The sequence below is a fragment of the Streptomyces griseocarneus genome (assembly GCF_014655595.1).
Taxonomy (GTDB): Bacteria; Actinomycetota; Actinomycetes; order Streptomycetales; family Streptomycetaceae; genus Streptomyces; species Streptomyces griseocarneus.
In genome coordinates, this window is record NZ_BNBL01000003.1 from 515,286 (window position 1) to 572,095 (window position 56,810).

The window sequence follows — 56,810 nt, forward strand, 5'->3', positions numbered from 1 at the left end:
CGCGCGTACAGCCTGCCGTCGACGGTCGTGGGCTCGAACGGGTCGGTGTGCCAGCCGTCCTCGCGGGCGGCCGGCTGGACGTCGTGGTGGCCGTAGACCAGGACGGTGGGGGCGTTCTCGTCGCCGGAGGGCCACTCGGCGAAGACCGCCGGGGCGCCGTCCGTCTCCCAGACCTCGGCCGTCGGGAAGCCCGTCTCCTCGAGCTTCGCCGCCAGCCACTCCGCACTGCGCCGCACGTCCCCCGCACGGGCCGGGTCGGCCGACACGGACGGGATGCGCAGCCACTCGGCGAGGTCGTCGAGGAAGGCCGCGCGATGGGCGTCGATGTACGTGCGGACGGCGCTGTCCGGGGTGTTGCTCATGACATCGAGCCTATCCGTACACGTGGTGTGACCGGGACCGGGTTTCGTCACACCGCCCCTTCCGGGGGTCGCACCGCCTCCTCCGGGAGGGCGGCGGCGTCGCCGAGGAGGATGCGCTCCAGCCCGGCCCTGTCCGGCAGGCCGGGCGGGCGGACCGTCTCGCCGTCGCGGACGTAGACGAACGCGGCCGTGACGGAGGACACCGGCAGGCCGTGCTGCTCGGCCCAGGCGAGGCGGTAGACCGCCAGCTGGAGGGGGTCGGCGTCGTGGGCCCGGTTGGTCTTCCAGTCGACGATCTCGTAGCTCTCCGCCCCGTCGGTGCCGGTCCGGTAGACCGCGTCGATGCGGCCGCGGATCACGCGGCCCGCGAGGGTGAGCTGGAAGGGGGCCTCCACGCGGTACGGCGTGCGGCGGGCGTACGGGGTGCGCTCGAAGGCCTCCTTCAGCGCGGCCAGGTCGCGCTCGTCGGCGATCTCCGGGGCGTCCTCGGGGCCGCCGGGGAGCTCGTCGGGGCCCAGGAGGGGAAGCGGGAGGGCCTCGAAGCGGGACTCCACCCAGGCGTGGAAGCGGGTGCCCCGGCGGGCGGCGGGCTGCGGGCGGCGGGGCATGGGGCGGGCCAGGTCGCGGGCGAACCCGTCCGGGTCGGCGGCCAGGTGGACCAGCTGGGAGGCGCTCAGGGCGGGGGGTACGACGACGTCGCGCACCGTGGCGCGGGCGCGCCGGAGCTCGCCGGCCAGGGCGGTGAGGTCGCGGTCCCAGGAGGCGACCGCGCGGGCCTCCTCCGGAGCGAGCTCCCCGGGAGTGCGGGGCCGGTGGGCGTCGTCCGGGCGGGCGTCGTCCAGGTGCGCGTCGTTCAGGTGGGCCAGCACCGCGTCCGCCGCCTCGCGGCGGCGGGCCAGCGCGTCCCGGTCCAGGGGCAGGGGCCAGGCGTGGTCCTTCGCCGCCTCCTCCAGGGCCGGGTTCGCCTCGTCCTCCCCCGGGACCTCGGCCCAGGCGTCGACCTCGCCGTGGCCCGCCTCGCAGTGCGCGCGCAGGCGCTCCAGGAACTCGGAGGGGCCGCGCTTGCGCTTCTGCGCGGGGCCCCACCAGTGGCCGGAGGCGAGCAGGAGGGAGCGGGGGCGGGTGAAGGTCACGTAGCCCAGGCGCAGCTCCTCGGTGGCCTTGTGGTCCTTCATCGCCTGCTGATAGGCCTTCAGGCCCTTGCCGTCCCACTTCTCCACCGCCGGCAGGGTCTCCGCGTCGCCGCGCAGGACGTGCGGGAGGACCTTGGCGTGCGCCGTCCAGGAGTCGGCGCCCTTGGTGCTCGGGAACCTGTCCGCCACCAGGCCGGGGACGGCCACGACGTCCCACTCGAGGCCCTTCGACTTGTGCGCCGTGAGGATCTTCACGGTGTTCTCGCCGCCGGGCAGCGAGCTGTCCAGGCCCTTCTCGTACTGCGCGGCCGTGCGCAGGAAGCCCAGGAACGCCGGGAGCGTCGTCTCGCCGTCCAGGGCCGCGAAGCCCGCCGCGATGTCGAGGAACTGCTTGAGGGTCTCCCTGCGGCGGGCCGCCAGCGCCTGCGGGGAGGCCTCCAGCTCGACCTCGAGGCCCGTGGTGGCCAGGACGCGGTGCAGGACGTCCATCAGGGGGTCGGGCAGGGCGCGCCTGAGGTCGCGGAGCTCGGCCGCCAGGCGGGCGAAGCGGACGCGGGCCTCGGGAGAGAAGGGGAGGCCGTCGTCCGGGGCGTCGGCGGCGAGGAACGTGTCGAGGGCGTCCGCCAGGGAGACCACCTCGGCCGGGTCCACGCCCTCCACCGCCTCGGCCAGGCGGCGCTCGGGGTCCGTGCCGGTGCCGGCGTAGGGCACCAGCGTGCGGGCGCGGCGGCCCAGCAGGGCCAGGTCGCGGGGGCCGGTCCGCCAGCGGGGGCCGGTCAGGAGACGGACCAGGGAGGCGTTGGCGGTGGGGTCGTGGAGGACCTCGCAGACCGCCACCAGGTCGGCGATCTCGGGGAGGTGGAGCAGCCCGGACAGGCCCACGACCTCGACGGGCAGCTCGCGGCGGACCAGGGCGGCCTGGATCTCGGCGAAGTCCGTGGCCGTGCGGCACAGGACGGCGATGTCGCCCGGGCGCGTGCCGGTGCGCACCAGGTGGGCGAGGCGGTCCGCCAGCCAGTCGAGCTCGTCGGCGTGGGTGGGCAGCAGGGCGCAGCGCACCACGCCGTCGCGCTCGGCGCCCGGCGCGGGGCGCAGGGCCTCCACGCCCGCGTGCCGCTCGCGGAGGGGGGCGGCGAGGGCGTTGGCGAGGTCGAGGAGGCGGCCGCCGCTGCGGCGGTTCTCGCTGAGGGTGTGGCGGCGGGCCGGGCGGCCGTCGGCGTGGGGGAAGTGGGCGGGGAAGTCGTCGAGGTTGGCCACGGACGCGCCGCGCCAGCCGTAGATGGCCTGGCAGGGGTCGCCGACGGCGGTGACCGCGTGGCCCGTGCCGCCGCCGAAGAGGCCGGCCAGGAGGATGCGCTGGGCGACGGAGGTGTCCTGGTACTCGTCGAGGAGGACGACCGCGAACTGCTCGCGCAGGATGCGGCCGACCTCGGGACGGCTGCGGGCGAGCTCGGCGCACAGGGCGATCTGGTCGCCGAAGTCGAGGAGGTCGCGGCGGTTCTTCTCGCGGCGGTACGCCTCGACGAGGCCGAGCAGCTCCAGGCGGGCCCGGGCGGCGTCGGGCACCTTGCGCAGGTCGGCGTTGGAGAGCCGGGCGCCCTCGAGGGCGGTCAGCAGCTCGCGGTCGTGGGCGCGCAGCCGGGAGGGGTCCACGAGGTGCTCGGACAGCTCGCCGTCGAGGGCGAGGAGGTCGGCGACCAGGTCGGCGAAGGAGTGGGTGAGGGCGGGGTGGGGGCCCGGGGAGGCGCGCAGGACGCGGGCGGCGAGCTGGAAGCGGGTGGCGTCGGCGAGGAGGCGGGTGGTGGGCTCGAGGCCGATGCGCAGGCCGTGCTCCTTCAGGAGGCGGCCGGCGAAGGCGTGGTAGGTGGAGATCTGGGGCTCGCCGCCCGCGGTGGTGTCGTCCTGCGGCTCGCCGGGGGCGATGCCGGCCTCCCCCAGGGCCCGGCGCACGCGCTCGGCCAGCTCGCCGGCCGCCTTGTTGGTGAAGGTCAGGCCGAGGACCTGCTCGGGGGCGACCTGTCCGGTGCCGACCAGCCAGACCACGCGCGCGGCCATGACCGTGGTCTTGCCGGACCCGGCGCCGGCCACGATGACCTGAGGGGCGAGCGGCGCGGTGATGCAGGCCGTCTGCTCCGGGGTGAACGGGATGCCGAGGAGCTCCTTGAGCTGCTCGGGGTCGGTCAGGCGCGGGGTCACACCGGTAACGCTAACGGGGGGCACTGACACCTCACTCCACGATCTGGCGGCCCTCGGGCCGGGCCGTGCAGGAGGCGCGGAAGGAGCAGTGGGAGCAGTGCCGGCCGGGGCGGGGGGTGAAACGTTCCTCGAGGACGCGGCCGGCGGCCTCGGCGAGGAGCTCGCCGACCCACTCGCCCTCCGGGGGCCGCTGCGCCTGCACCTTGGGCAGGGCTTCGCCCCCGTCCTTGCGGTTCGCGCCCTGGCGCAGCTGGACGAGCTCGGCGCCGCCGGCGCGCGGGCGCTCGCCGTCGAAGAGGCCGTCCACGGCGCCCTCCTCGACCGCGAGCTGGTAGACGGCCAGCTGGGGGTGGCGCTCGACGTCGCCCGAGGAGACGGCGCCCTTGCCGGTCTTGAAGTCCACGACGTACGCGCGCCCCTCGGCGTCCCGCTCCACGCGGTCCATGGAGCCGCGGATGCGGACCAGGTACTGCTGGGCCTTGAGCGTGACGTCGAAGCCGTGCTCGGTGGCCACGGCGGCCCGGCCGCGCTCCATGACGTGCCAGCGCAGGAAGCGCTCGAGGGCCGCGCGCGCGTTCTCCTTCTCCTGCTGGGACTTCCAGGGCGCGTCGAAGGCGAGCGAGTCCCAGACGGACTCCAGCCGCTCCATCAGGACGGCGAGGTCCGCCGGGGTGCGTCCGGAGGCGACCTCGTCGGCCAGGACGTGGACGACGTTGCCGAAGCCCTGGGCGGCGGTGGCGGGGGCGTCCGCCTTCACCTCGCGGCCCAGGAACCACTGCAGCGAGCAGCCGTCGCCGGTCAGCTGTCCCAGGGCGGAGCCCGACAGGGCCAGCGGGTCCTCGGGGTCGCGCAGCGGCGCCGGGGTGTGCGTCGGCTCGGCGAGCCCCCACCAGCGGTCGGGGTGGGCCGCGGGGACGAGCGGCATCCCCTCCTCGTCGCGCAGCGCGGCCAGGTGGGCGAGCCGCTCGGCGGCGGCGGCCCGCAGGGCGTCCGAGGCCGCGGGGTCGACGGTGGTGGCGCGCAGTTCGGCGACGAGCGCGGCGACGGCCAGCGGGCGGCGGGGGCGCTGGGTGATGTCGACGGGCTCGGTGCCCAGCTCGGCCAGGAAGCGGGAGGGCTGGTCGCCGTCCTCGGCGGCCGCCTTGACGGCGGTGACCACGAGGCGCTCGCGGGCGCGGGTGGCGGCCACGTAGAACAGCCGGCGCTCCTCGGCGAGGAGCGCCTTGGGGCTGAGCGGCTCGGCGAGGCCGTCGCGGCCGATGCGGTCGGCCTCGAGCAGCGAGCCGCGGCGGCGCAGGTCGGGCCACAGGCCCTCCTGGACGCCGGCGACGACCACGAGCCGCCACTGCAGACCCTTGGAGCGGTGGGCGGTCATCAGGCGTACGGCGTCGGGGCGCACGGGCCGGCGGGTGAGGGTGTCGGCGGCGATGTCCTGGGCGTCGAGCTCGTCCAGGAAGTTGAGGGCGCCGCGCCCGCCGGTGCGCTCCTCGGCGCGGGCGGCGGTCTCGAAGAGGGCGCACACGGCGTCCAGGTCGCGGTCCGCGTTGCGGCCGGCGGCGCCGCCGCGGTGCGCGGCGCGCTGCAGGCGGCCGGGCCAGGGGGTGCCGTCCCAGAGCGTCCAGAGGGCCTCTTCGGCAGTGCCGCCGGCGGCGAGGAGCGTGCGGGCGGTGTGCAGGAGCGCGCCGAGGCGCTGGGCGCCGCGCGCGTACGCCGGGTCGTGCGCGACCAGACGCGCCGGCTGTGCCAGGGCTTCGGCGATGAGGGTGTCCGACGGGCGGGGGACGGCCTCGCCCGCGGCCCGCTCCTCCTCGCGCAGGGCGCGGCCCAGCCGGCGCAGGTCGGTGCCGTCCATGCCGCCCAGCGGCGAGGCGAGGAGGGCGAGCGCGGTCTCGGCGTCCAGCCAGGGCGCGTCCTCCGGCGCGCCCGCCGCCTCCGCCACGGCCCGCAGGGCCGTCAGGAGGGGGGCCACCGCCGGTTCGTGGCGCAGGGGCAGGTCGTCGCCGTCGACCTCGACGGGGACGCCCGCGCCGGTCAGCGCGCGGCGCAGGCCCGGTATCGAGCGGGATCCTGCGCGGACCAGGACGGCCATGTCGTGCCAGGGGACGCCGTCCTCGAGGTGGGCGCGGCGCAGGACGTCGGCGATGTTGTCGACCTCGGCGCCCGCGGTCGGGAAGGTGTACGCCTCGACGCGGCCGCCGTCCGTCACGGCCGTGAGCTCGCGGTGGGCGCGGACGGCGTCGGCCGGCAGGCGGGTGAGCGGCATGCGGCGGGTGAGCAGCCGGGTCGCGGCCAGCAGGGCGGCGCCGGAGCGGCGCGAGGTGGTCAGGACCCGGACCGGGGCGGCCGAGCCGTCGGGGCGGGGGAAGGCGCGGGGGAAGTCGAGGATGCCGTTCACGTCGGCGCCCCGGAAGGCGTAGATGGACTGGTCGGGGTCGCCGAAGGCGACGAGGGTGCGGCCGCCGCCGGCCAGCGCGCGCAGCAGGCGCACCTGTGCGGCGTCCGTGTCCTGGTACTCGTCGACGAAGACGGCGTCGTAGCGCCGCCCCAGCTCGGCGGCGACGTCCTCGCGCTCGGCGAGCAGGACGGCGCGGTGCACCAGTTCGGCGTAGTCGAGGACGCCCCGGGCGTCGAGCACGTCCAGGTACTCGGCCATGAAGGAGGCGGCCGCGCGCCAGTCCGGGCGGCCGATGCGGCGGGCGAAGTCGCCGAGGTCGCGCTCCCCCAGGCCCAGCTCGCGGCTGCGGGCCAGCACGGCGCGCACCTCGTCGGCGAAGCCGCGCGTGGTCAGGCAGGCCCGCAGGTCGTCGGGCCAGCGCACCCGGCCGCGGCCCTGCCGACCGAGCTCGACCTCGCCGGCGAGCAGCTCGCGCACCATGACGTCCTGCTCGGGGCCGGACAGCAGCCGCAGCGGCTCGGCGAAGAGGTCCACGTCCTGGTGGGCGCGCACGAGCGCGTAGCAGTACGAGTGGAAGGTGGTCGCCCGCGGGCCGTGGACGCCGCCCAGCCGGGCCGCCATCCGGTCGCGCAGTTCCACCGCCGCCTTGCGGCTGAAGGTCAGGACCAGGACGCGCTCGGGGTCGGTGCCGCGGCGCACCCGTTCCGCGACCGCCTCGACGAGCGTCGTCGTCTTGCCCGTGCCCGGCCCGGCCAGCACCAGCAGCGGTCCCCGGCGGTGCTCAACCACCGCGCGCTGCGCCGCGTCCAGCTCAGGAGGAACCACCGGCCCCGGCGGTGTGCGCACGAGGCGGTACGCACCCGTGGCGGGGCGGGAGGGCGGAGAGGAGCTCACGTGGTTTGCCGGTCCTGGTGGGGGTGCGGGGTGTCGTGCGGCCGTCCGTGCTGAGCGGGAGGGCGGTCCCCGACGCTACGCCAGGAGGAGGGTGGGGCGCAGGGCGTCCCACCGGTCGCCGTGGCTCTCCCGTGGCCTCATCCGTTCGGGTCATGCCTGGGGAGTACGGGCCCGGGGCCCGCGGACGGCGGCGGCCGTCAGGTGGGCGGAGTCACACCGGAGCCGTCCCACCGGGCCCGGGCGAGGGCCAGGCGGGGCACGTGCCCCTCGGCGGACCGGCCGGCCTCGCGCAGCGGGGTGCCCTCCGCGCGGTAGCGCTCGAGGGCGCGCAGCTCATGGCCGGGCAGCAGCACGCCGTCGGCGCGCACGACGCGCCACCAGGGGACGGCGCCGCCGTAGAGCGCCATGACGCGGCCCACCTGCCGGGGGCCGCCCTCGCCGAGCCATTCGGCGACGTCCCCGTAGGTCATCACCCTCCCGGGCGGGATCAGCTCCGCGACGGCCAGCACCCGCTCTGCGTATTCGGGAAGCTCGGTCACCGGTCCATACTGCCGCAGACCACCGACACCACCCTCCGCACCCACCGGAGCCGGACATTCCACAAGATCACCCAGAGTGCATCCCGGCACTACAGGGCGTACGATCCGGAGTCCGCGCCCCCGAAATGCACCCTGATACCCCCTTGCCCGGTCTGGTCATGCCACCATCTTCCGGGCGGTGACTGGTGATACGAGACCGAGAAGAGACCAACGAGCAGCAGGGCGCGCAGCCTCCGGAAGAGGCCCGCGCCCGCAAGGTGCTGCCCTGCGACGGTGAGCCGGAGGACCCCGGCAGGTACACGTGCGAAGGCGGCGAGGTCCACATCGACAAGGTCTCCGGCGACGAGCCCCTGCTCCCCGCCCGCGTCCACCGCCCGGCCGACCTCGTACGGCTCTTCCTGGGCATCGTGGGCATCGCCCTCGTGCTCGCCCTCGCCGCCTTCGCCCACGCCACCACCACCGGCCTGGAACAGGACATCAGCGAGAGCACCGGCAAGGCGCCCCAGCTGCTGGCCAGCTTCGCCGGGCTCGCGGCCAACGTCGCGATCTTCATCGTCCCGGTGGCGTTCGCCATCGAGCGCCTCATCAAGAGGGACGGCCTGCGCATCGCCGACGGCGTCCTCGCCGCCGTCCTCGCGCACGGCGTCTCCCTCGCCACCGACCTCTGGGTCGCCGAGGCGGCGCCCGCCTCGATCCGCGACGCGCTCACCCAGACCTCGCCCACCGGCGGCGTCACCGACCCGGTGCACGGCTACCTGGCGCCCGTCATCGCCTACATGACGGCCGTCGGGATGTCCCGGCGTCCCCGCTGGCGCGTGGCGATGTGGGTCGTCCTCCTGCTGGACGCCTTCGCGGTGCTGGTCAACGGCTACACCACGCCGTTCTCCATCGCCACCACCGTCCTGATCGGCTGGACCGTCGCCTACGGCACGCTCTACGCCGTCGGCTCCCCGAACGTGCGCCCCACCGGCCAGCACCTCCTGGCCGGCCTGCGCCGCGTCGGCTTCAAGCCCGTCTCCGCCCTCCGCGCGGAGGACACCACCGACACCGAGCCCTCCCCGTCCCAGGACCGGGGCCGGCGCTACATCGTCACGCTGGAGGACGGCCCGCCCCTCGACGTCACCGTCGTCGACCGCGAACAGCAGGCGCAGGGCTTCTTCTACCGCGTCTGGCAGCGCCTGGCCCTGCGCGGCATCATCCAGCGCCGCAGCCTGCTGTCCCTGCGCCAGGCCCTCGAGCAGGAGGCGCTGCTCGCCTACGCGGCCATCGCCGCCGGGGCCAACGCGCCCAAGCTCATCGCCACCTCCGAGCTCGGCCCGGACGCCGTCATGCTCGTCTACGAACACGTCGGCGGCCGCACCCTCGACGCCATCCCCGACGAGGAGATCACCGACGAGCTCCTGACCGGCGCCTGGCGCCAGGTGCGGGCCCTGCAGTCCCGCCGGATCGCCCACCGCAGACTCGACGGCGACGCCCTGCTGGTGGATCGTTCCGGCAATGTCGTCCTGACCGACCTGCGCGGCGGCGAGATCGCCGCCGGCGACGTGGTCCTGCGCATGGACGTCGCCCAGCTCCTGGTCACCCTCGGCCTGCGCGTCGGCGCCGAACGGGCCGTGGCCACCGGCGTGGCCGTCCTCGGCCCGGACGCGGTCGCCGACAGCCTCCCCCTGCTCCAGCCGCTCGCCCTCACCCGGATCAGCCGCGCGACCCTGCGCCAGCTCGCCCGGGAGCGCGCCCAGCGCGAGCGCGAGAAGGTCCTCGAGGCGGCCCGCCTGGCCAAGGAGGCCCGCTCCGACGAGGTCAGCCGCAAGGCGCTCAAGGCCGAGCGCCAGGCCGAGAAGAAGGCCATGGGCGAGGCCCTCGAGGAGGCCCGCGAGGAGGACCTGCTCGCCCAGATCCGCCAGCAGGTGCTCCTGATCCGCCCGCAGGCCCCCATAGAGCCCGTCCGCCTGGAACGCGTCAAGCCGCGCACCCTCATCAGCTTCGTGGCCGGGGCGTTCGCCGCCTACTTCCTCCTCTCCCAGCTCACGCACATCAAGTTCGGCGACCTCGTCGACAAGGCCAACTGGGCCTGGGTGGCCGTCGCGGTCGCCTTCCAGGTGCTGACCTACGTCGCCGCCGCGATGAGCCTGCTGGGCTTCGTCCCCGAGAAGGTGGCCTTCGCCCGGACGGTCCTCGCGCAGGTCGCGGGCTCGTTCGTGAAGCTCGTGGCACCGGCCGCCGTCGGCGGCGTGGCCCTGAACACCCGCTTCCTCCAGCGCGCGGGCGTCCGCCCGGGGCTCGCCGTGGCGAGCGTGGGGGCCTCCCAGCTCTTCGGCCTGGCCTGCCACATCATGCTGCTGCTGTCCTTCGGCTACGTCACCGGCACCGAACGCAGCTCCACCCTCGGCCCGTCCCGCACCGTGATCGGCGGCCTCCTCACCGCGGCCGTCCTGGTCCTGGTCGTCGCCGCGATCCCGGTCCTGCGGAAGTTCGTCTCGACCCGCCTGCGGTCGCTGTTCGCCGGCGTGGTGCCCCGCATGCTGGACGTGCTCCAGCGGCCCCAGAAGCTCCTGTTCGGCATCGGCGGCATGCTGATGCTGACCGCGGCCAACGTCATGTGCCTCGACGCCTCGATCCGGGCCTTCGGCGGCGAGCTCAGCTACGCCAGCATCGCCGTGGTCTTCCTGACCGCCAACGCCCTGGGCTCGGCGGCGCCGACGCCGGGCGGCGTGGGCGCGGTGGAGTTCGCCCTGACCGGTGCCCTGACCTTCGCGGGCCTGCCCGCGGAACAGGCGGCACCGGCGGTCCTCCTCTTCCGCCTGATGACCCTGTGGCTCCCGGTACTCCCCGGCTGGGCGTCCTTCACCCATCTCACCCGCAAGGGATCCATCTAGAGCGGCCTTGCATCTGCGGCCCGTAACGCCATACGGTGCCGCACATGCGGTCGTACACCATCGGGCAGGCAGCCCGTCTGCTGAGCGTCAGCCCGGACACGGTCCGCCGCTGGGCCGACGCCGGGCGGATCCCCACCCGGCGCGACGAGGCCGGCAAGCGCAGCATCGACGGCCCGGACCTGGCGGCGTTCTCGGTGACGCTGGCCGCCGAGGCGAGCGAGGCCGACGAGCCGTACACCACGGCCCGCAACGCCTTCCCGGGCATCATCACGGCGGTCAAGCTGGGCGACGTCGCCGCCCAGGTGGAGGTCCAGGCCGGCCCGCACCGCCTGGTGTCGCTGCTGACCCGGGAGGCCGTGGAAGAGCTGGGCCTGGCCGTGGGCATGGAGGCCGTGGCCCGGGTGAAGGCCACGAACGTGCACATCGACCGCACCTGAGGAGACCCGATGCCCCGCACCTTCCGGACGGCCCTGGCAGCCGCGCTCCTGATCCCCCTGGCAGCCTGCAGCACCGAGACGCGGCAGGACGACACCAAGAAGCAGACCACCGTCACGATCCTGGCGGCGGCCTCGCTGACGGACGTGTTCAAACAAGCGGGCGCGGCCTACGAGAAGTCCCACCCGGACACGAAGCTCAGCTTCTCCTTCGCGGGCTCCCAGGAGCTGGCGGCGCAGGTCCGCCAGGGCGTTCCGGCGGACGCCCTGGTGACGGCCGACACCAAGACGATGGGCGACCTGGCCCAGCAGACGAACGCGCCGCGCACGATCGCCAAGAACCGCCTGACGATCGCGACGGCCCCGGGCAACCCCAAGAACGTCAAGGCGCTGGCCGACCTCGCCAAGCCGGAGCTGAAGGTCGTCCTGGCCGCACCCGAGGTGCCGGTGGGCCGCTACAGCAAGAAGGTCCTCGACCAGCAGCACGTCACGGTCAAGCCCGTCTCCCAGGAGCCGAACGTCCGCGCCGTGCTGAGCAAGGTGGCACTGGGCGAGGCGGACGCCGGCATCGTCTACGTCACCGACGCGTCGACGGCGAAGAACAAGGTGGCCACGGTGACGATCCCCGACGCGCAGAACGCGGTGGCGTCGTACCCGGCGGCGACGCTCAAGAGCGCGAAGCACAGCGAGGAAGCGAACGATTTCGTCACCTGGCTCAGCGGCCCGGAGGCGCAGAAGCTCCTGGGGTCGGCGGGCTTCCAGCACCCGTGAGGCACCCATGAGGCAAGGCCGCACCCCCCTCGCGCTGGCGGCACCGGCCGCCCTGGCGGTGGCGTTCCTCCTCCTCCCCCTGACGGGCATCCTGGCCCGCACCCCCTGGGACACCCTCCCCACCCACCTGTCATCGCCCCAGACGACGCAGGCGCTGGAACTGAGCCTCCTGGTGTCGTCCTGCGCGCTGGCGCTGTCCCTCGTCCTGGGGGTTCCGCTGGCGTGGCTCCTGGCCAGGACGGAGTTCCCCGGCAAGGCGCTGGTGCGCTGTCTGGTGATGCTGCCGATGGTGCTGCCACCCACGGTGGCGGGTGTGGCACTGCTCCAGGGCTACGGACGAAGGGGCGTCCTGGGCCCGTACCTGGAGCGGTGGGGCGTCACGCTCCCGTTCTCGACGGCGGGGGCGGTGGTGGCCTCGGCCTTCGTCGCGATGCCGTTCCTGGTGATCAGCCTGGAAGGCGCGCTGAACACGCTCCACCCCCGCTACGAGGAGACGGCGACGTCCCTGGGGGCGTCCCCGCTCCGGGTCTTCCGCACGATCACGCTGCCGATGATCGCGCCGGGGCTCCTGGCGGGGGCGGCGCTCTGCTGGGCGCGCGCGCTGGGCGAGTTCGGGGCGACGATCACGTTCGCGGGCAACCTCCCCGGAACCACGCAGACGCTCCCCCTGCAGGTCTACCTCCTCCTCCAGAACGACCCGGAGGGGGCGACGGCGCTGTCCCTCCTGCTCCTGCTGATCGCGACCCTGGTCCTGCTGTCCCTGCGCGGCCGCTGGCTGAACCCGCAGAAGCCGGCGGACGGCAGGGGCCGGGGCGTACCGCGTGATGCGCGGCCAAGCGCAGGGCACCCGGAACAGGAAACGGCAACGGCAACGGCCGTACCTCACGCAGCCCCGGCAGGGCCCGTCCCGCCCCGGCCCCGCCCCGCCGAGCACCCACTGCGCGCCACGGTGAGCGGCGCGGTGGAGACGGCACTGCAAGCCGAGGCCGGCACCACCATCGCGGTGGTGGGCCCGAACGGCGCGGGCAAGACCACCCTCCTGCGCGCCCTCCTGGGCCTGACGCCACGCGCCAGGGCGACGGCCCTCACCCTGGGCGGGACCGAGACGTCCACCGCCCCGCCCCACCGCCGGGGAATCGCCTGGGTGCCCCAGGACGGCGCCCTCTTCCCCCACCTCACGGCGCTGCGGAACACGGCGTACGGCCTCAGGACCCAGGGGATACCCCGCTCCCAGGCCCACCGGGAAGCCCTCCACTGGCTGGAGAGCCTGGGCATGGCCCACCTGGCCGGCCGCAGGCCCGCCCAGCTGAGCGGCGGCCAGGCCCAACGCGTGGCCCTGGCCCGCGCCCTGGCGTCCCGCCCCCGCCTGCTGCTCCTGGACGAGCCGCTGGCGGCCCTGGACCAGTCCACCCGGGCCCGGGTCCGCCACACCCTGCGCACGCACCTGGCCGGCTTCCCCGGGGTCTGCCTGATCGTCACCCACGACCCCGTGGAGGCGGTGTCGCTGGCCGACCACGTCCTCGTCCTCGAGGAGGGCCGCACCACGCAGTACGCCACGCCCGCCGAGCTGACCCGCCACCCGCGCTCGCCCTGGACGGCCCGCATGCTGGGCCACAACGCCTGGCCGGCCGAGGCGAATCCGGACGGCACCCTGCGCCTGGAGGACGGCGCGGAACTCACTCCGGCCGACAGCCCCGCCACCCCCCGGGGCCTGGCGGTGGTCCCCACCACGGCAGTACAACTCCACACCACCCGCCCCACAGGCAGCAGCGCCCGCAACGCCTGGCAGGGCAAGGTCGCCGAGCTCGCTCCCCAGGGCGGCAGGGTGCGCGCGCTCGTCAGCGGCACCCCCGACGTGGTCGCCGAGATCACCCCCGCCGCCGCGGCGGATCTCGCCCTCGCCGAGGGCACTCCGGTGTGGGTGACGGTCAAGGCCACCGAGGTCACGTTCGTCCCCGGGTAACCCGTACGCACCGCACCACGCGCGCGCACCCCACCCCGCCCGGAGGATGGACCCGTGTCCACCTCCGCAAGGGCGACCGGAGCCACGGCCAAGGTCAGACTCAAGGTCAGGCTCAAGGCCCTGCTCTCCGCCGCACTGCTCACCCTGACAGCGACGAGCTGCAGCGGCGGCAGTGACGGCGACGGCGGCGGGAACAGCGACGCGGACACGGCCAACGCCTCAACGACCCAGAAACTGAACTGGAAAGCCTGCCCGGCCCCCAGCCGCAGCCAGGGCGACGGCGAGGCCGCCGGCAGCCCCCCGGGCCGCGACTGGGAGTGCGCGACCCTGCGCGCGCCCCTCGACTACGCGCACCCCGAGGGCGAGACCATCGGCATCGCCATGATCCGCGCGAAGGCCACCGACCAGGCCCACCGCATCGGTTCGCTCGTCTTCAACTTCGGCGGACCCGGCGGCTCCGGCGTCACCACCCTCCCGGCGTTCGCGGACGACTACCGCACCCTGCGCACCCGTTACGACCTGGTCAGCTTCGACCCGCGCGGGGTGGGCCGCAGCAGCGGCGTGACGTGCATGAGCGACAAGGAGCTGGACGCGTACTACGCCTCCGACGCCACTCCCGCCACCGACCAGGAGGCGAAGTCGCTGGTGGAGCGCGTCGAGAAGTACGCGGCGGGCTGCAAGAAGAACTCCGGCAAGGTCCTCGCGCACGTGGGCACGTCCAACGCCGCCCGCGACATGGACCTGATGCGGCAGGTCCTGGGCGACGAGAAGCTGCACTACTTCGGCGTCTCGTACGGCACGGAACTGGGCGGCGTCTACGCCCACTTGTTCCCCAAGAACGTCGGCCGCGCGCTGTTCGACGGGGTGGTGGACCCGGCGAGCGACCCCGTGCAGAGCGCCCTCGCCCAGGCCGCCGGCTTCCAGCTGGCCCTCGGCAACTACATGGCGGCGTGCGGGCAGACGTCCGACAACTGCCCCACCGAGCAGCAGATCACGGGCCTGCTGGCACGCCTGGACAAGCAGCCCATCCCTGGGGGCGACGGCCGCGACCTGACGCAGTCGCTCGCCACGAGCGGCATCGCGCAGTCCCTGTACTCGAAGGACTTCTGGGACTACCTCACCGAGGGCGTCGAGGACGCCGAGAACGACGACGGCAAGATCCTCCTCGCGCTCGGCGACGCCATGAACGGCCGCGGCCAGGACGGCAAGTACAGCTCGCTGCAGGCGTCCCTCACGGCCATCACCTGCGCGGACTTCGCCCAGCGCTACACGGCCGAGCAGGCCCGGCAGAAGAGCGCGGAGTTCCGCAAGGCGTCGCCGGTGTTCGGCGACTTCATGGCGTGGAGCCTGCTGCAGTGCACCGGTTGGCCCGTAAAGGGCGAATGGCTGACGCCGGATGTGAGCGCGAAGGGCTCGGCGCCCATCCTCGTCGTCGGCAACACCGGTGACCCGGCGACTCCTTACGAGGGAGCGCACAAGATGGCCCAGGAGCTCGGTCCGGGGGTCGGGGTGGAGATGACGTACCGGGGCGAAGGCCATGGGGCGTACGACAGCGGCAATGCCTGTGTGAAGTCCGCAGTCGACGCATACCTCTTGGAAGGCACCGTTCCAGGACCCAATAAGGTGTGTTCATAGGTGTACACATAGGTGTGGTCATAGCACCGATAGGACCGATAGCACCCATTAGCACATCACACCGGTAATACGAACTCCGCCCGCTCGAATGTCAGTGGCCCGCACTACCATCTCCCGCACGCGAGTTCCGCAGGGAACCACGCGCCGGTCACCGCCGAGCGGGCGGCGGCGAGGGGAGGGAAGCGATGTCCCGGACCACCGAGCACGGCGACAGGGACGGGGACAAGGGCGGGGACAGGGAGGAGCGGCGGGCCCGGCTGCTCACGGGCTCCCTGGCCATCGCGGCCCTGCTGGCCGCCCTGGTGTCGCTCTGGCAGACGCAGTCGAGCCCCCTGGAGCAGCCGGACCACCAGGAGACCCCCGGCACGACGGCGGCGACCGCGGAGGTGACGGCGCCCGCCCCGCTCCCGGCACCGACCCCGCCGGCCCCCGGCCCGCCGTCCCAGCCCTCGCAGCCCTCGCGTCCCTCACCGACGCCCGCCACGACGTCCGCGACCACCGCGAAGGAGGTGTACGCCCCCGCGCTCCCTCTGACGGCGACCGTACGCCGGGGGCGCGAGGCGTACGGCAGCCCGATTCATCCGTAGAGTCGATGGAATGAGTCCCACACGGCCAAGGGCCCTCGCCCTCGCTTCCGCCGCCCTGGCGATCGCCCTCACCGCCACCGGCTGCGGCGGCGACGACGCGCGGCGCGGCGCCGACGGCACGAGCGCCACCGACGACAAGGGCGGGTCCCGGGCCGCCCCGCTGCGCTGGAAGCGCTGCTCCGCCCCCACCGCCGCCCAGGGCGGCGGCAAGGCGCCCGGCAAGGGGTGGGAGTGCGCGAAGCTGCCCGTCCCACTGGACTACGCCCAGCCGGACGGCGAGAAGATCGAGCTCGCGCTGATCCGGGCGAAGGCGAATGACACGTCCGGCCGTATCGGCTCGCTCGTCTTCAACTTCGGCGGACCCGGCGGCTCCGGTGTGGCGACCCTGCCGGGCCTGGCCGATACGTACTCCACCCTGCGCGGCCGCTTCGACCTCGTGAGCTTCGACCCGCGGGGGGTCGGGGAGAGCGCGGGCGTGCGCTGCCAGAGCGACAAGGAGCTGGACGACGCCTTCCAGCAGGACGGCACGCCCGACGACGACGCCGAGCTCCGCGCGACCCTCGCCTCCAACAAGGCGTACGTCGACGCCTGCGCCAAGAACTCCGCGAAGGTCCTGCCGCACGTGGACACCGTCAGCGCCGCCCGTGACATGGACCGGATCAGGACCGCGCTGGGCGAGGAGAAGCTGCACTACTTCGGCATCTCCTACGGCACCGAACTGGGCGCGGTGTACGCCCACCTGTACCCCAAGAACGTCGGCCGCACGGTCCTCGACGCCGTCGTGGACCCCACCCAGGACCCCGTGCAGGGCAACCTCGGCCAGACCAAGGGCTTCCAACTCGCCCTCGACGACTACCTCAAGGACTGCTCCTCGCGGGGCGCGGGCGGCGCGGCGGGGGGCCGCTGCCCGACGCAGGACGAGATCACCACGCTGCTGAAGAACCTCGACACGAACCCGCTGCCCACCGCCCAGGGCCGCAGGCTCACCCAGGACGAGGCGGTCAACGGCATCGCGGCCGCGCTCTACTCCAAGGACACGTGGAAGTACCTGACGGCCGGTCTCCAGGAGGCCATCGGCAAGCGCACCGGCAACACCCTGCTGCTGCTCTTCGACTCGCTCAGCGGCCGCTCCCCCGACGGCCACTACAGCAACCTCCAGGCGGCCAACCGGGCCATCTCGTGCGCGGACTCCGAGCAGCGCTACACCGTGGACGACGTCAGGCGGCGCCTGCCGGAGTTCCGCGCGGCATCGCCCGTCTTCGGCGAGTCCGCCGCCTGGTCGCTGCTGGCGTGCACGGACTGGCCGGTCAAGGGCAGGTGGAAGACGCCCGAGGTGGGCGCCGAGGGCTCCGGGCCGATCCTGGTGGTCGGCAACACGGGCGACCCGGCGACGCCGGTGGCCGGCGCCGAGAGGATGGCCGAGAAGCTCGGCAAGGGTGTGGGCGTGCGCCTGACGGTCACGGGTGAGGGCCACGGCACGTACGGCGTCGACGAGTGCGCGACGAAGGCCGTGAACGCCCGGTTCCTCGAGGACAGGACGCCCCGGGACGGCACGACCTGCCCGTAGAGCGGGAACCGCCCCCGCTCGCGAAACGAGCGGGGGCGGTCCGGGAAGCCGTGGGCAGGCGTCAGTACACCGGCTTCTGCGGTTCGACCTGGTGCACCCAGCCGATCACGCCGCCGCCGACGTGCACCGCGTCGGAGAACCCGGCCGACTTCAGCACGGCCAGCACCTCCGCCGAGCGGACACCCGTCTTGCAGTGCAGGACGATCTTCTTGTCCTGCGGCAGCCCCTGCAGGGCGTTGCCCATGAGGAACTCGTTCTTCGGGATCAGCCGGGCGCCGGGGATCGAGACGATCTCGTACTCGTTGGGCTCGCGGACGTCGATGATGTCGATGTTCTCGCCGTCGTCGATCCACTCCTTGAGCTGCTTGGGAGTGATCGTCGAGCCGGCCGCCGCCTCCTGGGCCTCCTCGGAGACGACGCCGCAGAAGGCCTCGTAGTCGATGAGCTCGGTGACGGTGGGGTTCGGGCCGCAGACCGCGCAGTCGGGGTCCTTGCGGACCTTGACCTGGCGGTAGGACATCTCCAGGGCGTCGTAGATCATCAGGCGGCCGACCAGCGGCTCGCCGATGCCGGCCAGCAGCTTGATGGCCTCGTTGACCTGGATCGAGCCGATCGACGCGCAGAGCACGCCCAGGACGCCGCCCTCGGCGCACGAGGGGACCATGCCGGGCGGCGGGGGCTCGGGGTAGAGGCAGCGGTAGCAGGGGCCGTGCTCGCTCCAGAAGACGGACGCCTGGCCGTCGAAGCGGTAGATCGAGCCCCAGACGTACGGCTTGTTCAGCAGCACGCAGGCGTCGTTGACCAGGTAGCGGGTGGCGAAGTTGTCCGTCCCGTCCACGATCAGGTCGTACTGGGAGAAGATCTCCATGACGTTGTCGGCCTCGAGCCGGCCCTCGTGGAGAACGACGTTCACGTACGGGTTGATGCCCAGGACCGAGTCACGGGCGGACTCCGCCTTCGGCCGGCCGATGTCGGCCTGGCTGTGGATGATCTGGCGCTGCAGGTTCGACTCGTCGACCTCGTCGAACTCCACGATGCCCAGCGTGCCCACGCCCGCCGCGGCCAGGTACATCAGGGCGGGCGAACCCAGCCCGCCGGCGCCCACACAGAGCACCTTGGCGTTCTTCAGCCGCTTCTGCCCGTCCATCCCGACATCCGGGATGATCAGGTGGCGGGAGTACCTGCGAACCTCGTCGACGGTGAGCTCGGCGGCCGGCTCGACCAGGGGTGGCAGCGACACGGGGTCTCCGTAGGTCGGTGGACATACGCGAACGGACACATGCGAGCGCCCCCGCGCGTGCGGGGCGCACGTACCCGTAACACTGCCACGCCCCGTCTCATTCCGAGACAGCAGGTCCGATGCGCGAGACGAACTCGTCCCAGTAGCCGGGCAGGGACTCCCAGGGATCGACCTGGTCGTGGTCGGTGCGGTCGGTGAAGTAGACGGTGCCCGCGCCCTGCCAGCGGGCGATGCGCAGCGCCTCGTCCAGGTGCGAGCGCGGCACGCCGTGCACGAGGTGGCAGAAGCGCTCGGGAGGGTGCTCGGCGGTCCATTCGGCGGCCTGGGACCAGCGGTAGCGCGACCAGGGGCCGGCGAAGGTCACCAGCTGGTCGGCGAGGGCGGCGTAGCCGGCGGCGGGCTGGGTGCCGTGCACGAGCACCACGTGCGCCTTGTCGAGCAGGGTGCGCAGCGCGCCGATCACGCGCCGGGTCTCCGGGAGCGAGGCGGCGTCCGCCGGGCAGCGGCCCAGGGCGAAGCCGTCGACCCGGTACCAGTTGAGGAAGCGCTGGGCGTCCGAGAGCAGTTCGCCGAAGGGGCGCGAGCCGTATCCGACGTCGAGGTGGCCGAGGACGCGGATGCCGGCGGTCCGCAGCGGGACGACGGCGGAGAGCCAGTACGGGTCCTGGCGGCTGCCCGGCCCGCCGGTGACGCCGCCGGACTCGCGCAGGGAGCTGCCGCCGAGCACCACCCAGTCCAGGGGCAGCCCGGCCCGCTGCAGTCCGCCCCATTCGGCGGGGGCGACCAGGGGGTGGGCGAAGCCGGGGACCGCGAGCCGGAGGGGGGCCTTGCGGGCGGAGAGGGCGCGGCGGTGGCCCGGTGAGATCAGATACGACACGCCGCCTCCATCCAGATGTCGGCCAGCGACTCCTCCAGGCCGATGCGCGGCCGCCAGCCGAGGCGGTCGCGGGCGGTGCGCACGTCGGCCTGCTGCCAGCTGCCGCAGCCGTCGGGGTAGGGGTAGGCGGGCGGGGCGCCCAGGTGCGGGTCGTCGAGCTCGTGCAGGGCGCCGCCGAAGCCGGCGACGCGCGCGAGCAGGTTCGCCGCGTCGCGCAGCCGCACGGCCCGGCCGGTGCCGATGTTGACGGCCCCCTGGGCTGCGGACAGCGAGGCGGCGTGCACGGCCCGGGCGATGTCGCGGACGTCGACGAAGTCGCGCTGCACGCCCAGCCCCGTGAGCTTGAGTTCGTTGTCGCCGCTCTGCATCGCCCGCCGCATGGCCTCGGCGAGCCGGCCGAGCGGGGAGCCGGCCGGGGTGCCCGGGCCGACCGGCGAGAAGACCCGCAGCACGATGGCGTCCAGGCCGGAGCCGAGCACCAGCTCGGTCGCGGCGAGCTTGCTGACCCCGTACGGGCCGCCGGGGCGCGGCACGGCGTCCTCGGCGGTGGAGGAGCCGGGCTGGGAGGGGCCGTACTCCGAGGAGCAGCCCACCTGCACCAGGCGTGCCCCGCAGCCGCTGCGGCGCAGCGACTCGCAGACGGTGGCGACCGCCACGGTGTTGTGCCGGGTCAGCTCGCGGGCCCCGCCCCTGGTCGCGCCCGCGCAGTTGATGACGACTCCGGGATGGACGGCGTTGAGGAAGCGGGTGAGCGCGCCGGGGCTGCCGGTGGCCAGGTCGAAGCGGACGTCCGCGTCGTCCCCGCGGCCCAGCGCGGTGAGCTGGACGGCGGGGTCGGCCAGCAGCCGGTCGGCCACGAAGCGGCCCAGGTAGCCGTTGGCGCCGAGCAGCAGGACCCTCATCGGTCGTGCCCTCGCTCTCGCCCGGTGGTGCTGCGGGGGTGAACGGTCATCGTCCTTGTTCTCCTCTTGAGGTGGGTGGGTCACCGGGCGAGGGCCGCTCCCCTATGCCTTCGGCACAGGGGGCGCCCCCAGGGGACTGGCGGGAGTGGGCACGTGCGGGAGGTCCCCGCGTCCGTGGACCGAGGCCCGGGACAGGGCGGGGAAGGCGTGGGCCAGCAGGGCGAGGGCCGGCAGCGCGCAGGCGACGAGCGGTATCGCGGCGGGCCCGTAGGCGTCGGCCGCCCAGCCGACGGGCCGGCGCAGGGCCTCGCAGCCGGGCAGGCGGGCGGCGAGCAGCGCGCCGAGCGGCACGGCCTCGGCCACGGCGGCGGCGAGGGTGGCGGCGACGGCCGGCCGGGCCAGGCCGTGCGCGGCGAGCAGCCGGGCCAGGAAGAACAGCCCGCCGAGCGCCGCGACGGCGGTGTAGGCGAGGAGGGGGCCGGCGGCCGGCCCGGCGGGCGAGGGTCCGGCGGGGAGGGCGGTGCGCGCGGGCCACAGGAAGGCCAGCAGCGCGCCCACGAACAGCGCGACGGTCACCAGCAGCGCCGGCCGCACCCTCCTGCCGAACTCGGCGAGGCCCCGGCTCGCGCCGAGCACGCGCCGCGCCCGGCCGGCGAACCAGTGGGCGCACCAGGCGGCGGGCGCCACCGAGCAGGCCAGGGCGAGCGCGGTGGGCGCGGCGGCGGTCACGGCCGCGGACACCAGGGCCTGCGGGGCGAGGCCGCCCCGGCCGTGCAGCAGCAGGCCGACCAGGCAGTCGCCGACGAGCCCGTAGGCGACCAGCCACAGCCAGGCGAGCGATCCGGTGGTCCCCCAGCCGCCGAGGAGCACGGCGCAGGGGCCGCCGCCGGGTCCGGGGGTCCCGGGCTCCGGCGTCCGGTCGGCCTCCTGCCCTCGCTCCACGCGCGCGTGGAGCTCCTCGGCGAGGGAGAACACGTCACGGTGGCGGTACTCGGCGGCCACCCGGTCGCCGACGCCGCGTGCCTCCAGGCCGGCGGCGATCTCCAGCGGGTCGACGGCGTCGGCGCACAGCGCGTGGTGCCGCCGCAGGAGCGCCTTCACCGGGTCGGCCGGCGTCCTCTCCTCGTGCGCCCCTCCCTCACCGGGGGCCTGTCCTTCGCCGGGCGCGGCGTCACCGGCCGTCTCTCCGGCTATGCCGACGGGGTTCGGCGCGGCGTTCCCGGGCCGCAGCGATGTCGTCATGGGCGGCCCGCCCAGGTGGGTGAGGCGGCGCGGGGGGAGACGGTGAGCGGCTGCTGGGAGCCGGCGGCGTGGGAGAAGGGGACGGAGGGGTCCGGGGCGGCGTGCTGGACGGGGGCGCGGGAGAGGACCTCGAGGTAGAGGGCGCCGAAGGCGGAGACGTTCTGCTCGACGGTGAAGAGCTCCAGGGCGCGGGCCCGGGCGGCGGCGCCCAGCCGGGCGCGGCGTTCGGGCTCGCGCAGCAGGGCGAGGCAGGCCTCGGCGAGGGCGCGCGGGTCCTGCGGGGGGACCACCAGGCCCGTACCGCCGATGACTTCGCGGACCGCGCCGGCGTCGGGCGAGACCGTGGCCCGGCCGCAGAACATGGCCTCCGCCAGCGCCACAGGGAAGCCGTCGGCGGCTCCGGAGAGGATGACGACGTCGCCGGCGGCGTAGTCCTCGGGGCCGCAGGCCACTCCGTAGGAGACGCCGTCGGGCGTGCTGCCGGACGCGGGGGGCCGGCCGATCACCCTGAGGCGTACGTCCGGCTCGGCGACCCGCATCGTGGCCAGCGCCTCCCACAGGTGGGGCTCGACGTCGCCGCCCGCCCACACCAGGGCCGGTCCGCCGGCGGCGGTGTCGTTCAGGTCTCCCTCCCCCACCGCTTCGTAGAGGGTGGCGTCCATGCCGGGGTGGATCGTGCGCAGCCGGGCGCGGTCGGCGCCGCAGCGCTCCTGCCAGCGCCGGGCCTGGCCGTCGCCGGCGGTGATCAGGGCGGCCTCGGCGTAGACCTGGGCGGCCAGGCGGCGGTGGAAGGCCGACAGGAGGGTGCGTACGGGAAGGGAGAGCGCCTCGGTGCCGGCGAGGTAGTACTCGCGCAGGTGGACCTCGTACTCGGTGACGAGCAGGGGGGTACCGAAGAAGCGTTTGGCCAGCAGGCCCGGCAGGGCGGCGGGCCCGGCGGAGGTGGCGTGGCACAGGTCGACGGCGGCCAGGCCCCGGTCGCCGTCGGCGCTGCCGTACCAGTCGAGGGAGAGCGGTCGCAGCGCCCGTTCCAGGAAGCCGGAGACGACGAGGAGGTCGGCGACCTTGGTGCCGTAGGCGGCGGGGTGGGCGCCGGGGGCGCGGCAGGCGGTCTCGAGGGAGCGCAGGGCCAGTTCGGAGCGGAGGGCGGCGGCCAGGCCGCCTTCGTCGCGGGCGAGGTCGGCGAGTCCGTGCAGGCCGTCGGCGAAACGGTACGCCTGGTCACCGGGGAGCGTGATCGCCGCGGCCAGGTCCCCGAAGTGCCCGGCGAACCGGCGCCGCTGCTCCCGGCCGTAGGAGCCGTGGGCGCTCCCCACGCTCCCCGGCGCGGGGCCGCCCCACAGCGGGGCCGCCCGCACGCGGCGGACGTTGCCGGGCAGCGCGTGCCAACCGCTGTCCTCCTGGCGGGCGCTGCGGCTCAGGGCGTAGAGCTCGAAGTCGTGCTGGCCGAGTCCGCGCACCAGATGGTCGCACCACTCCCCGCCCTCGCCGGCGGCATACGGATATCCGCCCTCGGAAAGCAGTCCCACACGCACGAACGCACCCCCGTTCTCCCTTGTCGGCAGCCGCCGTTACGGCAGCGGGGAGCACGCTATGCGCGCTTCCCGGTGGCGCGGCGGACGGTTGTCCGTCGCGCCACCGGAAGGGGTGAACAGGAGTGACTTTCCAACAGATGGGACGTTGTCTCGCGCTATGCAGCGGCTTCCGCCGGTTCGAGCACCGGCACCGCCGCCAGCAGGCCCTGGGTGTAGGCGTGCCGGGGTTCTTCGTAGACGGAGTCGGCCGGGCCCTCCTCCACGATCCGGCCGCCCCGCATCACCACGAGCCGGTCGCTGACCTGGCGTACGACGGCGAGGTCGTGGGCGATGAAGACCAGGGCCAGGCCCAGGTCCCGCTGCAACTCGCCCAGCAGCCGCACGACCTGCGCCTGGGTGGTCACGTCGAGCGCGGAGACGGGCTCGTCGCAGACGATCAGCTTCGGCTCGGGGGCCAGCGCCCGGGCGATGCCCACGCGCTGCCGCTGGCCGCCGCTGAACTCGTGCGGGTAGCGGTGGTAGGCCCCGGGGTCGAGCCCGACGCGCTCGAGCAGTTCCCTTACCCGCGCGGTGATCTGAGTGTCACCCAGCTTTCCGGCGGCCCGCAGCGGGTCGGCGATGGACTCGCCGATGCTGCGGCGCGGGTTGAGCGAGGAGACCGGGTCCTGGAAGACCATCTGCAGTTCGCTGCGGAACGGGCGCAGCTCACGCTCCTTCAGGCCGCCGATGTCGCGGCCCCGGTAGCGCAGCTCGCCGGCGGTGGGCTCCAGCAGGCGCACCAGCATCCGGCCGAGCGTGGTCTTGCCGCTGCCGGACTCGCCGACGACGCCGACGGTCTCGCCGGCCCGTACGGTCAGCGACACCTCGTCCACCGCGTCGACGGCCCGCTTGCCGCGCCCGAACCGCCGCGTCAGGCCCACGGCTTCGAGGAGCACGCCGTCGTCGTCCCCGCCCGCGCGCACGGCGGCGGGCCGGGTCTCACGGCGGACCCCGACGCGCGGGACGGCGGCCAGCAGGTCGCGGGTGTAGGTCTCGCGCGGCGTGCCGAGCACCTCGCGCAGCGGGCCGTGTTCGACGGCCCGCCCGTCCTTCATCACCAGCAGCTCGTCGACGCTGCCGGCCGCGACGCCGAGGTCGTGGGTGACCAGGATCAGGCCCATGCCGGTCTCCGCGCGCAGCTCGCGCAGCAGGCCGAGGATCTGGGCCTGGACGGTGACGTCGAGGGCGGTGGTGGGCTCGTCGGCGACCAGCAGGCGCGGTTCGCAGGCCAGGGCCATGGCGATGAGGGCGCGCTGGCGCATGCCGCCGCTGAACTCGTGCGGGCGGAAGCGGGCGCGGCGGGCCGCGTCCGGGATGCCCACGCGGTCGAGGACCTCGGCCGCGCGGGCCCGGGCGGCCCGGCGGGAGGCGTCGCGGTGGTGGACGCGGTAGACCTCGGCGATCTGGTCGCCGACGGCCTGGTACGGGTCCAGGGAGGAGAGCGGGTCCTGGAAGACCATGGCCGCCACCGCGCCGCGCAGCCGGCGCAGCCCGGCGTCGTCGGCCGCCCCCACGTCGTGCCCGGCGACGGTCACCGAGCCGGTGACGCGGGCGCCGGTGCCCCGGTGCAGGCCCAGCAGCGCGTAGGCGGCGGTGGACTTGCCGGAGCCGGACTCGCCGACGATGCCGAGGGACCCGCCGGGCGGGAGGGTGAAGGACAGGCCGTCGACGGCCCTGACGAGAGGGTCGTCCGGGCCGGGACCGGCGGGGAAGGAGACGGACAGGCCGTCGACCGCCACCAGCGGCTCGGTCGTCATCGCAGGGCCACCCTTCGGTCGGCGGCGGCGTAGAGCACGTCCGCCACGATGTTGGCGACGACGACGGCGGTGCCGGTGACCGTCACCACGGCGACGACCACGGGCAGGTCGAGGCTCTTGGTGGCGTGCACCAGCAGCTGCCCGATCCCGGGCAGGCCGAACATCATCTCGGTGAGCACCGCGTTGCCGAACATCGACCCGAAGTCGGCGGCCGACAGCGCGATGACGGGCGCGACGGCGCCGCGCAGGGCGTGCCGCCCGATGAGCGAGCGCTCGCCGACGCCGTAGGCGCGGAAGGTGCGGATGTGGTCCTCCGCCAGCGTCTCCAGCATCGAGGAGCGGGTCAGCCGGGCGTACTTCGCCGACTCCAGCAGCCCGAGCGCGGCCCACGGCAGCAGCATGTTCCAGGCCCACTGCTCGGGGTCGTCGGTGAGCGGCACGTAGGTCGGGAAGGGCAGCCACGCCAGGTAGGCGCAGAAGAGCATCAGCAGGCCGAGGCCGCTGATGAAGACCGGGGTGGCCGTTCCGGCGAGGGTGAGCCAGGTCAGCACCCGTTCGGTGATCCCGCCGCGGCGCAGCGCGGACAGCAGGCCGGTGCCGGTGCCCAGCAGCAGCCACACGGCCATGGCGCCGACCGCGAGCGAGGCGGTGGCCGGCAGCCGCTCGAGGAGCATGTCGGTGACCTGCTGGTTGTTCTGGTACGACAAGCCGAAGCACGGCGCGTCGCAGTGCAGGACGCCGGCGCCGGTGGAGTAGTCGTGGCCCGCGACGATGCCCTGCAGGAAGTGCCAGTACTGGGTGTACACGGGGTCGCCGAGGGAGAGCTGCTCCCGGACCTGGGCGATCTGCTCGGTGTTGCAGCGCGGGCCGCAGGCCAGGCGGGCGGGGTCGCCGGGGGCGATGTAGAAGGTCGCGTAGACGACGGCGGTGAGCACGAGGACGACGACGAGCGCGCCGGCGGCGCGCCGCAGGAGGTATCCGGTCATGCCACGCCCTCCGCGCCGCTCTTGCGCGTCGCGCGCCGGCTTCTGCCGACGCGGAGCCGTGAGGCCTCGCGCGGGTCGAGTGCCGTGCGCACCCCGTCGCCGAGGACGGTGAAGGCCAGCGTGGTGACGAACAGCATGAGCGCCGGCAGCACCACGTACATGGGGTCGGCGCGGAACCACGTGGTGGCCGACGAGAGCATGTGGCCCCAGGAGGGGGTCGGGGGCTTCACGCCGACTCCGAGGAAGGACATGCTCGCCTCGAGCACGATGTTGGTGGGCAGCAGGACGGCCGCGTAGGTGATCACGGGTGCGGCCAGCGAGGGCAGCAGTTCGCGCCGGGCCACCCGCCAGGTGGAGCCGCCGGTCAGCCGGGCGGCCGAGACGAAGTCGAGCTTCTTCAGGCCGAGGGTCTGGGCGCGCACGAGCCGTGCCATGCCGCCCCACTGCAGCAGGCCGATGGCGATCGCGAGCAGCAGCGGGCGGGGGAAGTCCGCCGGGACGACGGCCATCAGGGCGATGGCGAAGACCAGCAGCGGCATCGCGACCATCACATCGGTGATGTGGGTGAGCACGCTCTCGACGAAGCGGTTGCCGAGCGCGGCCCCGAGGCCGATGCCGACGCCGATGAGGATCTGGACGAGGGTCGCGCCGACGGCGACGAGCAGCGAGACGCGGGCGCCGTACAGGAGGCGGACGAACAGGTCGCGGCCGGTGCCGGGTTCGACGCCCAGCCAGTGCTCGGCGCTGATGCCGCCGAGGTCGCCGAGGGGCACGCCGCCGCGGGCGGAGTCGACGAGGGTGTCGTGGTAGGCGTTCGGGTCCTGGCCCTCGAGCGCGGCCAGCAGGGGCGCGCCGACGGCGAGGAGGACGAGCAGGCCCAGCACGGCGGCGGCCGCGAGCGCGGACCTGCGCGCCCTCAGCCGCCGCCAGACCTGCCGGGCGCCGGAGGCGGGAGCGGCTCCCGCCTCCGGTTCCTGGGTGGTGATCAGGTCCGTCGTCACTTGACCGCGACCTGCGAGATGTCCAGGACGCCGGTCCAGTTGCTGATGACGACGTTCTTGACGTCCTTGCCGTAGAGGCGCTTGTAGACGGGGTGGAAGAGCGGCACGGTCAGGGCCTGCTCGCCGATCTTCTTGTCGAGGGCGCCCCAGCGCCGCGCGGCCGCGTCATGGTCGGTGATCTTGTTGATCTCGTCGATCTCGTCGTTGATCTTCGAGTCGTCGAGGCGGGAGGCGTTGAAGTTGTAGCCGTCCTTCACGATCTGCCGGCCGTCGAAGATCGGCGCCAGGAAGGGGCCGCCGGAGGGCCAGTCGGCACCCCAGTGGGCGAGGAAGAGGCCCGGCTGCTTGTCGACGCTGTGGACCTTCTCCTCGTAGTCGTTGTCCTCCAGCGCCTCGAGCTTGACCTTGATCCCGGCGTCCTTGAGGGCGGCCTGGATGGCGGTCGCGATCTCGGGGCTGGTCTCAAAGTTCTGGGCCGTGGAGTGGGTGAGGGTGATCTCCAGGCCGTCCTCGTGACCCGCCTCCTTCAGCAGCTCCTTGGCCTTGGCCGCGTCGCCCTTGGCGCCCGCCGGGAAGTGGTCGTGGGCGGTGTACCCGAAGGACTTCTGGTTGGGCAGGAACGTGGTCGCGGGCTCGGCGAGCGAGGAGCCGCCGGCGGCGTTGACGACGCTGGTGCGGTTGATCGCGTAGGCGATCGCCTGGCGCACCTTCGGGTCGTCGAAGGGCTTGGCCTTGGGGTTGAACGCCAGGTAGTTGGTGTAGCCGAAGTGGCCGGTGCCGACCCGGCCGGCGAGCTTCTTGTCGCCGGTGACCTGGGCGAGTTCGGCCGGGCCGAGGTTGGTGTCGGTGGTGACCGCGGCGGCGTCGGCGCCGGAGCCCGTGGACAGCCGCTGGTTGATGACCGCCGGGGACAGGCCCGACTTCACCTCGATCCGGTCGGGGTAGGCGTGCCGCTCCTTGTCCGTCTCCTCGGACCAGTGCGGGTTGCGCTCCAGCGTCAGCTGCTCGCCGTCGCCCACGTTCTTGACGACCTTGTACGGGCCGGAGGAGACCGGGTGCTCGGCGTACTTGGCGCCGGTGTCCTTGGCCTTGGGCACGGGGGCGAACTGGGTGGAGGTGGCGAAGTAGGGGAAGTCGCCCTCGGACTTCTTCAGCTTGAAGACGATCGTCTTCGCGTCGGGCGTCTCGATGGAGTCGAGGCCCTTCTTCTCCTTGTACGGGCCCTGGTAGGTGTCGCCGCCGATCAGCCAGTCGCGCAAGTAGGGGGCGCCGCCGGAGAGTTCGGCGGCGAACGAGCGCTCCACGCCGTACTTGACGTCGGCGGAGGTGATGGGCGAGCCGTCCTCGAACTTCAGCCCGTCCTTGAGCCTGTACGTCCAGGTCTTCGCGTCGTCGCTGGGCGTGCCGGTGTCCGTGGCGAGGTCGGGGACGACCTTGGTGCCCTCGGCGCCGTTCTCGCGGTTGCGGGTGGTCAGGGTGCGGTAGACGAGCGAGGGGACGTTGCCGCCGCCGGAGGTGTAGAGGCGCGCGGGGTCGAACTGCTTCTGCGGCGCTCTGTTGAGGACCGTGAGCGTGCCGCCCTTCTCGGGCGCGCCGTCGGCGCCGCCGCCCTGGGCGTCGCTCTCCTTCGGGCCGCACGCCGCCGCGCCGCCGGCCAGGACCACACTGACGGCGGCCGCGGCCACCCGACGGGATATGACGGACATCTGACGCATGACAGGTAGGGCCTTTCGCGGGAAGCGAGGTGAAGGAGAGCGCGAGGCACCCACGGAAGGCGGTCGGGAAGAGCACACGGGAAGCACCGCGGACCGCCCCCGGCGGACGCGACGCTGAAGAACGCGATTGCGCGTGAAGGGGGATCGCCGGAAGGGAGTACTTCTCAGCGACAGTGAATGTCGGCGACCGCGTGTGCGGCCACGCCGATCAGCGCCAGCTGGAAGCCGGCGTTCTCGGAGGCGTGGCGGTGCGACATGCGAAGAAGACTGAACGAATTTTCGGCCCGTGGCAAAGGTGTCTCACATCGGGAGACGGAAAATCTCGCATACGAAGACGCGCGCCGGCCGTCCGGCGCGCGGGCGAGGGGGCGAGGGACTCAGGACGACGAGCCGGCCGCCTCCGGGTGCGGCCAGGGGTTGGGGCGGCAGGTCTTGCCGTCCGTGGTGAGGAACTTCGTCTGCTGCATCATCACGGGGGCGAGCGCGCCCTCCTCGGAGCAGGACTCGTGGTCGTGGCCGAGCCGGTGGCCGACCTCGTGGTTGATGAGCATCTCGCGGTAGAGGTGCATCCGGTCGCCGTAGGTCTGCGAGCCCTGCGCCCAGCGGTAGGCGTTGATCATCACCCGGTCGGTCGCCGCGGAGTCGCAGGAGACGTTGTCCTCGGTGGTGTCCAGGCCGGACTTGGCGCACCAGGTGGCGGTCGTGCCCGGGCTGGCCAGGGTGACCACGAAGTCGGCCTTGCCCGAGGAGACGCGCTCGAAGGTGCGCTTGCCCCCGTGGCCCCAGCTGCGGTCGTCGTTGAGGGTGCGGTGCACGGCGGAGGCGAAGAGCGCGCCGTCCAGCGGCAGCCCCTTCTCCACGTCAACGCGGTATCGCAGCACTTCACCCTTACCAGGGGCCTTGTCGCCGCCCTCGACGGTCTCGAATTCACCCGTGGCGCTCGCCTTGGCGTCCAGCGGGTACGCGCGCGCCATCTTCTGCTCGTACGTGGCGGGGATCGCGACGCCACCGTTGGGCGTCGGTCTGCTGTCCGAGCGGGACGCGGCATCCGGGCCGCCGCGCTTCCCGACGTCCATGGAGCGCGCCTGCGCCTTGCTCTCGGTGGTCTCCTCGACCTGCCCGGCCACCGTGACCGCCAGCACGGCCGTCACCACGGCGGCGGCCACCCCGGTCACCGTCCGGGCCACGGCACCGCCCGGCCCGCGCGAGGCGCTCTCGGCCCGGGCCGCCGCACGGCCCCGCGGCCGTCCTGGCCGGCCGTCCGGCGCGGCCGGCCGGGTGCGGGTGGCGACGGCAGGGCCGCCGGGGCTGAAGCCGGTGGCGGAGTGGGTGGGGCCGGAGGGCTGCCGGCCGGCCGGGGCGGCCTGGGCGCGCTGGGCGCCGATGACGCCCCAGCCGGCGGCCTGCTCGCGTCCGGCGGCGTCCCGGTCCGGGCCGGAGCCCGTCCGCAGGCCGGCGCTGAAGCCGGCGTCGTAGTCGGGACCGAAGCCCGCGTCGAAGCCGGGGCCGAGGTCGGGGCCGAAGCCCGCGTCGAAGTCGGCCGCGAGCACCGCGGCGTCGTCGCCGGAGGCCCCTCCGCGCCTGCGCCCCGAGCCCGGGCCGGGCACCGGCGGCAGCGCCCCGGGTCCGTGGTCGGACGTTCCCGGACCGTCCGGGACGCGGCCGGAGCCTGCGGCGGAGCCTTGGCGGGGCCGGTCGGCGCGTGCGCTGTGTTTACCCACGGGGCGGGGCGCTCCGTTCAGATGTCGTGGCGGTATCCGCGAGCAGTTCCCGGAAGGCGCGGGCCACCACGTCCGGGTCCTCCATCATCGCGACATGACCCGCTTCCAGAAGCGTCAGCAACCGCGAGTCGCGGAACGCCTTGCTCGCGCGGCGGGCCATACGGATGGAGACGAGCTGGTCGCGCACTCCGTACACCAGCAGAGTAGGGGCAAGGACCTTCTCCGCCTGACGCCACAGCGAATGCTGTCCGCCGAGCGTGTAGGCGTCGACGATGCCGCGGGCCGAGCGCGCCATGACCTCCCAGAAATAGGGGAGCTCCAGCCGCCGCTCGTACTCGGCCACCGCCAGGGCGAATCCTTCGGGCGACACCCGCGCGGGGTCGCCGTAGCACAGGGCCAGCACCTCGCGGGTGCGGCGCTCGGGCGTCCAGTCCTTGGTCATCCGGGCGAAGAGCGAGACGACGCCCGGCACGGCCAGCAGCCCGGTGGGCACCGCCGTGCGCTGGGGCCGCAGCTCCGGGAGGGCGGGCGAGACGAGCGTGAGGGTGCGGACCAGGTCGGGCCGCACCGCCGCGACGCGGGTGGCGATGGCGCCGCCCATCGAGTTGCCGATGAGGTGGACGGGTCCCCGGCCGGAGGCGTCGAGGTAACGGATGACCACGCGCGCGTACCCGGTGATGGAGTAGTCGCCGTCCTCCGGGGGCGGTGCGTCGCCGAAGCCGGGCAGGTCCAGCGCCTCGCCGTCGACGGTGTCCGCGAGCCGCTCCATCAGCTCGGACCAGTTCTGCGAGGAACCGCCGAGTCCGTGGACGTAGAGCGCGGGCGGCAGCCCCTCGCGGGCGGGCGGCCGGGAGCGCACGGCCAGCGTGATCCCGGGCAGGGTCACCGTGCGCAGCTTCTCGCCCGCACTGACCTGCGAGGACCGCGTGGGCGGCACCACCGGCACGGCGCGGGCATCCGGCGACTCGGTCGAAGACATGCGGGCAATGTTACGAGACGATCACGCCGGGGCTGTTGTGGCGGCGGTCACAGATCGTCTGGCGGTGCGCGTCCGCGTCTCCTAGGCTCGTACCAAGGAGTACGAGGGCGCTCATCCTGGATGCTGGAAAGGGATCCCGCATGCCTGTCGACCCGACCGACCCGGACACCTTCGAGGAAGTGGACCTCGTGGAAACCGACGTGATCACCTACGACGCCGAGGCGCCGGAGGCCGACGCCGCGGAGCAGCACGCCGACCTGGCCCCGCAGCGCGACGACGCCCCGCCGTCCGGCGACTCCGGCGAGGCCAACGAGGCCGACCGGGCCGAGCAGGCCCGGGTGGTCGAGATCGACGAGGACGACTACCGCTAGCCGCCGCGGTCCGGTACGACGGGGCATACGACCGGGACGGCCGGGGCGCCGTGTACCGCTTGTCGAGTTTGTCGGCTTCCCACAGCGTCCGGTCCGTGAAATTCTCCGCTCCGACCACGCACGGCCCGGTTACCCAAAAGTACGATGGCGGGCGCGGTGCACACCGTGCACGGAACAATCATGGGAGGCGGCGTGACAGCCATCGAGCAGACCGAGGCGCGCCCGCGAGGCACGCGCCTGCCGCGCCGAGCCCGACGAAACCAGCTCCTGGGCGCCGCGCAGGAGGTCTTCGTGGCGCAGGGGTACCACGCGGCGGCCATGGACGACATCGCCGAGCGCGCGGGCGTGAGCAAGCCGGTCCTCTACCAGCACTTCCCCGGAAAGCTGGACCTCTATCTGGCGCTGCTGGACCAGCACTGCGAGAACCTCCTCCAGGCCGTCCGCACCGCGCTCGCCTCCACCTCCGAGAACAAGCTGCGGGTGGCGGCCACCATGGACGCCTACTTCGCGTACGTGGAGGACGAGGGCGGCGCCTTCCGCCTGGTCTTCGAGTCCGACCTGACCAACGAGCCGGCCGTGCGCGAGCGCGTCGAGCGCGTCTCGCTGGAGTGCGCCGAGGCGATCAGCGACGTGGTCGCCGAGGACACCGGCCTGTCGAAGGACGAGGCGATGCTGCTGGCCGTGGGCCTCGGCGGGGTCTCCCAGGTCGTGGCCCGCTACTGGCTCTCCAGCGAGAGCGCCGTGCCCCGCGAGACCGCGGTCCAGCTGCTGACCTCGCTGGCCTGGCGCGGCATCGCGGGCTTCCCCAAGGTCGCGCACGAGCAGCACTGACCCCCGCGCCCGGGCGCGTCGCACGTGTTCGCTGCGAGCGTGCGGACCGGGCCCGGCCGGGCGCCCGCGCCCGGCTAATGTGTGGAACGTACGGCGCGGCTCACTCCGCGCACCCCTCCCCTGGGCACAGCCGAGGGGGAACCCAAAACCTTCGGAGGGACAGACCGTGGAGGTCAAGATCGGCGTGCAGCACGCGCCCCGCGAGATCGTTCTGGAGAGCGGGCTGGCTGCCGAGGAGGTCGAGCGCGCGGTGTCCGAGGCGCTGGCCGGCAAGTCGCAGCTGCTGACCCTGGTGGACGACCGCGGCCGCAAGGTCATGGTCCCGGCCGACCGCCTGGCGTACGTGGAGATCGGCGAGCCCACCGTCCGCAAGGTCGGCTTCGGCGCGATGTGACCCGCTTTCAGCGGAAATGAACGGCGGGGCCCCGGTGTTGAATTCACCGGGGCCCCGCCGTTCTTCGCACGTCACACCGGGCCCGGAACGAGGGTTGCCCGGGGCGGTCATGGGGTAAGACCGCTACGACCGATTTGCACCCCGCTTCTCGGCCACTCACGGGAGGGAATGAGCATGATCCTCTGGGAAGCGCTCGGCTCGGTCCTGATCGGCCTCGCCGTCTCCTACGGAGCCCTGCGGTGGCTTCCCCCGCGCTACGGGCACTTCCGCTCCCGCACCCTCGCGCTGTCCACCGGACCGGTCGCCGCGCTGTTCGGCGCCCTGCTGACCCACTCGGTGCTGGGGCCGGGCCACACCCTTGCCACCCTCGGGGTGTCGCTGGGCGTGGCCGTCGCGCTGCTCTCCCTGCTGCTGCGCCCGGCGGCCCGGGCCCGCCGATCAGCCACGGCCTGAGGGGCGGACCCGCGGGATCCGGTGGTGCGCGTTGTCGCTACCGCTGCCGCGTCCTTCGTTACGCCGCCAGGCCGAGCGCTGCCATCCGCTTGGTGTGCGCCTCGGTGATCCGGGAGAACATCTTCCCGACCTCCGCCAGGTCGAAGCCGCCGGCCACGCCGCCCACCAGCATCGTCGACAGTGCGTCACGGTCGGCGACCACGCGCTGCGCCTGCGAGAGCGCCTCGCCCATCAGCCGCCGCGCCCACAGCGCGAGCCGGCCGCCCACGCGCGGCTCGGCCTCGATCGCGGCGCGCACCTTCTCGACCGCGAACGTGGCGTGCCCGGTGTCGTCCAGCACGGCCAGCACCAGCGCCCGGGTGTCGGAGTCCAGCCGGGCCGCGACCTCGCGGTAGAAGTCGCTGGCGATCGAGTCGCCCACATAGGCCTTGACCAGGCCCTCGAGCCAGTCCGACGGCGCGGTCTGGCGGTGGAACTCGTCCACGCCGGCCGCGAAGGGCTCCATGGCCCCGGTGGGCTGCACGTCGATGGCCTCCAGGCGGTCCCGCAGGCGCTGGAAGTGCTGGAACTCCGCCGCGGCCATCTTGGCGAGCGCGGCCTTGTCGTCCAGGGTCGGCGCCAGCTTGGCGTCCTCCGCCAGCCGCTCGAAGGCGGCCAGCTCGCCGTAGGCGAGGGCGCCGAGCAGGTCCACCACGGCCGCCCGGTACTGCGGGTCGGCGGAGGCGTGGGCCCAGTCCTGGGCGGCGATTCCGGTGAGCTCGGCCACGGGCTCGGTGGCGTTCTCTGGCGTGTCGGGCGTCTCCATGCAGCGAACGATAGCCCCCCGCGCGACACGCGGAAGCCCCTGGTCAGACACTTCCTCCGGATCCGGACACGGGATTGTCCGGACACACATGCGCCTTTCCGGGGTACAGTGGTAATAGGCCAGTCGAGTATTCGACGGGCCGAACTCATGCTGAGTCTTCTGGGGGCGCGTCTCCGGAGCACCAGCGGATGCCCGGTCGGTGGCCCGATCGGCTTCCACAAAACCGACCGCCCTCCGCGCGGTACGTACGAGACGTACGCACACCTGGAGGGATCCGCTAGCGGCACGTGTGCTCGAGCGAAGGCAGTGGTCCCGCGTCACCCGGTCACCCCATGGCCGGATCGTCACCCGGCGCGGTCCGTACGTCACATTCGTACGACCCCCTTCGCGCGCCACGCGCCGCGTCTCACAGAAGAGGCAAGATTCTGTCCACTTTCCGCGAACTCGGGATTCTGTCCGAAACTGCCGAAGCCCTCGAGGCCGTCGGCATCGTGCATCCGTTCCCCATCCAGGAGATGACGCTCCCGGTCGCCCTCTCGGGCTCCGACGTCATCGGCCAGGCCAAGACCGGCACCGGAAAGACGTTGGGCTTCGGCCTGCCCCTGCTGGAGCGCGTCGTGGTCCCCGCGGACGTCGAGGCCGGCCGGGCGAAGCCCGAGCAGCTGACCGACGCCGCCCAGGCGCTCATCGTGGTCCCCACCCGTGAGCTCTGCCAGCAGGTCACCAACGACCTCCTCACCGCCGGCAAGGTCCGCAACGTCCGCGTCCAGGCCATCTACGGCGGCCGCGCCTACGAGCCCCAGGTCGAGGCCCTCAAGAAGGGCGTCGACGTGATCGTCGGCACGCCCGGCCGACTGCTGGACCTCGCGGGCCAGAAGAAGCTCAGCCTCGCCCACATCAAGGCGCTCGTCCTGGACGAGGCCGACGAGATGCTCGACCTGGGCTTTCTGCCCGACGTCGAGCGCATCATCACGATGCTGCCGGCCAAGCGCCAGACGATGCTGTTCTCGGCCACCATGCCGGGCGCCGTCATCTCCCTCGCGCGTCGCTACATGTCGCAGCCCACGCACATCCGCGCCACCTCGCCGGACGACGAGGGCCAGACCCACGCCAACATCGCCCAGCACATCTTCCGCGCCCACAACATGGACAAGCCGGAGATGGTCGCCCGCATCCTGCAGGCGGAGGGCCGCAACCGCGCGATGATCTTCTGCCGCACGAAGCGGACCGCCGCCGACATCTCCGAGCAGCTCACCCGCCGCGGCTTCGCGGCCGGCGCCGTCCACGGCGACCTCGGCCAGGGCGCCCGCGAGCAGGCGCTGCGCGCCTTCCGCAACGGCAAGGTCGACGTCCTGGTCTGCACGGACGTCGCCGCCCGAGGCATCGACGTGGACGACGTCACGCACGTCGTCAACTACCAGACCCCCGAGGACGAGAAGACCTACCTGCACCGCATCGGCCGCACCGGCCGCGCGGGCAAGTCGGGTACGGCCGTCACGCTGGTCGACTGGGACGACATCCCGCGCTGGAAGCTCATCAACAAGGCGCTCGACCTGCCGTTCGACGAGCCGGAGGAGACGTACTCCACGTCCCCCCACCTCTACGAGCTGCTGGGCATCCCCGCCGGCACGAAGGGCATCCTGCCGCGCTCCGAGCGGACGCTGGCCGGGCTCGCGGCCGAGGAGATCGAGGACCTCGGCGAGCCGGGCGGCCGGGGCCGCGGCGACCGTGACCGTGACCGCGGTCGTGGTCCCAAGGCCGCCACGGAGGAGCGCACGGAGCGGACCCGCACCCCGCGCCAGCGTCGCCGCACGCGCGGTGGCTCGGCCGTGGCCTCCGCCGCCGCTCCGGCCGCACCGGCCGCTCCGGTGGCCGAGGAGCTCTCCGGCGCTCCCGAGACCCCGGCGCGCCCGCGCCGCCGTCGCCGCACGCGTAGCGGGTCGGCCGCGGCTCCGGCCGTCGCCGTCGCCGCGCCCGTCACCCCCGTGGTGACGGAGGCCCCGGCCCCGGTCGCCGAGACGGCCGTGGTGGCCGAGGCTCCGGCCGCCAAGCCGAAGCGCACCCGCACGGCGAAGAAGGCCGTCGCCGCCGTGGAGACGGTCGAGGCCGTCGCCCCGGTCGAGACGGTCGCCGCCGTCGAGACGGTCGTGGAGAAGCCGAAGCGGACCCGTACGGCGAAGAAGGCCGTCGCCGTCGTCGACACCGCCGAGGCGGTCGAGACGGTCGTGGAGAAGCCCAAGCGCACCCGCGTCGCCAAGAAGGCCACCGCCGCCCCGGCCGAGGCCGCCGAGGTCGTCGAGACCGTCGTGGAGAAGCCGAAGCGCACCCGCACGGCCAAGAAGGCCGTCGCCGCCGTGGACACCGCCGAGGCCGTCGAGGCCGTCGAGGCCGAGGTGAAGCCGAAGCGGACCCGCGTCGCCAAGAAGGCCGCCGCCGTGGTCGAGACGGCCGAGGCCGTCGAGACCGTCGAGACCGTCGTGGAGAAGCCCAAGCGCACCCGCACGGCCAAGAAGGCCGTCGCCGCCGTCGACACCGCCGAGGCCGTCGAGACGGTCGTGGAGAAGCCCAAGCGCACCCGCGTCGCCAAGAAGGCCACCGCCGCGGTCGAGACGGCCGAGGCCGCCGAGACCGTCGCGGAGAAGCCGAAGCGCACCCGCACGGCCAAGAAGGCCGTCGCCGCCGTCGAGACGGCCGAGGGTGCCGAGGTCGTCGCGGAGAAGCCCAAGCGGACCCGCACGACCAAGAAGGCCGCCGCCGTCGAGACGACGGAGGAGAAGCCGAAGCGCACGCGCACGGCCGCCAAGAAGGCCGCCGCCCCGGCGGTCGAGGCCGACGCCGAGGCCAAGCCGAAGCGCACGCGGACCGCCAAGAAGGCGGCCGCCCCGAAGGCCGCCTCGGCCTGACGGACATCACGCCGGCCGACCGGACGGGCCGCGAACAGCGGCCCGTCCGGCGCGGCGTGAACTCCCGGCGTTAGCCTCGAGGCATGAGCCGGCCCCCCTTCCTCACCCTGCCCGCGTGCGCCAGCGCGTACCGCCTCGCCACCGCCCGCGGCGAGTTCGCCGTTCATGACGCGCGCCCGGGCCCCTCGTCGGCGCACCGCGGCACCGTCCTGCTCGTACCGGGATTCACCGGCAGCAAGGAGGACTTCATCGGCCTCCTCGAGCCCCTGGCGGCCGCCGGCTACCGCGCGGTCGCCGTGGACGGGCGCGGACAGCACGAGACGCCCGGGCCCCGCGACGAAGCCGTCTACGCCCAGGCCGAGTTGGCCAGCGACGTACTGGCCCAGGCGGCCGCCCTCGCGGCGGACGACGACCGGCCCGGCATCCATCTCCTCGGGCACTCCCTCGGCGGTCTCATCACCCGCGCCGCCGTCCTCACGGACCCGTCCCCGTTCCGTTCGCTGACGGTCATGAGCAGCGGCGCCGGCTCGATCTCCGCGACGCAGCAGGCCCGGACCCGGGAACTGATCCAGGCCCTGGCGGTCCTCGACATGGAGAGCGTCTGGCAGGAGATGCAGCGTCGGGACGCCGAGAACGCGGTGGCGAACGGCGCGGCCCCGGGCCTCGCGGACTTCCTGCACCGGCGCTGGACGACGACCGTCCCCGAGCAACTGATGGCGACGGGCCGCCAGTTGATCGAGGAGCCGGACCGCACCGCGGAGCTGGCGGCGGTGCCGCTGCCCAAGCACGTCATCTCCGGCGTGCTGGACTACGCCTGGCCGGTGCCGAGGATCACCGCGATGGCGAAGGAGCTCTCGGCGCACCGCACGATCGTGTCGGGTGCGGGCCACTCCCCCAACGCGGAGCGCCCCGCCGAGACGGCCGAGGCCCTCGTCGGCTTCTGGCGCACGACGGAGCCGGACCCCACGGACGAAGGCTGAGCGAGGGCTAGCAGCCCGACTTCGACGTCACCGTGAACATGGCCCCGCCGGCGTCGCGCAGCGTCGCCTCCCGGCCCGCACCGGTGCCGCCGGGCTCGTCGACGACCGATCCGCCGGCCGCGAGGGCGGACTCCACGGCCTTCTCGACGTCGTCGACGCGGAAGTAGACGTGCCAGCGCGGCCGGATGCGCGGGTCGGGGTCGGCCTCGATGGCCCCGCCGCGCAGGCAGGCCACGGTGTGCCCGCCGGCCCGTACGGTCACCATCTCGTCCTCGTAGCGGACCTCGCAGCGGTCCGGGCGGTCGACGGCCCAGTCGAAGATCTCGCCGTAGAACATGGCGGCCGCGAAGGCGTCCCGGGTGCGCAGCTCGAGCCAGGCGGGGGCGGAGCCCTTGCCGATGCCCCAGTCCGGGACGTTGCGGCCCTCCCAGAAGCCGAAGACGGCGCCCGCCGGGTCGGCGGCCAGGACCACCCTGCCGGTGCCGACGGCGAGCGGGCCCACGGCCACCGTTCCCCCGCGCTCGCGCACCCGGGACGCCACCATGTCGGCGTCGCCGACGGCGAAGTAGGAGGTCCAGGATTCGGCCATGCCGATGCGGCGGGCGATGTCAGTGAGGCCGGCGACGGGTTTGCCGTCGCCGAGGGCCACGGAGAAGCCCTCGCCGAAGGAGCCGGTGCGGAAGGACCAGCCCAGGACCGCGCCGTAGAAGTTCTGTGCCGCGGGCAGGTCGGCGGTCAACAGGCTCACCCAGCAGGGCTGGCCCAGCCCCACCACGCGGTCAGTGGCCGCCATGGCCGATCGCCTCGTCTCTGTGTCGGTGCCGCACCGGTGCTCCCTGTCAGGGTTTCACTCACCTCCCGCCCGCGCATTCCGGCGCGCGCGGCGCGGGCGCAGTTCGTTCAGAACTGCGTCCCCAGGTGGTCCCAGAATCCGTCCCGCAGGGCCCGGCGCAGGTCGGCGTGGCCGCGCAGGGACAGGCCCAGCAGCGCCTCGGCCTCGACGAGCAGCTCCTGGTCGACGGTGCCGGGGAGGTAGGGGTGGCCGGGCAGCAGCTCGGCGAGCGGGGCGCGGCCGCGCTGGCCGAGCCACTGGGCCGCCACCCGGGCGCCCACGAAGCGGACGTCGTCGCGGGAGGGCACGGGTCCGCCGGTCCGGCCCGCGTCGTCGGCGAGGCCGAAGGGCTGCTCGTGGAGGGTGCGCCGGGTCACGTACGGCTTGCAGAACTCGAGGTCGAAGGTGCGCTGGCTGTCGACCTCCCAGAGCAGCGGCTCGGCCTGGTTGCGCCCGCCGAGGGCCTCGATGCCCCACAGGTGGACGCGGGCGCCGTAGCCCTGGGCGGCCTCGACGGCCGAGACGAGGTCCTCGTCGCCGCCGATGAGCACGGCGTCGCTGATCGCGCGGTGCCGGGCGAGGGACTCCAGGTCGGTGCGGATGAGGGAGTCGACGCCCTTCTGCTGGTTGTTGGCGTTGAGGTTGCCGAGGCGGACCTTGACGTCGGGGAGCTCGGCGATGCCCTGTTGTTCGGCGGTGTGGATGCGGCGGCGGGCGCCGTCGTACCAGTAGACGCGCAGCAGCCGGCTGTCGGGGAAGATCGAGCGGGCCTTGTCGATGAAGGCCTCGATGAGCCCCTCGGCGTCGAGCTCGAAGGTCCGCCGGTCCTCGGTGCCGACGACGAGCCGGCCGGCGGCGGCGTAGACGTAGCCGGCGTCCACGAAGACGGCGTGGGTGGAGGGTGTGGTCGCGACCTCGGCCAGGACGCGGGTGAGCAGCTCGTTGGTGCGCTCGATGCCCGCGGCGATCTCGGACAGCTCGCCGAGCGAGTAGTTAGACATATCAATAATTTCTTTAGCGTAGGGAATGTTTGCTGGGGTCTCCTCGTTGGACACGTATGAAACGCGCCGCAGCGTCGCCGCGCGCGTCACTGTTCATAAAAGTTCTCCTCAGGAGGATCAGACGAAGGGAGAAGTGCTTTGCGCTTCGAAATCATGCGCCTGGACGACGTCGACGGAACCGCCGTCGACAGCACCGTCGTGGACGCCGCCTCCGTCAACCGGATCGTGCAGCAGGCCGCCTCGATAGGCCAACGCATCTACATCCGCCCGGCCGACTCCGCGGTCCGGTAACGCTTCCCGCTCAGCGCGTAGAGAACACCCCCGTACGGAAGGACCGTACGGGGGTGTCGTGTGTGCGGGGCCGCCGGGTTGCGCGGGAGCGCGGCTCAGTGGGCGGCGATCACCTGCGTGATGCCGTTGATGATCTGCTGCACGGCCAGCGCGGAGAGCATCATGCCCGCGAGCCGGGTGACCAGCACCACGCCGCCGTCCTTGATCACGCGGATGATCAGCAGCGAGTTGCGCATCACCACCCACAGCACCACGTGGATGGCCGCGATCGCGCACCACACCGAGACCTGCCCCTTGAAGGAGTCGGCGTGCTGCACGGCGAGGATCACCGAGACGATCGCACCGGGCCCGGCCAGCAGCGGCATGCCCAGCGGCACGAGCGCGACGTTGACGTCCTTGGTCTGGGTCGGCTCCTCCGACTTGCCCGTCAGCAGGTCCAGCGCGATCAGCAGCAGGAGCAGACCACCCGCGATCATCAGCGCGGGGGTGGTGATGTGGAGGTAGTCGAGGATCTGCTGGCCGCAGATGCCGAAGACGGTGATCACGCCGAAGGCGACCGTGGCCGCCTGCCACGCCATGCGCTTCTGCACCTTGACGGGGCGGCCCGCGGTCAGCGCGAGGAAGATCGGCGTGACGCCGGGCGGGTCCATGATCACAAAAAGGGTGAGAAAGAGGGATCCGAAGACAGCGATGTCGAACACAGTGAGGGCCTTGCAGGAGTGGTGCGAGCAGAGAAGGGGGGAAGTGAGGGGGGCACGGTCGCGGACGCCGTCGGAGGACGGGTGCGGGAGTGCCGCGGATCCGGGCGTACGGACGGCGGGCGACGCACCGCCGGGCACGGGCACCCGGACGCCGGGGGACGGCGTACGGGCCGGACGCGTGGGAGGGTCAGCCGCCGGCGCCCGGGACGGGGAAGGCGCCCGTCGCGCGGCGCGTGATCTCGCCGTAGATTTCCGGGTCGGTCGTGAACTCGCCGAGCCGGCAGGTCTTGCGGCTGCCGTGGTAGTCGCTGGAACCGGTGGTCAGCAGGCCGAGCTCGGCGGCGAGGCCGCGCAGCCGGGCGCGCGTGGCGGCGTCGTGGTCCATGTGGTCCACCTCGACGCCGTCGAGTCCGGCCGAGGCCAGCTCGGCTATCGCGCCCTCGGAGACGCAGTTGCCGCGCTGGAGCGCCAGCGGGTGCGCGAGGACGGTGACGCCGCCGGCGGCCTTGACCAGGCGGATCGCCTCGAAGGGATCGAGTTCGTGCTTCTCGACGAAGGCACGGCCGTGGCCGCCGAGCCACTCGGAGGTGAAGGCGTCGGAGACGCTGTTCACGACGCCCAGCTCGACCATGGCGGTGGCCACGTGCGGGCGGCCGACGGCGCCGTCGCCGGCGATCTCGGCGACGCGCTCCCAGGTGACCGGCACGCCGAGCTCGTTGAGCCGCGCGACCATGGCCCGCGCGCGGGGCACGCGGTCGTCGCGGACGAGCTCGCGCTCGCGCGCCAGCTCGGGTTCCAGCGGGTCGAAGAGGTAGGCCAGCATGTGCACGCTGAAGCCGTTCGGGCCGTTCAGGCGGCAGGAGAGCTCGGCACCCGTGACGAGGGTGAGCCCCGCGGGCAGGGCGGCGATGGCCTCGGCGTGCCCGCCGACCCCGTCGTGATCGGTCAGGGCGACGACGTCCAGCCCGGCGGCGGCCGCGTTGCGGACCAGCTCGGCGGGGGTGTCCGTACCGTCCGACGCCGTGGAGTGGGTGTGCAGATCGATGCGCACGACACTGCTCCCAACGGCGGGTGGACGAGGACTGGACCGGTTCAGGATAACCGCCGTCCGAACGTGATCCGGCCGCCCGGCGGCCGCTCAGGGCGACAGGATGCGCGGCGACAGCGCACCGCAGGGCAGCAGGTCCACCTCGGCCCCCGCGTCGCGCAGGTCCGTCAGCACCAGCTCGTCGTACATCAGCAGCCCCGAGCTCTCGGGCCAGACGATCGCCCACAGCCACAGCCCGCGCGCCTCGCCCGCGAAGACGGCCCGGTCGCCGGGGGCGTTGTCGACGTGCCACAGGGGGGTGGGGCGGCCCGCCGCGTGCACCTTGGCGTGCGGGGAGCGGTCCATGGCGAGGTACGGGCCGGGGTCGGGGCCGTCGACGCCGGCATAGCGGGCACCGAGCCCCACGCCCAGTTCCTCGGCGACGAGCAGCAGCTCACCGGGGCCGCCCAGCGGGCTCGGCCCCGAGCAGGCGACGGCGGTGGCCCGGCCGCCGCTGCGGTCGTCGCCCGCGCTGCCCACGCCGGTGAAGAGCCAGCCCACGGGCAGCGGCCACGGCATCCACACCGGGACCTGGGCCCGGTTGACCACGACGGCCAGCGCCTCGACGCTCGGCGGGACGACCGGCTGCAGGGGGTGCACCGTGCCGTGCACGGAGCACTGCCAGGAGTCGGCGAAGAGACCGGGCGCTCGCACCCGGCCACCGCACTTCGGGCAACTGGGTTCGCCCCTCATAGCCTCCAACGGTCCTACCAGGCCGCCCCCGCGTCAAGGACGATCACCCGTCCGGAGTCGAGGCCGCCCGACGCTTTTGGTCCGTCCCCGCCCGGGGGCGCGCTCAGCCGAGCGGGACCCCGGCCCGCAGCGGGTCGCGCAGGTCCGTGCCGTGCCGCAGCCACCGCTCCTCCAGGGCCGCCGCGCCCTGGACCCGCTTCCACGCGGCCTCGTTGGGGGTCATGGGAAGCAGGGGGAGGAAGCGGACGGGATCCATCGGCTCGTCCAGCTCCAGGTCCTCCACCAGCCCGCCGGACTCCCCGACGAGGACGGAGGTGAACGGCGCGCCCGGCCACAGCGGCTCGCCCGTGTCCAGCGAGGCCCCGGGCGCCACGACGACGCCCTCCACCTGCGGGGAGGCGGCGAGCACGGCCAGCGGCCGGAGCACCCGGTCGGTGTCGGCGCGGCCCCTGCGGACGGAGAGGACCAGCTCGGCGCGGGGGCCGCGCAGGTGATCGACGACGGTGGCCGTGGGGTCGGTCATGGGCTGGGCGGACATGCCGAGCGTGACGTAGCGGACGATGTCTCCGCCCTCGTCGGAGCCGGTGAAGCGAAGGACTTCGATCCGGTCCGCGCCCAGGAAGGTCACCGCGGCGCGCGCGTCCGGCGTGCCGAGGGCCATGAGCAGCCGGGCCTCGACCAATGCGAGAACGTCTGACATGCCGTGAGCATAGAACGCGTATCGAACGGGCAAAGGCAGGCCTCAGGGGGGCTTGACGCGTCGAGTGGCTGCTAGCCTGGACTCGCCTTGACCTTTGGTCAGGGCGCTACGTTCGTCCCCCAGCGGGGACCGGCCGGAGGAGGTGGGGCTGCGGTGGATCCTAGTCGACCGTGCAGTACCGACAGTTCTCCCGTCTTCACCGCTCCGGACGCACGTCACCGAGTGAGCCACCCCGTGGGTCACCGCGTGAGTCATTACGTGATCTGAAGCCTTCCGCACCCGGCCTCCCCGCCGGCACCATCCCGCGGAAGTCCCTTCACGCCCGCGGCAGTTGACGGAAGAGCGCCTCTCCCGCTTTGTTCCGTCCTCCCATGATGTTCTCCGCGAACTGCCGTCAGCCCCGCGCACCGCACGAAGCGCCGCCCGAATTGCGGACGTACCCCCACGGCCACCACGTCCACGTTTTCAGGCAGCGCTTGCGCACCGTGCCCCCGCGCTGACGGCCGGCCCGTGAAGGAGCCAGCCATGTCGATGATCCGCGACCTGCGCGCCGCCGTCCGTCCCGCCCTGCGCCGGGTGCCCAGCCAGGGCGGCGCCTACGACGCCACCCGCGACCCCGCCACCAGCAGCGCGGTCGTGGACTGCGCCGTCTACCGCCACGGCAAGCGCGTCGGCGACCACATCAGCCCCGCCGAGGCCATGCGCCGGGTGCGCGCCGAGGGCGGCTTCGCGTGGATAGGCCTGCACGAGCCCGCGGAGCACGAGTTCGCCGGGATCGCCCGCGAGTTCGGGCTGCACCCGCTGGCCGTCGAGGACGCGGTCCACGCCCACCAGCGGCCCAAGCTCGAGCGCTACGACGACACGCTCTTCACCGTCTTCAAGACCATCCACTACGTCGAGCACGCCGAACTGACCGCCACCAGCGAGGTGGTGGAGACGGGCGAGGTGATGTGCTTCACCGGCCCCGACTTCATCATCACCGTCCGGCACGGCGGCCAGGGCTCGCTCCGCGCGCTGCGCCACCGGCTGCAGGACGACCCCCAGCTGCTCGCCAAGGGCCCCTCGGCCGTGCTGCACGCCATCGCCGACCAGGTGGTGGACGGCTACATAGCCGTCGCCGACGCCGTGCAGGACGACATCGACGAGGTGGAGATCGACGTCTTCTCCGACCCCGGCAAGGGCTCCCGGCGGGGCGGCGACGCGGGCCGCATCTACCAGCTCAAGCGCGAGGTGCTGGAGTTCAAGCGGGCCGTCACCCCGCTGATCCGCCCGATGCAGCTGCTGAGCGAGCGGCCGATGCGGCTGGTCGACCCCGACATCCAGAAGTACTTCCGCGACGTGGCCGACCATCTGGCGCGCGTGCACGAGCAGGTGGTCTCCTTCGACGACCTGCTGAACTCCATCCTCCAGGCCAACCTCGCGCAGGCGTCCGTGGCGCAGAACGAGGACATGCGCAAGATCACCTCCTGGGCGGCGATCTTCGCCGTCCCGACGATGATCGCCGGGATCTACGGCATGAACTTCGACTACATGCCGGAGCTGCACTGGAAGTACGGCTATCCGGCGGTCATGGTGGTCACGGTCGCGATCTGTGTGACGATCCACCGCGGGTTCAAGCGGAACGGGTGGCTTTAGAGACTTCAGCTGTAGGCCCTGCTGTAGGGCCCCTACACCCCTGTCTCGGGGGTGAGCGGCTCCTTCTTCCGGTCCCCCATGATGACCAGCGCCAGGCCCGCCATGATCACGGCGAGCGCGGGGTAGGCCACGACGGGCGGCCGCTGGTCCAGCCACAGCGCGGCGATCAGTGCCGCACCCGGGGTCTCCAGCAGGATCGCGGTGGAGGTGACCGAGGGGCCGAGGCCCTTGACCACCCGGTTCATCAGCGAGTGGCCCAGCAGCTGCGCGGCGAAGGTCAGCACGGCCAGCTTCAGCCAGGTCTCCCCGTCGTAGCCGCCGAGCCGGACGCCGCCGGTCAGGCACACGGCCAGGAGCAGCACGGTCGTGGTCGCGTAGCAGAGGTAGGTGTACGTCACCGTGCTCACCGTGCGGCGCACCTCGGCGCCCAGCAGGACGTACCCGGCGCCCGCCATGCCGCCCGCGAGGGCGAGCGCGTCGCCGGCCAGGGCTCGCGGCGAGAGCGAGAGGTCCACGCCCGTCAGCGTGAGCACGCCCAGGAACGCCAGCGCCGTGCCCGCCCAGACCAGCGCGGGCGGGCGGTGGCCGCGCAGGCGCAGCAGCAGCGTCGTCCAGATGGGGGTGGTGGTGACCAGGGCGGTCGAGGAGGCCACCGAGGTCATCTGCAGGCTCGGCAGCCAGAAGCCGAAGTGCAGGGCCAGCAGGGCGCCCGCGGCGACGGCCAGTAGCGCGGTCCGGCGGCCGATGCCGCGCAGCTCGGCGCGGTGCCGCCACAGGGCGAAGGGGGTGAGCGCGCCGACGGCCATGGCGTTGCGCCAGAAGGCGATGGCCAGCGCGGGGGCGGCGGTGGCCGCGATCAGCGGTGCGGACAGGGAGACGCCCGCGATGGCGACCGCCAGAAGGATCAGTTCCGTGCGGATGGGTGTGGGGGCGGCCGCCGGGGCGGCGGTCCGGCCCGGTATCGCGTCGCTTCGGGTGGGGGCGGCACTCACGTCACCAGCGTAGGGGGCGCGCATAAGGTAGGCGCATGACCATGACGCAGGCGCTGATCGAAGAGGCCACCAAGAAGTCCGGCCTGATCTGGGTGCAGGGCCCCTCCGGGCCCAGCCGTGCCCTGTGGCACGTCTGGCACGAGGGCGCCGCGCATCTCGTGGGCGGCCCCGGCGAGCAGCCGGTGGACGGGCTCGGCCTGGCCGACGGCGCGACGGCGACGGTCACCGTGCGCAGCAAGGACAAGGGCGGCCGCATCGTCTCCTGGACCGCGTCCGTCAGCGAGCTCGCGCCGCGCGGCGAGGAGTGGACGGCCGCGGTGGCCGAGCTCAAGGGCAAGCGGCTGAACGCGCCGGACGCGGAGCGGCTGGAGGAGCGGTGGGCCGAGACGTGCCGCGTGCTGCGCCTGACGCCCACGGGCGCGTCCGGCGACCTGCCCGACGGCTCCCTGGCGGCCACTCCCCTGCCGACGCCGGCGACGACCCGCCACCCGATGCCGGCGGCGCTGCCGCGCCTCCTGCGGCGGGGGCGCAAGGGTCGCTAGGCGCCCCGGGGGCCGGCGTCAGCTCCCGCTGGGGATCCGCAGCTGCTTGCCGTAGTCGACCGTCTGCGACTTCGCGGGCACGGCGAGCGGGAAGTCCTTGCCCCAGCCGTCGAGCTCCAGCTGCCCGGCCCCGCCCGCGCGCTGCACCCGCAGCGGATACGGCGTGCCGACGAGGGAGACGTCCAGCGTGCCGCCGCCGCCCTTGGCGCCGGTGACCCGGATGGTGCGCACGCCGCCCACCGACCCGCGCTCGCCGCGTGCGAGCGTGCCGTGCAGGCCGAGGAGGCCGTCCAGCAGCACGTCCTTGTCGGTGAAGCCCTTGAACTGCTGGTAGGACGGGTCGTCCGAGGGCACCTTGACGTACTTGTCGTCGAGCTTGCCGGCCGCCGCCGCGGCGTCCCCGGCCTTGGAGGAGGAGGCCTTGGGCGCGGGCGCCGCGGACGCGGAGGGCGAGGCGCCCGCGCCCTTCGCCCAGAAGCCGGCCGGAGCCTTCAGGTACAGCTCGTCCCCCACCCGCAGCAGTTCGAACGCGCTGGCGTCGGAGGAGGACGAGACCCGGCCCGTGCCGCCGTTCTTCTTCAGGCGCATGTCGATGCGGTACGTGCGGCCCTGGCTGACGACGTTGCCCGACAGGTGGACGGCCTCGGCCCCGCGCGCGGCCGCGCGGGCCTTGTCCTGGATGGCGGGGGCCTCGAGCTTGCCGAGGCCGTTGGTCCCCGCGTCGGGATCCTCGGCGGCGGCGCCGCCGCAGGCCGTGAGCGCCGCGGACAGGCCGACGCACAGGGCCCCCACGAGAGCCGCGTTACGGGTACGCACGTCTGCTCCTGCCTCCTGTTACCGCTGGGATACGGCCGCAGCGTACCCGGGCCGCCGGACGGCGGAAGCCGGGAGTCCGTGCCAGGCGCGTACGAATTCCGTACGGCCCTCGCCCCCCGGCGGGGCGAAGCCGGTCACGTTAGCCTGAATCGGACATCCGATCCCGTCAGCGGGTCCCGTCAGCGGGTCCGGGCGCGGGATCCCGGCCAGGCAGGAGGCACGCGGCCATGGCAGCAGGCGCCTACCGGGTGTTCGTCTCGCACCTCTCGGGCGTGGCCGTCTTCGACCCCCACGGCGACCAGGTGGGCCGCGTCCGCGACCTGGTGGCGATGCTGCGCGTCGGCGGCCGCCCGCCCCGCGTGCTCGGGCTCGTCGTGGAGGTCGTCAGCCGCCGCCGGATCTTCATCCCGATGACCCGGGTCACCGGAGTGGAGTCGGGCCAGGTGATCACCACGGGCGTGGTCAACATGCGGCGCTTCGAACAGCGCCCGACCGAGACGCTGGTCCTGGGCGAGCTGCTCGACCGGCGGGTGCGGCTGGTCGACGGGGGCGAGGAGGTGACGGTCCTGGACGTGTCCATCACCCAGCTGCCCGCCCGCCGCGACTGGGAGATCGACAAGGTCTTCGTGCGCCGCGGCAAGGGCGGCGCCCTGCGCCGCAAGGGCGAGGCGCTGACCGTCGAGTGGTCGGCCGTCACCGGCTTCTCCCTCGAGGAGCACGGGCAGGGCGCCGAGAACCTCCTGGCGACCTTCGAGCGGCTGCGCCCCGCCGACCTCGCCAACGTCCTGCACCACCTCTCCCCCAAGCGGCGCGCGGAGGTCGCGGCCGCCCTGGACGACGACCGGCTCGCCGACGTGCTGGAGGAGCTGCCGGACGACGACCAGATCGAGATCCTCGGCAAGCTGAAGGAGGAGCGCGCCGCCGACGTGCTGGAGGCGATGGACCCCGACGACGCCGCCGACCTCCTCTCCGAGCTGCCGGAGGAGGAGATGGAGCGGCTGCTGACCCTGATGCGGCCGGACGACGCCGCCGACGTCCGCCGGCTGATGGCCTACGAGGAGCGGACGGCCGGCGGCCTGATGACCACCGAGCCGATCGTGCTGCGCCCGGACGCCACCGTCGCCGACGCCCTCGCGCGCGTCCGCAACCCCGACCTGTCCCCCGCCCTCGCCGCCCAGGTCTACGTCTGCCGCCCGCCGGACGAGACCCCGACCGGCAAGTACCTGGGCACCGTGCACTTCCAGCGGCTGCTGCGCGACCCGCCCTTCGCGCTCGTCGGCTCGATCACCGACACCGACCTGCGCCCCCTGCCCCCGGACACCCCGCTGCCGGCCGTCACCAGCTACCTGGCGACGTACAACATGGTCGCCGCCCCCGTCGTGGACGAGAGCGGCTCGCTGCTGGGCGCGGTGACCGTCGACGACGTCCTGGACCACCTGCTGCCCGAGGACTGGCGGGAGACCGAGCTGTACCACGGAGCACCGGGCATGACCGAGCTGCCGGAGGGCGTCGATGGCGGGCGATGAGCGGGGGCGGGAGTACGCGCAGACCCACCGCCCGGAGCGCGGCGAGCGGGCCGACCGGGCGAGGGCACAGGCGGAGGCGGCCCAGGCGCACGCCCGCCCGCGGGTGCGCCTGGACCTGCCCCGGGTCAAGCGGCGGGCCTGGCTGCCGGAGTACGACCCGGAGGCCTTCGGCCGGGGCTCCGAGCGGATCGCCCGCTTCCTGGGCACCGGGCGGTTCATCGTCTGGATGACGGTCGTCATCATCCTGTGGGTGGTGTGGAACTCCTCCGCCCCCCGGCACCTGCGGTTCGACCAGTACCCGTTCATCTTCCTGACCCTGATGCTGTCGCTGCAGGCCTCCTACGCCGCGCCCCTGATCCTGCTGGCGCAGAACCGCCAGGACGACCGCGACCGCGTCAACCTCGAGCAGGACCGCAAGCAGAACGAGCGCTCCATCGCGGACACCGAGTACCTGACGCGGGAGATCGCCGCCCTGCGCATGGGCCTCGGCGAGGTGGCCACCCGGGACTGGATCCGCTCGGAGTTCGAGGACCTGGTCAGGGAGCTGGACGAGCGCCGGGTATTCCCGCGCAAGAGTGAGGAAGGCGACCGCTGAGAGCCTTTCCGCCGCGCCCCCACCGGGCCGTACCATCGACCCATGGCTACCGACACGTACGGAACCGCCGCACCCAGTGAGGACGCGATCCGCGCCGCACTCGCGACGGTCAACGACCCCGAGATCCAGCGACCCATCACCGACCTGGGGATGGTCAAATCGGTGGAGATCGCGGCGGACGGTTCGGTCGCGGTGGCGGTGTACCTGACGGTCGCCGGCTGCCCCATGCGGGACAAGATCACCTCGATGGTGAGCGAGGCCGTCTCGCGCGTCGAGGGCGTGACGGGCGTCAGCGTCGAGCTGGACGTGATGAGCGACGAGCAGCGCCGCGAGCTGGCGTCCTCCCTGCGCGGCGGCCAGACCGAGCGCGAGGTGCCCTTCGCCAAGCCCGGCTCGCTCACCCGCGTCTACGCCGTCGCCTCCGGCAAGGGCGGTGTCGGCAAGTCCTCGGTCACGGTCAACCTCGCGGCGGCCATGGCCGCCGACGGGCTGAAGGTCGGCGTCGTGGACGCCGACATCTACGGCCACAGCGTCCCGCGCATGCTGGGCGCGGACGGCCGTCCCACCCAGGTCGAGAACATGATCATGCCGCCGTCGGCGAACGGCGTGAAGGTCATCTCGATCGGCATGTTCACCCCGGGCAACGCCCCCGTCGTCTGGCGCGGCCCGATGCTGCACCGCGCGCTGCAGCAGTTCCTCGCGGACGTCTACTGGGGCGACCTCGACGTGCTGCTCCTCGACCTCCCGCCGGGCACCGGCGACATCGCGATCTCCGTCGCCCAGCTCGTGCCCAACGCCGAGATCCTGGTCGTGACGACGCCTCAGCAGGCCGCGGCCGAGGTCGCCGAGCGCGCCGGCTCGATCGCCGTGCAGACCCACCAGAAGATCGTCGGCGTCGTGGAGAACATGTCCGGGCTGCCCTGCCCGCACTGCGACGAGATGGTCGACGTCTTCGGCACGGGCGGCGGCCAGAAGGTCGCCGACGGCCTGACGAGGACCACGGGCACCACCGTGCCGGTGCTCGGCTCCATCCCGATCGACGTCCGCCTGCGCGAGGGCGGCGACGAGGGCAAGCCCGTCGTCCTGACCGACCCCGAGTCCCCGGCGGGCAGCGCGCTGCGCGCCATCGCCGGCAAGCTGGGCGGCCGTCAGCGCGGCCTGTCCGGCATGTCGCTGGGGATCACGCCGCGCAACAAGTTCTGAGCGCGGCCTTCCCGGCACACCTGATCACGTACGCACGTAAGGGGCGGCCTCCATGGAGGCCGCCCCTTACGCGTTCGTCCCGTCGTCCCGGGCTCAGCCGCCCTGGTACGTGGTGATGTCCTTGATCACCGAGAAGCCCATCCCGTACGCGCTCATCCCCCGCCCGTACGCGCCCAGGTGCACCCCGCCCTCCTCGGGCGAGCCGGCCAGCACCCAGCCGTACTCGGACTCGCGGTAGCGGAAGTCGGTCGGCACGCCGTCCACCGGCAGCGACAGCGAGGACCACGGGCCCTCGTCCAGCTGGTCGGCCAGCTCCCAGGCCAGGGCCGTCTGCTGGTCCAGCCAGTCCTGGCGCAGCGCCCGCTCCATCGCGGCGGGCCAGGTGCACGCCAGCAGCCCGGAGCCGGCCAGCCAGGCCGCGGAGGAGACGGAAGTGGCCTCCAGCACGCCCGTGCCGTCGGCGCTGCGCCGCACCGGACGGCTGGCCACGGTCACCACGACCGCGAAGCGCTGCCTGGCGGCACCTGGGTCGGCCCGTTCCATCCGCAGGGTGGGTTCGGTGCCGTGGCCGGTGGCGCCGTGTTCCACGGTGCCGTCGGCGGCGGCGCCGACCTGCATCAGCCAGCGCGGTCCGGTGTAGGCCTCGTCCAGGCCGTACCACGGGAACGACGCCAGGAGATAGCCGTCGACCGAGCGCCGGTCCCCGGGCCCGCCCTGTGACACTCCCTGCGCCTGACCGGCGGACGCGTCGGCCCCCTGCGCCCCCACCCGACTCGTCGTCTCCATCTGCGCGGCGCCTCCTCGTAGCCCCTTCGTCGTGGGCGCCGGCCCATCGCGCGCGACGGCACCCCGAACAAAGGGAGGATAGCCACCCTCGTCAATGGGGCACGGCCAACACGGGCTCAGGTGGCGTCGGCGTCGAACGGCGGACGCTCGCCGTCCTGGAGCTTCTCGCGCTTCTTGAGCAGGTCGGGAGTGCCCGCGGCGGGGGCGGCCGAGGGCTGCGGCTCGGGGGTGCGACCATGCACCGCGTCAGTGACCTCGGACATCTCGGACTTGAAGTCGAAGCCGTTGCGGATCTCCTTCAGCCCCAGCTCGTCCTTCTCCAGCACGTGCTTGCGCACGAACGTCTTGGGGTTGAGGTCCTCGAACTCGAAGTCCTTGAACTCGGGGCCGAGCTCGGAGCGGATGTCCTCCTTGGCGCTGTCGGAGAACTGCCGGATCTTGCGCAGCGTGCGCGACACGTCCTGGATCAGCTTCGGCAGCTTGTCGGGGCCGAAGATGAGCACCGCGAGGACGACGAGCGCGACCAGCTCGAGGGGTCCTATGTCGAGCACGTTGCACAGCTCCTTGTGGCGTCGGGGGCCGAGGGTCCAGGCCGCCTATCACGGTACCTGGCCCGCGGGGGCAGGTGGGAGACACCTCGGCCAATACCGGGACAAGGCTCAGCGGGCACTCGCCGACCCCAGGGTCAGCCGCACGTCCTGCTCCTTGCCGTCGCGCTCGACGGTCAGGGCCATGCTGTCCCCCGGACGGTGGCTGCGGATCTTGATGATCAGCTCCCGGCCGCTGTGCACGGGCACCCCGTCCACCTTCTTGATCACGTCGCGGGGGCGGATGCCCGCCTTGTCGGCGGGGCCGCCGGGGGTGACGCCCTTGTTGCCGTCGCCGTCGCTGTTCACCCGGGCGCCGTCGCCCGTATAGGCGTTGTCGAGGGAGACCCCGATGACCGGATGGGTGGCCCGGCCGGTGTTGATCAGCTCCTCGGCGACCCGCTTGGCCTGGTTGATCGGTATGGCGAAGCCCAGCCCGATGCTGCCGCCCTGGCCGCCGGACTCCGACTCGCCGGCGGAGCGGATGGCGCTGTTGACGCCGATCACCCGGGCCTTGGAGTCCATGAGGGGGCCGCCGGAGTTGCCCGGGTTGATGGGGGCGTCGGTCTGCAGGGCGTCGACGTAGCTGACGTCGCTGCCGTCCTGCTTCTTGCCGCCGGCGGTGATCGGGCGCTCCTTGGCGCTGATGATCCCGGTGGTGACCGTGCCGGCGAGGTCGAAGGGGGCGCCGATGGCGACGACGGAGTCGCCGACGCGCACGGAGTCGGAGTTGCCGAGGGCCAGCGGGGTGAGGTTGGAGACGCCGGAGACCTTGATGACGGCCAGGTCGTAGCCGCCGTCCCGGCCCACGAGGGTGGCCTTGGCGGTCTGGCCGCCGTTGAAGGTCACGGATATGGAGCCGCTGGAGCCGGCGGGCTGCACCACGTGGTTGTTGGTGAGGATGTGACCCTTGTTGTCCAGGACGAAGCCGGTGCCGGTGCCCTGGGCTCCGCCGCCGCTGACGTGGATGGTGACCACGCCCGGCAGCGCGCGGGCCGCGATCCCGGCGATGCTGCCGGCCGGGCGGTCGCCCGCGTCGGCGGACGCCTGCGGCAGCGTCACGCTGTGCCCCATCCCGCCGTCCCGCTCCAGCCACGCCCCGAGGCCTCCGCCGATCGCCCCGGCGACCACCGCGACGACGGCCGCACCGGCCAGGATCCGCCCCTTGGACGGCACCTTGCCGCCCGTCGGCGGCACCGCCGCCGTGGCGGCGGACGCCGCCCAGGGGTCGTACTGCCAGGGGCCCTGCGGGGCCGCCTGCGGCTGGGCCGGGCCGGGGTGGCCCTGGAGGCCGGCCTGCGCGGCCTGCGGGTACGGCGTCACGGGCGGCACGGCCGTGCCCTGCGGCGGGGTCGGGCCCGGCTGCGGATACGCCGGTGCGGCCGGCACCGGTGTGCCCTGCGCCGGGGTCGGCCCGGGGTAGGGCTGGGGGTGGGCGGCCGTGTGCGGTGCGGACGCGGCGGTGCCGGCGGCGGCCGGGTGGGGATGGGCGTCCACGGGCGCCTGGGCCGGTGCGCCGGCGCCTTCCGCCGGCGCCGGGGCGTCGGCAGCGGGCGCCGGGGCGGGCAGCGGGAAGTCCGACTGTTCCTCGGTGGGCGCCGGGGCGGCGGGCTGGCCGTGCGCAGGAGTGGACATCGGCGTGCCCTGCGCCGGGGTCGGGCCCTGCTGGCCGTACGTCGGCTCGGCCGGCATCGGCGTGCCCTGTGCCGGAGTCGGGCCCTGCTGCGGATACGTCACCGCGGCCGGCGTCGGGGTGCCGTGGGGCGGGGTGACGGTGGGGCGCTGGACGGGTGGGGCGGGGGCCCAGGGGCCGGGGCGGCCGTAGGGAGGGGTGCCGTACGGGTCCGGCGCGTGCAGGGGCACGGGCGCGCCGCCCGTCGCCTCGGGGCCGGGTGCGGTCGCCGCGTCCTCCGGCAGGAGCCACTGGTCCGCTTCCGGCTGCTCGCCGGTGCGTGGGCGTCGTCGTTGCCACCACTGCGGCTTGGGCGCGGAGGACCGCGCCTTCCCCTCGTCCATCCCTCTCCCCACCGTTCGTCCGGGGGCGCGCATACCGAAAGCACGCGCGCCCCAACGACGATTACACCAGGTCCCGACCGGTGTGCGGAGGGGGAGGTGCGGATGGGTCAGCGGGCCGGAGCCTCCGACAGGGCCCGGTAGGTGCGGACGAGCGGGGGGAGCACCGGGGCGTTCGAGGGACGCAGCAGGGAGACCCCGAGGGAGGGGGGCGCCCCGAGCGTGGCCGCCGTGTGGACGGCGTCGCGTTCCAGGTGGTGACCCGGCGTCATGGCGAGGGAGGTCGTCACCGCGCTGGGGCCGCCGCCCCGGGCCCGGGGGGACTCCACGGCCGTCTCCAGCGGCTGGGCGCCGACCAGCGCGAACGCCGCCAGCGAGACCGCCCCGGCCGCCGCGAAGGCGAACCGGCGCCCACGCACGCCTCCGCCGCGGGCCTCCTGGCCGCCCCGGCCGACGGGGTGGACGCGGAAGCCGCGGTCACGGGGCATGCCGACGGCCGCGGGCAGCAGGGCGAACTCCTCGGCCCGGGAGCCGAAGCCGCCTCTTCCCCCGTCGTCACCGCGGTCCCGGCCGCCGGTCCGCTCGGCGCGGCCGTCACCGCGGTCGTCGCCGGTGCCGCCGGCCGGCAGGCCCTGCAGCCGGGCCAGCAGGGAATCGGACAGCGGCGGCGGCGCGGCCTGCGCGAACACGCTTTTGAGCCGACGCTGCGCGTCGGCTTCCGCTTTGCATTTCCAGCAGGTGGCGAGGTGCGCCAGCACCCGCTCCCGAGAGTCGTGTCCCAACTCCCCGTCGACCAGGGCCGCGAGGCGGTCGCCGAGATGCAGCTCGGCGGGGGACTGACCGCCTGAACCGGTCACGCGATCCCTACCTCCCCACCCATCGGAAGGCCGGGCGCCGCGATCGCCACGGCACGCTGCTCGGCCCGGGCGGCGGGCGAGCGGTGCTGGAGCGCCTTGCGCAGGTGGGAGCGGCCGCGGTGGATGCGGCTGCGGACGGTGCCGAGCTTCACGCCCAGCGTCGCGGCGATCTCCTCGTAGGACAGGCCCTCGATGTCGCACAGGACGACGGCGGCGCGGAACTCCGGGGCGAGCGTGTCCAGCGCCTGCTGGACGTCGGCGTCGAAGTGGGTGTCGTTGAAGTGCTGCTGGGGGGAGGGCTCGCGGCTGGGCAGCCGCTCGGCCGCGTCCTCCGCGAGCGCGTCGAAGCGGATGCGCTGGCGTCGCCGGACCATGTCCAGGAAGAGGTTGGTGGTGATGCGGTGCAGCCACCCCTCGAACGTTCCCGGGGTGTACGTGGACAGCGAGCGGAAGACGCGGACGAAGACCTCCTGCGTCAGGTCCTCGGCGTCGTGCTGGTTGCCCGTGAGGCGGTAGGCGAGGCGGTAGACCCGGGCGCTGTGCGTGCTGACGATCTCCTCCCAGGTGGGAGGGGTCCAGGCCGACGGGTCCGCATCGGTGGCGAAGGTCGCGGTGGTTGCGGAGCTGGTGGCGTGGGAACGGTCAGCGGTGTAGGTCACGGATTTCGGCTCGGGAGCGTACCTGCGGAAGCGCCTGAGCACTCCCCGGCGGTCGCCGCCCGCAGCCGCACCTCCCCTGTCGGCTCTGGTGGTGTCCAGTGGAGCCCCTACCATATCCACCTCGCCCGTTAGCTCCGGATAAGCATTTTTGACCCGGTTTTTGTTCTCGTCCCGCTGTGATCAGCGACGAGCGGCCGGCGCTTCCGGTTCCCGCCGTCCCGCGTCCCCCTCCGCCCTCCCAACGCCCGGTCCCATCTGCGAGTTCCCGTGGTCAGCGGATACAGTCACGGTTGCGTCGACTACGGGGACAGGAGAGGGCCATTACCGGCAACCAGCAGACGAGCTGGGCGTTCGCCGATGTGTTCGTCGCCGAGGACGAGGCGCTGCGCTGGGCCCGGGACCGGGCCTACGAGGCAGGTCTCCGCTCGGTGTCGAACGGCACCGGCGGGGCGCTGCGCCTGCTCGCCGCCGCTGTGGACGCCAAGGCCGTCGCCGAGATCGGCACCGGCACCGGGGTCTCCGGCATCCACCTCCTGCACGGCATGCGCCCGGACGGAGTGCTGACGACCGTCGACAGCGACCCGGAGTGCCAGCAGTTCGCCCGGCAGGCGTTCCGCGCCGCCGGCTTCGCCGGCAACCGCGCGCGCTTCATCCCCGGCCGCGCCCTGGAGGTGCTGCCGCGGCTGGCCGACGGGGGCTACGACCTGGTCTTCTGCGACGGTGACCGGCTGGAGTGCCTCGATTACCTAGCCGAATCGTTGCGCCTGCTGCGCCCGGGCGGACTGGTCTGTTTCGAGGGGGTCTTCGCCGACGGCCGTACCGTCGACTCCGCCCTGCCGCCCGCCGAGGTGCAGCGGGTGCGCGAACTGCTGCGGGCCGTGCGGGAGTCCACGGCGCTGGTGCCGTCCCTGCTGCCGGTCGGCGACGGGCTGCTGTGCGCGGTCCGGCGCGGCTGAGGCGGGCGCCGGGCGCGGTGTGCGACCCGGTGGCGGTGTGCGGCCCGGGCGCGGTGCGCGGCCGGGGCCCGCGTACGGCCGGTGCGGCCGGTGCGGCCGCCGCGGATACACCGCCGCCCCGGAACCGGTGTGAGCCGGCGGCCGGGGCGGTGCGGGAGAATGTCGGGTTGTGCTGTACGTCAGGCGGTGACCTTCTCCAGGGCCTCGCCGAGAGCCTTGGCCTCGTCAGGGGTCAGCTCGACGACGAGACGACCG

Annotated in this window: 51 protein-coding genes (2 of these 51 cut by a window edge); 20 read left to right on the forward strand and 31 right to left on the reverse strand. The window is 73.7% G+C overall.

Features of this window, described 5'->3' with window-relative positions; translation table 11 throughout:
• The 4 genes from IE295_RS11045 to IE295_RS11060 all read right to left on the reverse strand — a co-directional run.
• On the reverse strand, positions 1-362 hold the start of the coding sequence (locus IE295_RS11045) for a dipeptidase (RefSeq protein ID WP_190063368.1). It extends 1,039 nt beyond the left edge of the window; 362 of the gene's 1,401 nt are visible here — the first part of the coding sequence; the start codon lies at positions 360-362; its stop codon lies beyond the left edge, outside the window.
• Between the two features lie 47 nt (positions 363-409).
• Positions 410-3,691 (reverse strand): ATP-dependent helicase, encoded by a 3,282-nt coding sequence (locus IE295_RS11050; RefSeq protein WP_190063369.1) that lies wholly within the window; start codon positions 3,689-3,691, stop codon positions 410-412.
• 31 nt (positions 3,692-3,722) lie between these two features.
• Positions 3,723-6,980 (reverse strand): ATP-dependent helicase, encoded by a 3,258-nt coding sequence (locus IE295_RS11055; RefSeq protein WP_224323044.1) that lies wholly within the window; start codon positions 6,978-6,980, stop codon positions 3,723-3,725.
• Between the two features lie 197 nt (positions 6,981-7,177).
• On the reverse strand, positions 7,178-7,537 hold the full coding sequence (locus IE295_RS11060) for an MGMT family protein (RefSeq protein WP_190063491.1): 360 nt from the start codon (positions 7,535-7,537) through the stop codon (positions 7,178-7,180).
• 167 nt (positions 7,538-7,704) lie between these two features.
• Here IE295_RS11060 and IE295_RS11065 point away from each other — a divergent pair, with 167 nt between their 5' ends.
• The 7 genes from IE295_RS11065 (at position 7,705) to IE295_RS11095 (ending at position 17,352) form a co-directional block, all read left to right on the forward strand.
• Positions 7,705-10,395 carry a flippase-like domain-containing protein gene (locus IE295_RS11065; protein WP_190063370.1) on the forward strand — a complete coding sequence of 897 codons (2,691 nt, stop codon included), beginning with the start codon at positions 7,705-7,707 and terminating at the stop codon, positions 10,393-10,395.
• Positions 10,396-10,439: 44 nt separating this feature from the next.
• Positions 10,440-10,832 (forward strand): TOBE domain-containing protein, encoded by a 393-nt coding sequence (locus tag IE295_RS11070; RefSeq protein WP_190063371.1) that lies wholly within the window; start codon positions 10,440-10,442, stop codon positions 10,830-10,832.
• A gap of 9 nt (positions 10,833-10,841) precedes the next feature.
• Complete coding sequence (gene modA / locus IE295_RS11075; protein ID WP_190063372.1) at positions 10,842-11,600, forward strand: molybdate ABC transporter substrate-binding protein; 759 nt, start codon at positions 10,842-10,844, stop codon at positions 11,598-11,600.
• A 7-nt stretch (positions 11,601-11,607) separates the two neighbouring features.
• Positions 11,608-13,563 carry an ABC transporter permease gene (locus tag IE295_RS11080; protein WP_190063373.1) on the forward strand — a complete coding sequence of 652 codons (1,956 nt, stop codon included), beginning with the start codon at positions 11,608-11,610 and terminating at the stop codon, positions 13,561-13,563.
• A gap of 120 nt (positions 13,564-13,683) precedes the next feature.
• Complete coding sequence (locus tag IE295_RS11085; protein WP_190063492.1) at positions 13,684-15,198, forward strand: alpha/beta hydrolase; 1,515 nt, start codon at positions 13,684-13,686, stop codon at positions 15,196-15,198.
• Between the two features lie 185 nt (positions 15,199-15,383).
• Positions 15,384-15,785, forward strand: coding sequence for a hypothetical protein (locus IE295_RS11090; RefSeq protein WP_190063374.1), 402 nt, complete (start codon positions 15,384-15,386; stop codon positions 15,783-15,785).
• Between the two features lie 10 nt (positions 15,786-15,795).
• The gene (locus tag IE295_RS11095; RefSeq protein ID WP_190063375.1) at positions 15,796-17,352 is read left to right on the forward strand and encodes an alpha/beta hydrolase; all 1,557 of its coding nucleotides are present in this window, start codon (positions 15,796-15,798) and stop codon (positions 17,350-17,352) included.
• Between the two features lie 61 nt (positions 17,353-17,413).
• Here the strand turns inward: IE295_RS11095 and moeZ are convergent, their stop codons facing one another.
• The 12 genes from moeZ to IE295_RS11150 form a co-directional block, all read right to left on the reverse strand.
• The gene (moeZ, locus tag IE295_RS11100; protein WP_190063376.1) at positions 17,414-18,592 is read right to left on the reverse strand and encodes an adenylyltransferase/sulfurtransferase MoeZ; all 1,179 of its coding nucleotides are present in this window, start codon (positions 18,590-18,592) and stop codon (positions 17,414-17,416) included.
• A 97-nt stretch (positions 18,593-18,689) separates the two neighbouring features.
• A complete protein-coding gene (locus tag IE295_RS11105; RefSeq protein WP_190063377.1) occupies positions 18,690-19,469 on the reverse strand; it encodes a spherulation-specific family 4 protein in 780 nt (259 codons plus the stop codon).
• Entirely contained in the window at positions 19,457-20,371 is a 915-nt protein-coding gene (locus tag IE295_RS11110; RefSeq protein WP_086573224.1) for an NAD-dependent epimerase/dehydratase family protein, read from the reverse strand. Before IE295_RS11110 ends, IE295_RS11105 begins: the two co-directional genes overlap by 13 nt.
• Before the next feature lie 102 nt (positions 20,372-20,473).
• A complete protein-coding gene (locus IE295_RS11115) occupies positions 20,474-21,613 on the reverse strand; it encodes a hypothetical protein (protein ID WP_190063378.1) in 1,140 nt (379 codons plus the stop codon).
• On the reverse strand, positions 21,610-23,142 hold the full coding sequence (locus IE295_RS11120; RefSeq protein WP_372478810.1) for a DUF3492 domain-containing protein: 1,533 nt from the start codon (positions 23,140-23,142) through the stop codon (positions 21,610-21,612). Before IE295_RS11120 ends, IE295_RS11115 begins: the two co-directional genes overlap by 4 nt.
• 161 nt (positions 23,143-23,303) lie before the next feature.
• Entirely contained in the window at positions 23,304-24,944 is a 1,641-nt protein-coding gene (locus IE295_RS11125) for a dipeptide ABC transporter ATP-binding protein (protein ID WP_190063380.1), read from the reverse strand.
• Positions 24,941-25,930, reverse strand: a complete 990-nt coding sequence (locus tag IE295_RS11130; RefSeq protein ID WP_190063381.1) for an ABC transporter permease — start codon at positions 25,928-25,930, stop codon at positions 24,941-24,943. The genes IE295_RS11125 and IE295_RS11130 overlap by 4 nt, the downstream gene beginning before the upstream one ends.
• On the reverse strand, positions 25,927-26,931 hold the full coding sequence (locus tag IE295_RS11135) for an ABC transporter permease (protein WP_190063382.1): 1,005 nt from the start codon (positions 26,929-26,931) through the stop codon (positions 25,927-25,929). The genes IE295_RS11130 and IE295_RS11135 overlap by 4 nt, the downstream gene beginning before the upstream one ends.
• Positions 26,928-28,646 carry an ABC transporter substrate-binding protein gene (locus IE295_RS11140; protein WP_190063383.1) on the reverse strand — a complete coding sequence of 573 codons (1,719 nt, stop codon included), beginning with the start codon at positions 28,644-28,646 and terminating at the stop codon, positions 26,928-26,930. Before IE295_RS11140 ends, IE295_RS11135 begins: the two co-directional genes overlap by 4 nt.
• 164 nt (positions 28,647-28,810) lie before the next feature.
• Positions 28,811-28,903 (reverse strand): Ms4533A family Cys-rich leader peptide, encoded by a 93-nt coding sequence (locus IE295_RS34400; RefSeq protein WP_342749518.1) that lies wholly within the window; start codon positions 28,901-28,903, stop codon positions 28,811-28,813.
• Between the two features lie 120 nt (positions 28,904-29,023).
• Complete coding sequence (locus IE295_RS11145; RefSeq protein ID WP_190063384.1) at positions 29,024-30,367, reverse strand: DUF3152 domain-containing protein; 1,344 nt, start codon at positions 30,365-30,367, stop codon at positions 29,024-29,026.
• Positions 30,360-31,346 (reverse strand): alpha/beta fold hydrolase, encoded by a 987-nt coding sequence (locus IE295_RS11150; protein WP_190063385.1) that lies wholly within the window; start codon positions 31,344-31,346, stop codon positions 30,360-30,362. Before IE295_RS11150 ends, IE295_RS11145 begins: the two co-directional genes overlap by 8 nt.
• A 140-nt stretch (positions 31,347-31,486) precedes the next feature.
• Here IE295_RS11150 and IE295_RS11155 point away from each other — a divergent pair, with 140 nt between their 5' ends.
• From IE295_RS11155 to IE295_RS11170, 4 genes are all read left to right on the forward strand, one after another.
• Positions 31,487-31,717: an Rv3202a family protein gene (locus tag IE295_RS11155; protein WP_190063386.1), complete on the forward strand. Its 231-nt coding sequence runs from the start codon at positions 31,487-31,489 to the stop codon at positions 31,715-31,717.
• Positions 31,718-31,909: 192 nt separating this feature from the next.
• Entirely contained in the window at positions 31,910-32,548 is a 639-nt protein-coding gene (locus IE295_RS11160) for a TetR/AcrR family transcriptional regulator (RefSeq protein WP_190063387.1), read from the forward strand.
• Between the two features lie 166 nt (positions 32,549-32,714).
• The gene (locus tag IE295_RS11165; RefSeq protein WP_190063388.1) at positions 32,715-32,942 is read left to right on the forward strand and encodes a DUF3107 domain-containing protein; all 228 of its coding nucleotides are present in this window, start codon (positions 32,715-32,717) and stop codon (positions 32,940-32,942) included.
• Between the two features lie 174 nt (positions 32,943-33,116).
• Positions 33,117-33,395, forward strand: coding sequence for a hypothetical protein (locus IE295_RS11170; RefSeq protein ID WP_190063389.1), 279 nt, complete (start codon positions 33,117-33,119; stop codon positions 33,393-33,395).
• A 58-nt stretch (positions 33,396-33,453) separates the two neighbouring features.
• Here IE295_RS11170 and IE295_RS11175 read toward each other — a convergent pair whose 3' ends face one another.
• Positions 33,454-34,200: a ferritin-like fold-containing protein gene (locus IE295_RS11175; protein WP_190063390.1), complete on the reverse strand. Its 747-nt coding sequence runs from the start codon at positions 34,198-34,200 to the stop codon at positions 33,454-33,456.
• Positions 34,201-34,715: 515 nt separating this feature from the next.
• Here IE295_RS11175 and IE295_RS11180 point away from each other — a divergent pair.
• Together IE295_RS11180 and IE295_RS11185 are read left to right on the forward strand one after the other, a co-directional pair.
• Positions 34,716-37,103, forward strand: a complete 2,388-nt coding sequence (locus tag IE295_RS11180; protein ID WP_229922949.1) for a DEAD/DEAH box helicase — start codon at positions 34,716-34,718, stop codon at positions 37,101-37,103.
• Between the two features lie 83 nt (positions 37,104-37,186).
• The gene (locus tag IE295_RS11185) at positions 37,187-38,083 is read left to right on the forward strand and encodes an alpha/beta fold hydrolase (RefSeq protein WP_190063392.1); all 897 of its coding nucleotides are present in this window, start codon (positions 37,187-37,189) and stop codon (positions 38,081-38,083) included.
• 7 nt (positions 38,084-38,090) lie between these two features.
• On the opposite strand, the gene IE295_RS11190 is transcribed toward IE295_RS11185, so the two are convergent.
• Together IE295_RS11190 and IE295_RS11195 are read right to left on the reverse strand one after the other, a co-directional pair.
• Positions 38,091-38,876, reverse strand: a complete 786-nt coding sequence (locus IE295_RS11190; protein WP_190063393.1) for a VOC family protein — start codon at positions 38,874-38,876, stop codon at positions 38,091-38,093.
• Between the two features lie 107 nt (positions 38,877-38,983).
• Positions 38,984-39,916, reverse strand: a complete 933-nt coding sequence (locus IE295_RS11195; protein ID WP_190063394.1) for an NYN domain-containing protein — start codon at positions 39,914-39,916, stop codon at positions 38,984-38,986.
• Between the two features lie 138 nt (positions 39,917-40,054).
• Here IE295_RS11195 and IE295_RS11200 point away from each other — a divergent pair, with 138 nt between their 5' ends.
• A complete protein-coding gene (locus tag IE295_RS11200) occupies positions 40,055-40,207 on the forward strand; it encodes a DUF8834 family protein (protein ID WP_190063395.1) in 153 nt (50 codons plus the stop codon).
• A 95-nt stretch (positions 40,208-40,302) separates the two neighbouring features.
• On the opposite strand, the gene IE295_RS11205 is transcribed toward IE295_RS11200, so the two are convergent.
• From IE295_RS11205 to IE295_RS11220, 4 genes are all read right to left on the reverse strand, one after another.
• Complete coding sequence (locus tag IE295_RS11205) at positions 40,303-40,908, reverse strand: MarC family protein (protein ID WP_190063396.1); 606 nt, start codon at positions 40,906-40,908, stop codon at positions 40,303-40,305.
• A 187-nt stretch (positions 40,909-41,095) separates the two neighbouring features.
• Positions 41,096-41,959, reverse strand: coding sequence for a PHP domain-containing protein (locus IE295_RS11210; protein WP_190063397.1), 864 nt, complete (start codon positions 41,957-41,959; stop codon positions 41,096-41,098).
• A gap of 87 nt (positions 41,960-42,046) precedes the next feature.
• Positions 42,047-42,688, reverse strand: a complete 642-nt coding sequence (locus IE295_RS11215; RefSeq protein WP_190063398.1) for a DUF6758 family protein — start codon at positions 42,686-42,688, stop codon at positions 42,047-42,049.
• 103 nt (positions 42,689-42,791) lie between these two features.
• Positions 42,792-43,388 carry a suppressor of fused domain protein gene (locus IE295_RS11220; RefSeq protein ID WP_190063399.1) on the reverse strand — a complete coding sequence of 199 codons (597 nt, stop codon included), beginning with the start codon at positions 43,386-43,388 and terminating at the stop codon, positions 42,792-42,794.
• A 525-nt stretch (positions 43,389-43,913) separates the two neighbouring features.
• On the opposite strand from IE295_RS11220, the gene corA reads away from it, so the two are divergent.
• Positions 43,914-45,023 carry a magnesium/cobalt transporter CorA gene (gene corA, locus IE295_RS11225; protein ID WP_190063400.1) on the forward strand — a complete coding sequence of 370 codons (1,110 nt, stop codon included), beginning with the start codon at positions 43,914-43,916 and terminating at the stop codon, positions 45,021-45,023.
• Positions 45,024-45,055: 32 nt separating this feature from the next.
• On the opposite strand, the gene IE295_RS11230 is transcribed toward corA, so the two are convergent.
• Positions 45,056-46,015, reverse strand: a complete 960-nt coding sequence (locus tag IE295_RS11230) for a DMT family transporter (protein WP_372478809.1) — start codon at positions 46,013-46,015, stop codon at positions 45,056-45,058.
• 35 nt (positions 46,016-46,050) lie between these two features.
• Between IE295_RS11230 and IE295_RS11235 the strand changes: the two genes are divergently transcribed.
• Positions 46,051-46,557, forward strand: a complete 507-nt coding sequence (locus IE295_RS11235; protein ID WP_190063402.1) for a hypothetical protein — start codon at positions 46,051-46,053, stop codon at positions 46,555-46,557.
• An 18-nt stretch (positions 46,558-46,575) separates the two neighbouring features.
• Here IE295_RS11235 and IE295_RS11240 read toward each other — a convergent pair whose 3' ends face one another.
• Positions 46,576-47,373: a hypothetical protein gene (locus IE295_RS11240; RefSeq protein WP_190063403.1), complete on the reverse strand. Its 798-nt coding sequence runs from the start codon at positions 47,371-47,373 to the stop codon at positions 46,576-46,578.
• 227 nt (positions 47,374-47,600) lie between these two features.
• Between IE295_RS11240 and IE295_RS11245 the strand changes: the two genes are divergently transcribed.
• The 3 genes from IE295_RS11245 to IE295_RS11255 are packed head-to-tail and all read left to right on the forward strand — an operon-like array spanning position 47,601 to position 50,697.
• The gene (locus IE295_RS11245; RefSeq protein ID WP_190063404.1) at positions 47,601-48,899 is read left to right on the forward strand and encodes a magnesium transporter MgtE N-terminal domain-containing protein; all 1,299 of its coding nucleotides are present in this window, start codon (positions 47,601-47,603) and stop codon (positions 48,897-48,899) included.
• Complete coding sequence (locus tag IE295_RS11250) at positions 48,886-49,494, forward strand: DUF1003 domain-containing protein (RefSeq protein ID WP_190063405.1); 609 nt, start codon at positions 48,886-48,888, stop codon at positions 49,492-49,494. Before IE295_RS11245 ends, IE295_RS11250 begins: the two co-directional genes overlap by 14 nt.
• Positions 49,495-49,536: 42 nt before the next feature.
• Positions 49,537-50,697 (forward strand): Mrp/NBP35 family ATP-binding protein, encoded by a 1,161-nt coding sequence (locus IE295_RS11255; protein WP_190063406.1) that lies wholly within the window; start codon positions 49,537-49,539, stop codon positions 50,695-50,697.
• A 93-nt stretch (positions 50,698-50,790) separates the two neighbouring features.
• On the opposite strand, the gene IE295_RS11260 is transcribed toward IE295_RS11255, so the two are convergent.
• The 5 genes from IE295_RS11260 to sigE form a co-directional block, all read right to left on the reverse strand.
• Complete coding sequence (locus IE295_RS11260; RefSeq protein ID WP_224323038.1) at positions 50,791-51,483, reverse strand: hypothetical protein; 693 nt, start codon at positions 51,481-51,483, stop codon at positions 50,791-50,793.
• Between the two features lie 116 nt (positions 51,484-51,599).
• Positions 51,600-52,034, reverse strand: a complete 435-nt coding sequence (locus IE295_RS11265; protein WP_190063407.1) for a sec-independent translocase — start codon at positions 52,032-52,034, stop codon at positions 51,600-51,602.
• Positions 52,035-52,142: 108 nt separating this feature from the next.
• The gene (locus IE295_RS11270; RefSeq protein ID WP_190063408.1) at positions 52,143-54,086 is read right to left on the reverse strand and encodes a S1C family serine protease; all 1,944 of its coding nucleotides are present in this window, start codon (positions 54,084-54,086) and stop codon (positions 52,143-52,145) included.
• Between the two features lie 107 nt (positions 54,087-54,193).
• The gene (locus IE295_RS11275) at positions 54,194-54,940 is read right to left on the reverse strand and encodes a zf-HC2 domain-containing protein (protein WP_190063409.1); all 747 of its coding nucleotides are present in this window, start codon (positions 54,938-54,940) and stop codon (positions 54,194-54,196) included.
• The gene (sigE, locus tag IE295_RS11280; RefSeq protein WP_190063494.1) at positions 54,937-55,713 is read right to left on the reverse strand and encodes an RNA polymerase sigma factor SigE; all 777 of its coding nucleotides are present in this window, start codon (positions 55,711-55,713) and stop codon (positions 54,937-54,939) included. The genes IE295_RS11275 and sigE overlap by 4 nt, the downstream gene beginning before the upstream one ends.
• 176 nt (positions 55,714-55,889) lie before the next feature.
• Here sigE and IE295_RS11285 point away from each other — a divergent pair, with 176 nt between their 5' ends.
• On the forward strand, positions 55,890-56,555 hold the full coding sequence (locus IE295_RS11285; RefSeq protein WP_086571058.1) for an O-methyltransferase: 666 nt from the start codon (positions 55,890-55,892) through the stop codon (positions 56,553-56,555).
• A gap of 179 nt (positions 56,556-56,734) precedes the next feature.
• On the opposite strand, the gene IE295_RS11290 is transcribed toward IE295_RS11285, so the two are convergent.
• Positions 56,735-56,810: the final stretch of a DUF3117 domain-containing protein gene (locus IE295_RS11290; protein ID WP_179198936.1), read on the reverse strand. 92 nt of this gene lie beyond the right edge of the window; only the last 76 of its 168 coding nucleotides appear in the window; its start codon lies off the right edge, out of view; the stop codon is at positions 56,735-56,737.

Excerpts from the sequence above, each read along its gene's own strand:
- IE295_RS11070 (WP_190063371.1), top strand. The coding sequence starts at position 10,440 with ATGCGGTCGTACACCATCGGGCAGGCAGCCCGTCTGCTGAGCGTCAGC.
- modA (WP_190063372.1), top strand. The coding sequence starts at position 10,842 with ATGCCCCGCACCTTCCGGACGGCCCTGGCAGCCGCGCTCCTGATCCCC.
- IE295_RS11080 (WP_190063373.1), top strand. The coding sequence starts at position 11,608 with ATGAGGCAAGGCCGCACCCCCCTCGCGCTGGCGGCACCGGCCGCCCTG.
- IE295_RS11090 (WP_190063374.1), top strand. The coding sequence starts at position 15,384 with ATGTCCCGGACCACCGAGCACGGCGACAGGGACGGGGACAAGGGCGGG.
- IE295_RS11095 (WP_190063375.1), top strand. The coding sequence starts at position 15,796 with ATGAGTCCCACACGGCCAAGGGCCCTCGCCCTCGCTTCCGCCGCCCTG.
- IE295_RS11110 (WP_086573224.1), bottom strand. The coding sequence starts at position 20,371 with ATGAGGGTCCTGCTGCTCGGCGCCAACGGCTACCTGGGCCGCTTCGTG.
- IE295_RS11115 (WP_190063378.1), bottom strand. The coding sequence starts at position 21,613 with ATGACGACATCGCTGCGGCCCGGGAACGCCGCGCCGAACCCCGTCGGC.
- IE295_RS11125 (WP_190063380.1), bottom strand. The coding sequence starts at position 24,944 with ATGACGACCGAGCCGCTGGTGGCGGTCGACGGCCTGTCCGTCTCCTTC.
- IE295_RS11130 (WP_190063381.1), bottom strand. The coding sequence starts at position 25,930 with ATGACCGGATACCTCCTGCGGCGCGCCGCCGGCGCGCTCGTCGTCGTC.
- IE295_RS11140 (WP_190063383.1), bottom strand. The coding sequence starts at position 28,646 with ATGCGTCAGATGTCCGTCATATCCCGTCGGGTGGCCGCGGCCGCCGTC.
- IE295_RS34400 (WP_342749518.1), bottom strand. The coding sequence starts at position 28,903 with ATGTCGCACCGCCACGCCTCCGAGAACGCCGGCTTCCAGCTGGCGCTG.
- IE295_RS11150 (WP_190063385.1), bottom strand. The coding sequence starts at position 31,346 with ATGTCTTCGACCGAGTCGCCGGATGCCCGCGCCGTGCCGGTGGTGCCG.
- IE295_RS11155 (WP_190063386.1), top strand. The coding sequence starts at position 31,487 with ATGCCTGTCGACCCGACCGACCCGGACACCTTCGAGGAAGTGGACCTC.
- IE295_RS11170 (WP_190063389.1), top strand. The coding sequence starts at position 33,117 with ATGATCCTCTGGGAAGCGCTCGGCTCGGTCCTGATCGGCCTCGCCGTC.
- IE295_RS11175 (WP_190063390.1), bottom strand. The coding sequence starts at position 34,200 with ATGGAGACGCCCGACACGCCAGAGAACGCCACCGAGCCCGTGGCCGAG.
- IE295_RS11180 (WP_229922949.1), top strand. The coding sequence starts at position 34,716 with ATGACGCTCCCGGTCGCCCTCTCGGGCTCCGACGTCATCGGCCAGGCC.
- IE295_RS11185 (WP_190063392.1), top strand. The coding sequence starts at position 37,187 with ATGAGCCGGCCCCCCTTCCTCACCCTGCCCGCGTGCGCCAGCGCGTAC.
- IE295_RS11190 (WP_190063393.1), bottom strand. The coding sequence starts at position 38,876 with ATGGCGGCCACTGACCGCGTGGTGGGGCTGGGCCAGCCCTGCTGGGTG.
- IE295_RS11195 (WP_190063394.1), bottom strand. The coding sequence starts at position 39,916 with ATGTCTAACTACTCGCTCGGCGAGCTGTCCGAGATCGCCGCGGGCATC.
- IE295_RS11215 (WP_190063398.1), bottom strand. The coding sequence starts at position 42,688 with ATGAGGGGCGAACCCAGTTGCCCGAAGTGCGGTGGCCGGGTGCGAGCG.
- IE295_RS11220 (WP_190063399.1), bottom strand. The coding sequence starts at position 43,388 with ATGTCAGACGTTCTCGCATTGGTCGAGGCCCGGCTGCTCATGGCCCTC.
- corA (WP_190063400.1), top strand. The coding sequence starts at position 43,914 with ATGTCGATGATCCGCGACCTGCGCGCCGCCGTCCGTCCCGCCCTGCGC.
- IE295_RS11235 (WP_190063402.1), top strand. The coding sequence starts at position 46,051 with ATGACCATGACGCAGGCGCTGATCGAAGAGGCCACCAAGAAGTCCGGC.
- IE295_RS11245 (WP_190063404.1), top strand. The coding sequence starts at position 47,601 with ATGGCAGCAGGCGCCTACCGGGTGTTCGTCTCGCACCTCTCGGGCGTG.
- IE295_RS11250 (WP_190063405.1), top strand. The coding sequence starts at position 48,886 with ATGGCGGGCGATGAGCGGGGGCGGGAGTACGCGCAGACCCACCGCCCG.
- IE295_RS11255 (WP_190063406.1), top strand. The coding sequence starts at position 49,537 with ATGGCTACCGACACGTACGGAACCGCCGCACCCAGTGAGGACGCGATC.
- IE295_RS11260 (WP_224323038.1), bottom strand. The coding sequence starts at position 51,483 with ATGGAGACGACGAGTCGGGTGGGGGCGCAGGGGGCCGACGCGTCCGCC.
- IE295_RS11270 (WP_190063408.1), bottom strand. The coding sequence starts at position 54,086 with ATGGACGAGGGGAAGGCGCGGTCCTCCGCGCCCAAGCCGCAGTGGTGG.
- sigE (WP_190063494.1), bottom strand. The coding sequence starts at position 55,713 with ATGGTAGGGGCTCCACTGGACACCACCAGAGCCGACAGGGGAGGTGCG.